We start from the raw sequence: 56,493 nt of genomic DNA, 5'->3' as shown, positions 1-56,493 counted from the left end.
TACACAACTTCCCCGTTCTGCACCGTAATTCCGTAGGGAATGGCTCCATTGCCCTCCCCATTGGGATCGTAGACTCCTCCGGCGTTGATACCGGCAATGGCACCTGAACGATTCACCATATCTGAGAGTTTCTCCCCGGCCGTTCCGATTTCCTGAGTAACGGCTGCTTTAACCCGCTTGGGATCGCTGATGAGCATGGCTTTTCCTTTGAAAAATTTAACATTGCCGGCATCCTTAACTTCAATATCTTCAATGATGATGCCGGGGCTGTCATAAACAAGGGTTCCCCCTTCAATATGCGTTCTGACTTGGGTTGCCGCCCCGGTGGCGAAGGAAAAGTCCATCAGCTCCTGCAACTTTTCAGGGCTTTCGGCATAATTTCTGACATCCTCACCGACCGTATAATCCGCCCATTCACGACCATTGATAAAGCCTACTTCACGCTGGCCATCGGTTAATGTGGCGCGAACACCTTCCGCATTATCAACCAGGGCCAGCAGGATCAGGGCATTTTGGCGAAAAGGATTGGCTTGTCTGGTTTCCTCCGTATCATACTGCTTAAGTACCTCAGAAGAAACTGAGTAAACAATTTCAATGTCATAAGGCTGTTCACCGGTATGCAGCTTAAAGTGATCATATCGCAAACCTTCCGGTACAGGCAACAAACCAATCAGTCGGCCCACTGCGGAGTTATCACCCAGATAGTTTGTACGATCTTTCCAGAGGGCTTCCGCAGAGCTAATCTCCCCTGTTGCCGGTTCACTATCGGCTCCGCTAAAGGTACCCGCTATGGCGACTACGGCGATCAGCAGCACCCCAATCACGGTGGTCCTCAGCATGCGCGGCTGCTGAGCGATCCGTTTGATGCGCTCTGTTATTTCTCTTTTACCCCCTGTTATGGTGGTGGCGCAGTAGAATACATCCCCAGGCTTTGGAGACACGGTCATCATTTCGATGAGGGTTTTACCGTAAGCCAGGCGGTTTTCTTCACCCAGCTGGCGAAGGGTCCCCTCATCACAGGCCAGCTCACTGTCTTGGCGGGATAGTACCACAGCAAGCCATACCAAGGGATTAAACCAATGAATACAAAGACATAAAGCGCGCACCAAGGACCAAATGTGGTCACCCTGCCGGTAATGAGTCAGCTCATGGGCAATCACATGGGTCACTCTCTGTTCACCAGCGAGACTGGCAGGGGTCAGATAAATGGAAGGCTTCCCCAGCCCATACAAACAGGGAGAGGGCAGACCCTCAGCAACGTAGACAGGCAGCGGGCAAGAGGTACTATGTATTTGCTGCCGGCTTAGCCTGAGCCTTCGGTTCAAACGAATATTGGCCGTGAGGAAAATCCCGATGCTAACCAGAATTCCGCCCAACCAAAAATAAGTTGCCATGGTTGTGTAGTTTGTCTTATGGGCTGCAGCTGGGGTGGTGGCAGTATTGGCGGTATTGCTATTTTGAACTGTCTGAATTCCCGCCGGCGCCGGCCCATTAGCGGAATTAGCCAAAGGATCAGGGATAGCAGAAAGATCAGCCGGGGTATGCGGTGCAAATGGGGCAGGCGGGGTAGAAGGATCAGGTATAGTGGTGGGAACAACCGTAACCCAATCACCGGACTGCCTGGGCAAAGCGTTCAGCACACTGATCGGGCTTTCAAACAGGGAAAAAGGCAGAAGCAGCCGAAGTGCCACAATCGTCCACAGAGCATATTGCAGACGGGAGGAAATCCGGCCACGCAGCAACCGCCGCAACACAATAACCATGAGAATCAAAAGGGAAGAATTGATGATCACTTCAATCATTGTTGCCATCATTTTTATCCTCCGCTTCCTGTAAAATGGTGTACAGTTCATTGATTTCCTCTTTGGTCAGCTGCTTTTTCCGCACCAAGGTGCTCATCATCATACTTGCCGAGCCTGCAAAGGCCCGTTCAAGCAAAGAACGCGCTTCCGCCACCGCAACATCATCCCGGGCTACATTGGGGTAGTACTGCTTGGCCCGCCCTGCCACTTCAAAGCGAATGACCCCTTTATCCGTCATGCGTTCCAGCATAGTCTGTACTGTACTGCGGCTCCAGCCCGGATCATCCTTTAATTCATGACAGAGCTGCACATAGGTGCGGGGCGCCAGCTCCCACAGCTTCTCCATGATATGCCATTCACTTTTGCCAAGGGTATTATTTGGCGTTACCATCACGACCCTCCTCTCTCATTGCACGACTATTGTCGTTCTTAAAAACAAGATAACGCTTTACACGACAAATGTCAAGTAATTAGGCAAAAATGACACACTCTGAGAAATCCCCTTTATATTTTTTTGTCTTGGGGTTATAATAAAAGTAGAAAAAGCTGAGATACTTTAATATCTCAGTCGTTGTGCAACTTAGCCCGCAGATGCGGCCAGATGGATTGACCAAATAGCCTTTAACCTTGCTCAGGGGGGCTATTTTTTAGTTATCTTAAATAGCTTACTTGAGTATTTCAAGGACAAATGTTGGCATCACGGGATTTTCACGCGAAATTACCATTTGGGGTCTGTTGACAAAAGCGCAAATGCTTGTCAGCCCATACTAAGGTGACCGTAAGCTTAAAATCCGGTGATCTTAACTTTTACTAAGCTAGCTGCCTGAATTTCAAAAGCGGCGAATTTTCATCTTCACCCCTATAATCCCTGGAAATCAAGGGGTATCCCCCTCCGACCCGCCATCAGAAAACTTTACTCCAAAAAAGCTAAGCATATACACCTTAAACAAAGCTGACCACTTCCTATATTCTTATATTTAATATCCCTAATCAACAAACAAGGAGGCTTAACCATGTCCAGTGTCATCGAACGTTTTCTTAGCTATGTGGCCATCGACACCCAATCCAGTGAAGATTCCCAAACCACTCCCAGCACCGCTAAACAGTTGAATTTAGCTCAGCTGCTTGAACAAGAACTTAAGGAACTTGGCTTGCCGGATGTTCACATCCAAGAGGGCTATGTTTACGGAACCTTGCCTGCCCATTCGGCTAAGGCGATCCCCGCCATCGGCTTGATCGCCCATATGGACACCAGTCCTGATTTTTCAGGAGCCCATGTCAGAGCACAGTTGGTCGAGAATTATGACGGTAAGGACATCCTCCTTAATCCGGAACAAAATCTGGTCCTCTCCCCTGCGGACTTCCCGGAATTGCTGGATTACATAGGAAAAACCCTGATCACTACCGATGGCACCACCCTCTTGGGAGCAGATGATAAGGCCGGCATCGCCGAAATCATGACCGCCATTGCCTATCTGACTGCACATCCGGAGATGGAGCATGGGAAAATCTGTGTGGCCTTTACCCCCGATGAAGAGATCGGCCGGGGCGCCGATCATTTTGATGTGGCAGGCTTTGGGGCAGAGTTTGCCTATACCGTGGACGGCGGGCCCATCGGCGAGCTGGAATACGAGAACTTTAATGCCGCCAAAGCCATCGTGAAAGTAAAAGGAAGAAATGTTCATCCCGGCAATGCCAAGAACAAAATGATTAACTCCATTCTTTTAGCCAATGAATACATCGCCAAGCTCCCACCCCAAGAAACACCAGCCGCCACGGAGGGTTATGAGGGCTTTTATCATCTCAATGATATTCGGGGGGATGTGGAGGAGACCACCCTTTATTATATTATCCGGGATTTTGATGAAACCTCCTTTGCCAAGCGTAAAGAGACCATGCTCAATTTAGCGGAGGAGCTCAACCAGAAACACGGAACGGGACGCTTCCAGGTTGAGATTACAGAGCAATACAAAAACATGAAAGAAAAAATCCAACCGGTGATGCATATTGTGGATAAAGCTCAGAAAGCCATGGAGGCTGTCGGGGTCAAACCGCTTATCAAGCCTATACGCGGAGGTACCGACGGGGCACGCTTATCCTTTATGGGCCTGCCTACCCCTAATCTATTCACCGGCGGGCATAATTACCATGGCCGCTATGAATTCATTCCCACCTTCGCTATGGAAAAATCCGTCGAGGTTATCCTCAAGATTATTGAACTCTATGCCGAAGAACCTTCTCATTAAAGGCACTTCTTGCGAGATTAGCATTTAAGCAACCGCAGTTCAACACAGCCTCAGACATAAAACCGCGTGAAATCATTTCGATCTTACGCGGTTTTTTCTTCAACTTAAAGCTATTGTTTTGCTCATTCTATTAAGCCAAAAGTTTAAAAGCACTCCTATATCTGTGGAAATAAGAGCTCGACAATCTGAATAAATTCTTCCAGCTTGCCGCAATCATTGACCAAATATACCGGAAGCCCGATAAAGCGAAAGGGTAAGTTTTTATGGACAAAATCATAAAGAGAGGGCACCTCGTGCGCACTTCTCTGACCTTTAAGCTGATTTTCCAGAAGACCGTAGAGTTCTTGATAATGCTTAGCATTCAGATTATGGGCTTGAATATATCCTTCCCTTTGCCGTGCATACACGGATTGTATATAGTCCTTCTGCTGATCAGTCCAGTGTGGGTGTGCCCTTAAGACAAAAGCATTGGCCAGGGTTTCTTCAAGACAATCCTGGGTGCCCCAGGTCTGACTATAGATCTTTCTTTTATAAGCTGGGTAAAGACCCTCATTATTCCTTCCTACATCATCCAGCAAAATACAGTAGCGCTCAATGAGATAATGGAAGGACACATGAGTGAGAACAGAATCCAAAGCCAGGGTATGAGCCTCTCTTAAGGTCATAGCGGTCTGTTTGAGAATACTTAAGAGGTACATCCCAAACATTTCCGCATAAAGGTAGAGGCCAAAGTTTTCTGAATTAAAATGATAAGGCCGGTAAGTTCCCACCATATCAAAATTCTCACAGCGCCTTTCATTAAAGTAAAGCTCATACTCCCGCAAATTTAATTTAAGTTGATTGAACGATCCTGAATTATAGGAAATCGCTTTGCCTTTCGCCAGATATAAATCCAGGCCCTGGATGATCGGATAAACTTCTTCTCTAACATACTCCCCCACTGCGCCACCTCATTTCTATGGGCAATTCGTGTTGCGAGCTTGTCTCCCTAAATCCATATGACTCACTCTCCCCTTTTAGCACCAGTGGTTAAGAAGTATGTTAAATATCGCCTCTTTTCGGGCATAAGAAAAAGCACCCCCGGAGAGTGCTTGTATTGCTATAATTAATTTTGCAACGGAAAAGGCTTGCAGAGCGGTCGGCATTCCTCCGAAGGGAGGTGATGCCATGGAAGTATATGAGGCTTTAACACTAATGATCTCCTTTGGATCATTAGTTGCTTTATTACCTACCTCCGATATAGGAAACTTGCTTCAGGTGAAGTTTCAACTTCATCTGAAGTTTAGTTGACTTATCCACTCCGTGGACAAACGGAAATAGACCGCCTCTGCATATTGAGCAAAAACATCACTATTTGCTGCTATTTTTCATCACTCGATGGTGCAGCCTAAGCTGAAGTGCCGGCCTCACCCGCTTTGCGATCCTGAATCTTGGCGCCAAAGAAAATCAGGCACAAAACCAGGGTGGCCGCCCCAATGACATAGGGGGTATTCATGGATAATCCATAGATACCGCCTCCCACCAGAGGACCGGCAATTCGGCCTAGGCTGCCAAAGGATTGAAATACACCGAGTGAAGCTCCCTGCCCGGTATGGCTGTTCTTGCTCACCAGACTGGAACCGGTGGGAACCATAAAGGAGTTTCCGATCATAAATATCACCGTCCCCAGAACCAGCAGGACGGCATTAGGTGCCCAGAGCAGCCAGAGAAAAGCCAGCGCGCAAAGCAGTGCTCCCAGCTTGGCAGGTTTAGCATCCCCAAAGCGCCTGACCAGCTTGCCAATCAGCATTCCCTGAACGATCACACCGGTAATGCCAATAATCATAAAAACGATGCCCATTTCTTGGGGCCCGAATCCCACCCGCTCGGCTGCAAACAAGGTAAAGGTGCTTTCAAACATAGCCATCGTAAAGCTGAGAACGAAATTGAAAATAAACAATGGAAATAAAGGATCCCGAATCACCCCAAGATTAAGGCGTACTCTTGGTTTAAGTTCCCGGTTGGGTTCTTTGAGGGTTTCGGGCAGCAGCTTCCAGGCAAAGGGCAGAACAAGCAAAGCCAACGTCCCTGCAAAGTAAAAAGGCAAGGTGAAACTGTAATGTCCCAGGAAACCGCCTATGACCGGTCCGAAAACCATTCCCAATCCCATGGCGGCTCCGAGCATCCCCATACTCTTGGAGCGCTCCGTCCCTTCCGTTATATCGGCCATATAAGCCATTGCGGTAGGCAAAGTGGCCGAAGAGACTATTCCCGACAGCGCCCGAAAAGCGATGAGAAGGGGTAGATTTCCGGCCATTCCATAGAGGAAAAAGGTAATCCCATAACCACTAAGTCCAATTAATAGAACAGGCCGTCTGCCGATGCGGTCCGACAGCCTTCCCCAAAAAGGGGCAAAGAAGAACTGCATAATAGAATAAGCAGACATAAATAACCCCAGAGAGAAGGCTCCTCCGCCCAGTTCCCCAATCAAAAAAGGAAGGATGGGAATGACTACCCCAAAGCCCACCATAACCAGGAACTGGATGATGACCAAAATAACCATCGGCCGAAGATATTGCTTTTGCATGAGTACACTCCCATCATACTGCTGCTAAAACCGCTAAGACCATTACCTTATATAGGGTTTTTGTTTCTGTTCAAATATCCATTGAATCATTATAATAGATGTTGAAGTATAAATCACCTAACAGAATTAAAAATCACAGAAATTTCTTGGAAAATTTCATGGAAAGGACAGATTATGAGTACTTATAGAACAAAAGGTGTTTGCGCAAGCCATATTCATTTTGAGATAAAGGAAAACAAACTATACGACGTTGAATTCGTCAATGGATGTCCCGGCAATCTGCAGGCTTTAGCGGTCCTTGTGGAAGGAATGCCGGTGGACGACGTGGTAGAGCGTCTCAAAGGTATCCGCTGCGGCCATAAAACCACATCCTGTGCCGATCAGCTTGTCAAAGCCCTGGAATCAAGCAAGTAAGAAAACCCCGCCCAGTCATCAGAATATGACCGGGCGGGGTTTTCTGCTTGCGCAAATAGTGAGTCAATGGCGCAGAGTTTTTACCTTAAGGGACTGGAGCAGCGCTCCACCAGATAGATTAAGGATTGGTAGCTGATGCCACTGTGAGCGGATAAACCAATCTCACAAGTCCGGCTGTTGGAATATCCTCCGGCGCAATTATCCGGTAGGGCTGCATTAAGCCCCGCCAGTGCGGCATCGTTTAATTCCGGGTAAGTAAACCCTTTATCTCCGGCAAAACCGCAGCAATGAACATCATCGGGAATAATTACTTTTTCAGCGCAAGCCTCGGCAAGGGCTTTGAACTTTTCGCTCAGGCGCATTTTAACTGAGCTGCAGGTAACGTGCACAGCAATGGTTTCCCGTGCTTTCTTGATCTTTAAGCGATGGAGCAAAAAGTCATGGGCAAATTCTACGGATTCATGAAGCTCGATGCCTGATGTGAAGGCCCTTTTCATACGGTAAAGGCAAGGGCTGGTATCGCAAACGATGGGATATTTGCCGTTCTCACTGGCCTGGAGCAGAACTTTTTCTAATTCCGCGCTTTTTTCATCGGCGATATCAAAAAATCCTTTGCTCTCCCAAGGCATGCCGCAGCAAAGCTTATCCAACCCCGGCGGAATAATCACTTCATAACCTGCTTTAGCAAGCAGAGAGCACATCACTTCATTGAGAGGTCTTTGATCCTTGTCCTTACGAGCCGGTCCCATGGAGCGGCTGATGCAGCTGGGGAAATACACGACTTTCAGGACTTCACCCCCTTGAGCCGAGGCAAAGGGTGGCCGGGGCTTGACCTTGCCCCTTCCTTTACTGGGCATCCATTCATTCCATAAGGGAATCTTGCTCTGAGATACATCGCGGGCTGTTTTGGCCATGCCGCCTAAGATGCGTGTGCCCAAAAAGCCATGGACTCCATCTACAGCACCTAAGCCAAAGCGCATGATGCCGGTTACCCCGTTCATATTCTTGGCCAGGGCCCTTGCTACCTTGCGGGTTGCCGGTGTAATAGCCTGAGAGCGTAAGTATTTGGTGTTATCCCCTGTATTAATGTTAAGAGGGCATGACGTGGCACATAGTCCATCGGTAGCACAGGTGGCATTGCCGGCATAATCATAATCTCTGAGCAAGCGCATTAAGCGTTTCGGATCCCTGCCGGTTCGCTTCAAGTCGGAGATCTCCCGTTGCAGGATAATGCGCATCCGGGGCGTGGTAGTGAGATGCTTGGAAGGACAGATATCCTGGCAGAATCCGCAGTTGGTGCAGCGATCAATGGTATCATGAGAGGCCGGCATGGCCTTCAAATTCTCCAGGTAAACATTCTTATTGTCATTAATAATAACACCGGGGTTTAAGAGATTATGGGGGTCAAATGCCGATTTAATCCGCCTCATCAGCACATAAGCCTTGCTTCCCCACTCCAGCTCCACAAAGGGGGCCATGTTGCGGCCTGTACCATGCTCAGCCTTCAGGGAGCCATTGTATTTCTTCACGACAAATTCATTGACCTCATTCATTAATCCCTCATAGCGAGCGATCTCTTCGTCACTGTCAAACTTAGGTGTGAAGATAAAGTGCCAGTTGCCGTCCAGAGCATGGCCATAGATAATCGCATCTGTATAGCCGAATTTATTGAGACTATCCCGCAGATCGGCAGTAGCTTCGGCTAAGCGCTCCAAAGGAAAGGCCACATCTTCAATCAGAACCGCCGTACCCTGGGCACGCACACCTCCTACTGCGGGGAAGATATCTTTACGAATCTTCCAATAGGTTTCATATTCTGATTTCACTGAAGTAAAGCTGATCGGGAATATGGTCGGTATATCCGTCAGGACAGCAGTGGCGTTTTTAATCCGTTGCTCCAGTTCCTCAGGATTGGCTCCCCGGACTTCGACTAAGAGTGCTGTTGCCGTATCGGAGAGAGTCTTCAGATAATCCGGCATGCCGGGAGCATCTTCCACAGAGCGCAGGGAAGGCCTATCCATCATCTCAGCCGCTGCCATCAAATCCCGATCCAGTTTCATAACGGCGCGGCAGGCATGATCCATATCCGGATACATAATCAAGGCTGAAGCTTTATGGTCATAGTCCACAACGGTCTTGTAAGTAATTTCGGAGATAAAACCCAAGGTTCCTTCCGAGCCGATTAGAATATGTTTGATGATTTCGATGGGATCCTGAAAATCAACAAAGGCATTGATGCTGTATCCCGTGGTATTTTTAATCTTATACTTCTTTTTGATCATGGCCACCAGATCAGGATCGGCATTAAGCTCGTCACGTATCTCTTCGATCTGCCGAATCAGCTCTCCCTTGCGTTCCTTGAAATAGTGCCGCGACGAGGAATCCCCTGTATCCAACACCGTTCCATCATCGAAGATAATCCGCATTTCATCCACAGTCTTGTAGCTGTTATCCGATGTGCCGCAGCACATACCGCTGGCATTATTGGCTGCGATGCCGCCGATCATGCAGTGATCGATAGATGCGGGATCCGGGCCGATCTTGCGTTTATAGGAGCGCAGATAGCGGTTGGCTTCCACGCCGAGAATCCCCGGTTCCAAGCTGATCTTTTTGCCATGGTCATGAATTTTATAGTGCCGCCAGGAGCCTTGCAGCACCAAAAGCACAGAATCCGTAAGAGCTTGTCCGGAAAGGCTGGTGCCTGCTGTGCGGAAAGTGACCGGTATCTTCGTCCGCTGAGATAAACGCAGAATCTCCCCCATCTCTGCATCATTAAGAACTCGAATCACGATTTTGGGAATGAGGCGGTAAAAACTCGCATCAATGCCATAACCTAAAGTATAGAGAGGATCGATAAAAATCCGCTGATAAGGTACGAATTGAGATACCTCCCGGTAAAAATCCTGATATTCTTGAGGAAGCTCTTTCAGATCCTCTTCCTTCTGTTTCAGATTACGGGGATCACTGGGGTTTACATAGTAATTCAGGGGCCGCGTTCCGCTTTGCCAATGGGTCATGACTTCACGTCCTTTCTTACAGTTAGGTTAGTGTTTACAGAATCTTGGTTCAAGATTCTATTCCGACTTAATTTATTAAATTTCGTTAGATTTAATCATTCTCCTTTTAAGAAAGTTGCCTTTTTAGATTTTTCCTAAATAAATGGCAAAATGACAGGATAATTGGCATTCCTAGCGAAATACATTAAGAATATTTACAATTTTTATAATACAAAGGGCTTATTGAACATTTTCTTCAGCAAAATATACAGAATTGGAGGTTTGTCTTTTGTTTTTGTGGAAAACCCTGAAACATCACTGCATAGCAGCAATGGGGCTGCTTTATTTCACCAGTAGATTAGTTTACACTGACATTCATTGGGTTATCCCCGCCCCTTATTTCCTTTTTCTTCATACCCTTCTCGAGTTCTTCAGCATTATTGTATCCTTTACTGTCGCCTTGCAATGCTTAGCTTCTTATCCCTATACTAAATCGGACCGCAAGTACTTGCTGGGCATCATCTTTATTGCGGTTGGCCTCTTTGATTTAATGCATGTCCTGACTTATCAAGGCCTGCTTCTCAACTCCACAGGGGCAAGGTCAACCTATTTTTGTTTAATTGCCCGACTGACCGAAGCAGGCGGTCTTTTGCTTTACATATTAAATTGGTCTCCTCAAAAAAGAGTTTCTATGGTTTTCGGCTTTGCCTTTTTAATGTTCAATTTAGTCGTTATTATGAAATGGGGACCTTCCTTCCCCCCTGTGCTGACTCCTGACGGCGGGTTAACTTCGCTTAAAATAGTTATTGAGTATCTGGCCTGCGGTTTGAATCTTATCACATTTTTCATAGTAATGCGTAAATCGGGCACAGAAAGCGCCGATCCCCTCTTCAATCTCGCCAATGCCCTGCTTTTGCTGATCATTTCTGAACTATTCTTTACAATATACAACCATATCTACGACATCGACAATCTGGTAGGGCATATCTTTAAATTCCTGGCTTATATTTTTATTCTCAAAAACATACTGATCAAAAACCTCCACGAACCTTTTAAAAAAATCGAATCAGCTTTTAATTATTTTAATAATATCTTTCAATTTGCACCGGTTGGCCTCTCTATCATTAGAAAATCAGATAATCAATTTTTAGAAATAAATCACTGTTTTGCCAATTATTTGGGATTCTTGAGCAAGGACGTAATCGGCAAAACTCCTCTCGAAGTAGGGTTCTCTACAGCAGATTGGGCGAAGATCCTCGACTATGCCCAAAACAACGAATCTCACTCGGGGGAAACAGCACTTGGCAATTTAGAAATCTCTCTGGAGAGGGAAGGCAGTGAAATTGGCATTGCGGCGATTTCTGCCGAAACCATCCAGCTGGGCCATGAGGAATGCATCTTAATGTCGCTTACGGATATTAAGGAGTTGAAAAGCTTGCATACGGAGATGATCCGGCTGGACCGCCTTAACCTGGTGGGTCAGATGGCTGCCGGTATCGCCCACGAAATCAGGAATCCCATGACCACAGTCCGGGGATATCTTCAGCTCATGGGGGAAAAAACTCAGGATATGGGGCAAAAATCAACCCTCCATTTCATGATTGAGGAGCTGGATCGGGCCAACACGATCATTAAAGAATTTCTTACTCTGGCCAAGAGCCATAAACCCAATTACCAAATCTTTAATCTCAATACATTGCTGCAAAACCTGCATCCCCTGATTGAGGCTGATTCTTTCACCCAAAACAAACAAATCCGTTTTACCCCCGGGGATATTCCCGATATCGAGATCAGCCCCAAAGACATTACCCAAATGGTCTTAAACTTGTGCAGAAATGGCCTTGAAGCTATGTCTGAAGGGGGATGCCTGACGATCCAAACTTATCAAAAAAACCATACTGTGGTTTTAGTCATTAGAGATGAGGGCCATGGCATACCCAAAGAATTATTGGAAAAACTCGGCACCCCATTCTTTACCACAAAGGAAAGCGGAACAGGCTTGGGGCTATCTATATGTTATAAAATAGCGAAATCCCATAACGCCAGGATCGATGTCCTTTCCAGCTCTGAGGGCACCCAATTTCTGATTAGTTTTCCTTTACAGTCCATGCTCATCTCTGCCAATGAGTACTAGCCAAGCCCATAAGGATGAAGAAGCGCAGCAATCTTGTCACTGCTGCGCTTCCTTGTGCCTTTTGTTGAGTTATCTTAAGATTATCTCCGGACTATCTTAAGGCTTTCTCAAGTATCTCATTTAAGCGGCTGACCATGCTCCGGGGATCGACGATGATTCCCGCGGCAATCTGGGCATTGGCAAAAAGCTGCTCAGCGGCCAGAGGAGCAAAGGAATCCTCCTGCTTTCTTAAATCATTGAGACGCTGGATCAGAACATGCTTGGGATTGATCTCCAGAATTCCGGCAGGAACATCCTGCAGATCCCTGTTCATCATCTGCATCATCCGCTGCATGCTGTGAGTGCCGTAATGGCTGAGGATGATGGCCGGACTGTCCACCAAGCGCTTGGATTCACGGACTTCCGTCACTTTCTCCCCCAGCACTTCCTTAAGCCAGTCATTGAATTCTTTGAGCTCCTCTTCTGATAAAAGCTTTTCCTCTGCCGAGGCCGAATCCTCATCAGCAAGGTTAAGGTCCCCATGATCAGCGGACAGCAAACGCTTGCCGTCATATTCCCTGATCATATCGAAGACATAGTCGTCGATGCCATCATAGGTATAGATGACTTCATAGTCTTTATTTTTAAAGACCTCTAAATAAGGCCCCTCTTCGATAATCTGCCGGGTCGGACCATTGATAAAATAGATCGCTTCTTGTCCTTCCTTCATCCGGCCGACATAATCTCCTAAGGAGATCAGCTCCCCTTCTCCGGTTTTCGAGGACTCAAAGCGCAGCAGCTTCAGGATCTCCTGACGATGGGTAAAGTCGTTGGCTGCCCCTTCCTTAAGAAAAATACTGAACTCATTCCAGAACTCCTTAAAGATCTCCGGTTCGTTCTTCGCTTGATCATCCAGGAATTTCAGGAAGCGGCTGGTCACCACCTTATTCAGTTTAGCTATCAAAGCGCTGTCCTGCATGGTTTCACGGGAAATATTCAAGGGAAGCTCTTCGCTGTCCACCACACCCCGGGCAAAACGCAGCCACTCCGGCACAATGTCTTTAGCCTTTTCCTGAATGAGGACTTTTTTGCAATAGAGGTTGACCCCGGCCTCCATCCGTCCAAAGCCGAATTTCTCCATATTGGATTTAGGAACGAACAGCAATGCATTGAGGTTAATGGGAGCATCCGAGGAAAAATGCATGCGCATTAAAGGCTCGTCATAGGCATTGGCGATATACTTATAAAACTCTTTGTACTCCTCTTCAGAGATCTCATTCTTATTCTTCGTCCATAAGGCTTGAACCGTGTTGATCTTTTCCTCACCGACATAGACGGGATAAGGCACGAAGCTGGAGTACTGCTTAATAATGCGCTTCACGGTAGCGGCCTGAGCAAAGGAATGAGCATCTTCTTTCAGGTGAAGGATAATGCTGGTTCCCCGGGGCAGATCCATTTCTTCGGAAATGCTGTAGCTGCCTCTTCCGTCGGATTCCCAGCGGTAGCCCTGGGCATCAGGTTCATAGGATCGGCTGGTAAGGGACACCTTATCCGCCACCATGAAAGCCGAATAGAAACCGACCCCAAACTGACCAATCAGATTGACATCCTTCTTATTCCCCGCTTCGGCCAAACGCTGCACGAAAGCTTTAGAGCCGGAATGGGCGATGGTCCCTATATTCTCAATCAAATCCTCCTTGGTCATGCCAATACCGGCATCGGCAATAGTTAAGGTCTTGGCGTTTTCATCGGGAGTAATGCGAATTTCCAAGGGAAGCTCTCGATCCTTGACGTCTTGTCCGGATAATTGCATATACCTTACTTTTTCTGAAGCATCAGCAGCATTGGAAATCAATTCACGCAGAAAAATCTCCCGATCTGTATAAAGGGAATTAATGACAATATCGAGCAGCTGCCTGATCTCTGTCTGGAACTCTTTTGTTTCAATCTGACTCATTGTTTTAAACCCTCCATATTAATCCAATAGGTTACATTAAATATTTTAATCAAATTTGGTCAGAGGTCAAGCCTTTGTCAACAACTGCTTTTAAAAACCAGCTATTGGAAAGAAAATTTGGCTTCACTATGCTAAAATAAAGAAAGTCTCACGTTATGACTATTTCACACCATTGGGAGGAATCATCCATGACCTATTTGCCTATCGTGAACAGCGCCCTCGCTGCCCTTACCGTCCTTATACTTATCTTCCTGTTGAGTCAGTTTTTCAAATTCCAACGGGAGAACTCCATCCACCCGATATACACCAAACTTCAATCCTTGGAAAACCAAATAACCCAATTAGAAAAAAACCTGGAACGGCAGGAACGCCTTTGGCAAGGGGAGTTTGCCCGCAACCGGGAAGAGAATAATACCAACTCCCGGCAAGAGCGTGAGGAAATGAGTCATGCTTTAAAACGTTTCAGCGACTCACAGCTTACTCAAATGGCGGAGATCGCCACTCTTCAGAGGAGCCAGCTGGATATCTTCTCCAAGCAACTTAACAACCTCTCTCAGACCAATGAACAAAAGCTTGAGCATCTGCGCCAAACTGTTGAGGAACGGCTGCAGCTTATTCAGCAGGATAATGCCCAGAAGCTGGAGTTGATGCGGATCACCGTGGATGAGAAGCTGACCAGTACCTTAGAACAGCGGCTTGGTGAGTCCTTTAAAATGGTGAGCGACCGGCTTGAACAAGTCCACAAAGGTCTGGGCGAAATGCAGACCTTAGCCTCCGGTGTCGGGGACTTGAAGAAAGTCCTCACCAATGTAAAAACCCGGGGAACCTGGGGAGAGATTCAGTTGGGCAATCTCCTGGAACAGATCCTGACTGCGGAACAATACGCCACTAACATAGTGACTAAGGCCGGAAGCAAGGACCGTGTGGAATTTGCCATCAATATTCCGGCTAAAGACAGACATGATCGTATGGTGTATCTCCCCATTGATGCCAAATTTCCACTGGAGGATTACCATCGCTTATTGGATGCCCAGGAACAAAGCGATCTTCCCCGGATCACTGAAGCAGAGAAGGCTCTCGAATATCGTATCAAAACAGAAGCCAAATCCATTCATGAAAAATACGTGGATCCCCCCAATACCACGGATTTTGGTATTCTTTTTCTGCCTATTGAAGGCCTTTATGCAGAGGTTCTCCGCCGCCCCGGGCTCTGTGAATTGCTGCAAAGGGAGTATAAGGTGGTTGTAGCCGGTCCCACTACCTTAGCCGCTCTGCTTAACAGCCTGCAAATGGGTTTTAGAACCCTGGCCATCGAAAAACGCTCCAGTGAGGTTTGGAATCTCCTTAGTGCAGTCAAGACGGAGTTCGGCAAATTCACGGAGATTTTGGAAAAGACCCAGAAAAAGCTCCAGGAAGCCAGCAACACCATCGAGACCGCTACCCGGAAATCCCGCTCCATCGGCCGGAAGCTTAAAGATGTTCAGACTCTGCCTGTGGAGGAGAGTGCAGCCTTGCTGGCTGCCGGCGAAGAGGAATAGCGCCAAACCAAAAAGCCGCAGCCTGAGGAACAACACTGTTCATTCCAGCTGCGGCTTTCCGCTTCAGCAAAGATTCTACATCCCCTGCCCCATTTCCGTCTTCCCAAGGTTAGGGGCACCGGAGGCCGTACTTTTCCCCTCCCGGACAAAAAGGCTGTACAATACCGGAACCACCACCAGGGTAAAGAGGGTGGAAATCAATAATCCGCTCATCAAAGCCACCGACATAGGGGTGAACAGATCGCTTCCGGAAAAAGCCAGCGGAACCAACCCGATGACCGTGGTCACCGCTGCCAGAATAATGGGCCGGTAACGACGGTTGACCGCAAAATGGCAGGCCTCAGCAATGGACATTCCCTCTTCCCGAGCCAGATTGATAAACTCAATCAGCAAAATAGCGTTGCGGATGACCAGCCCCATCAAACTTACCACCCCGACCAAGGCCGTAAAGGATAAGGGCTGGGCAAAGAGCATCAACCCGGCTACCACCCCAATGACGGATAAGGGAATGGTGATGAAGATAATCGCCGGCTGCAGGAAGGAACGGAACTGGATCATCAAAATCACATAGATGAGGAACAAGGCGAAAATCGCCGTAGTCCCCAGGCTTCCGAAATTATCCTTGATATCTTTGGCTTCTCCCTCATAACTCACCGTAAGCCCGGAGAAATCAAAACCTGCTTGGGCCAACCGCTGTTTCAAGGTATTTTCAATGGTTACGGCACTAAATCCCGGCTGCACTTTTCCAGAAATCGTCACCGCCTGAACCCCATCATATTTATTAATCGTGGGTACGGTGGCTTGGAGGTGGATGTTTCCTAACTGCTTAAGCAGAACTTTATGACCGGTCAGGGAGGATTTGATACCCAGGTTTTCCAAATCCTCTTTGCTGCTCACATCGCTTTGAACCAGGATCGGGTACTCATTGCCGGCGATGCGGAACAGGGACGCTTCGGCACCGCTCAAAGCGATATTGATCTGTCTTTGGATATCATAATTGGTGATGCCCATAGTCGTGGCCCGTTCCGTATCCACATCCACCACAAATTCGTATTCACCGGCGACATAATCGTCCGCCACTTTCATGGTTCCGGGAATCCCCTCCAGCTCCCGGCGGATTAAAGCGACCCCATCCCTGACCTGCAGAGGATCGGCGCCGCTGACCCGCACCTCCAGGGGATCTCCCGGCATAGCTTTTTCCAACAGCAGCACATTGGCCGAGCCACCGATTAAATGCTGATCCAACTGTTCCTGAAGGTGAAGGGCAAGGTCTTCATTATTGGTGAATTTCCCTTTGGCCAAATCCACCTTGAGCATGATTTGACCAAAATCCTTAGCAGGAGTCGCCTTGGGCAGTGTGATATAGAATTTGGGCAGACCTCCTCCCAGGGCAGTGGCATAACTGATGATCTCCTCATTTTCCCCGAGAATCCCTTCCACTTGTTCCGCCAACCGGGCTGTAGCTGAGATGTCGGAGGCATTTTCCGAATGGAGGTTGATATAAAAAACATTCTTATCCGCTTTAGGGAAAAACTCGATCTGAAGCTGGAGCGCACCGTAACAAGCTATGGCAATCAACAAGATGGCTGCACACACCGTGGACTTTTTGTATTGCATGCCGATTTGCAAAGCATACCCATAAATACGGCGCAGGGGAGTCCGTTTGTCATCCCCTTTCTTCAACTTGTCGAAGAATAAATAGGCCAGGACAGGGGTCACGGTGATCGCTACTAGAAAAGAAGCGGACACGGCAATAATCACCGTCTGAGGCAAGCTTCTCAGAAATTCCCCGGCTGGGCCAGGAACAAAGAGCATGGGGGAAAAGGCGGCTACAATCGTCAGGGTGGCTGAAAACACGGGAATTACAGATTGCTTCATACCGCGTATGCAGGCTTCCATCTTGGCGAAGCCCTGATCAATATGCACCTGAATAGCATCGATAATGACGATAGCATCATCCACCAGAATGCCCAGGGCCAGGATGAGGGCGGCTATGGATATTTCCTGAAGCTGTATGCCGAAAAGATGCATAGCAATAAAAGTAATGATAATGGAGAGGGGAACCGCAGTGGAAGCGACCAACGCGTTTTTGAAGCCCATCCCTAAAAAGACCACGATCAAGACCAAAGCCATGCCTTCTAAAAGATTCTCAAAGAATTCAGCCACACTCTTTTCCACATCGGTGGGCTGATAAACCACCTCATCGACGATTAATTCCGGGGGCAGTTCCGCTTTCAGCCGGTCCAGCTCCGCCCGGACATCCTCGCCGACCAGCAGGATATTGCGGTTCTCTTTGAAAAAGCCGCTCAGCATAATGGCATTTTGTCCGTTGTGCTTAAGCTGATAATCGGCATCCTCAATATCCCAACGGATGTCCGCCAGGTCCTGCAAACGAATGGGAGCCCCGGTTTCAGCCGATACATCAATGATCATATTCTCCAAATCGCTGAGTGATGTAAAAAGACCGGGGGAGCTGACATTGACCTTCACCCGCTGATCGCTTAAGGAACCTGAGGGAATCTGCAGGTTCTGAGCCTGAATCAAGGATACCAGTTCATCAAGCGAGATATTGTATTTGTTCAGCTCGGCTGTCTTCACTTCAATGCGGGCCGCTTTGTTTTGAACGCCGGTTACGGTAAAGCGGGAGATGCCATCAATTTTGGCCAGTCTGCTTTTAAATTGCTCAGCATAATCGGCAAGCTGCTCATAGGTATACCCCTCCCCGGAAAGGCTGATGATCATCCCCGCCGTTTCGGAGAGTTTAGTGTCTGCTTCAATAGCAAAGCACTCGTCAGGAATTTTCCCTTGGGCTCCGTCCAGAATCTGCCCCAACTCGTTCCAGGACTCTTTCACGTCCACATCATTATGAAGCTCCAGGACGACCACAGAGAGGCTGTTTTTGGTGATGGACTGGGAGGTCTTATAGCCCGGGACTTCCCGGATCTCATCTTCAATCACCCGGGTCACCAGTTTTTCCACGTCCTCAGGGGCCGCTCCGGGATAAATTGTGGTAATGACGGCAAAAGGAGCAGATATATCCGGACTCTCCTGCTTAGGTACTATATAATAACTGTAGATTCCCAAGGCCATGGTCAGGATAGTGAAAAAGATGGTAAAACGCCAGTTGCTGATAATATGGTAAATGAATCCTTTCTTATTGTTCATGGGAGGTGCCCTCGCTTTGAATCCTGACTTTCTGTCCTTCCTTTAAACTTTTCATCCCACTGAATACATAATGCTCCCCTGGTTTTAAGCCTTCCACCCGGACATTGAACCCTTGGGTATCCATTAACTTAATATTCCTCTTCACTGCCCGCCCGTCTTCAACCAGAAAAACATAATCTTCACCATCATTGAGGATGCAGGCTAAGGGAACCCATATCCCCGCTGCCTCACCTTGGGCAAACTTCACCTCGGCTGTGGCCCCAAGATAGTATCGCTCACTGGGAAAAGGCTCGGTAATAAGTATTTCAGCAGTATAAGTGCGGGTTTGTTGATCCGGAACAGCTTCCAGCCGTTCAACATGTCCTGTTCCCTTTTGCCCATCTAACGTGATTTCCACCCTATCCCCCATCTTGACCTTCTGAACATCACTTTGAGACAGACCCACTGTTACTTTCTGTTCAGGCGAGCGGATTACCACCACCGGATATCCGGCGGCAACGATTTCACTTTCCCGGAAAAGAATATCCACCACATAGCCTTCATTCTGAGCATAAAGCTGTGCGTCATTGAGTTGAATCTGTTTGGCTTCCAGCTCAATTTCAGCTTGCCGATAGGTTGCTTCCTTCACATCCAAATCCAGCTTAACCTTAATAAGATCCGCTTCCGGCAGAGCCCCTGCTTCATGGAGCTTTTCCAACTTCCCATAGTTATCCCGGGCTTCTGTATAGGCTTTCTCTGCTTTGGTGACATTGAGCTGCGAAGCTTGAACCGCTAAGCCATACTCCGCAGTATCCAAAGCAGCAAGCTTTTGGCCCGGCTTCACCAAGGCTCCCTTTTCCACAGCAATATCCGTGAGTTTTCCCGGAATTTTAAAGCTGTACTTTTTCAGTTCGCCGGCAGAGGTAAGCCCTGTATAGCGCAGGTCCACCGGATAAGCCCCTTCCTCAGCTTCTTGCACTTGAACCAGATGTTCCCTTTCCGGAGGAATTACCGCAGTCGCCTGAGTGCACCCTCCCAACATCATGGTCAAAATCACGGCCAGCGACATGAACGATCCAGTAAGTTTAGACCTCATCTTTATTATCCTCCCCATGATTAAGAATTCCGTAAAAAACCAGGTTTTTCATTTGCTCCAGCAGCTGTTTGATGGTGATATCCTGAGATTCCAGCATTTTAGGATCAGCCGGCATCATGAACAGGTTATGAATCATGGACACGATGATCGCCGGGTTAAGATCCAGGCGGATTTTTCCCGTAGCCTGCCCCTCCTGGATTAAGGGATAAAAAATCTCTTGCCGGAACTCAGCCAATCTTTCAATCTTTTCTTTTTCTTCCGGATAATAACGGTAGAGTTCATCCACCAGCCGAAAAGGAATATCCTCCGGAGTGTACATCGTCAGCATGGCTTCAAACTTCTCCAGCCATGTGGAATGACCGCTGACGGCTTCCGTAAATGTCTTTTTCTCCACCTCGACGATATTGTCCACCAACCTGCTGATCAATTGGTTCTTAGAGGCAAAGGATTTATAAATGGTCTTTTTGCTGATCCCTAATTCGCCGGCCACATCATCCATGGTGAACCCCCGCAACCCATAGCGTTGAATCAATTCATAGGCTTTCTCTAAAATGCGTTCTCGCAACTTGATTCCTCCCTACGGAAACTAATTCAGTGTCTTTAGTTTCCTATGCAATTCCTTTTCTGTCAAGAACATTATGTAAAGAAAAAAGATGCAGCAACTGCATCTTCTCATTCATTGACCTAGGGACTGACTTTTACCTCGCCCTTCTTCGAGAACTTCTCCATTAAGAACCCAATAATAATTCAGGTCTTGAGCGCCAATCGGCTCCCCGCCATGTGGTTCAAGCTGGATTTGACCCCTGGGTTCCCGATGAAGGCCCCATCTGAACAGTATTTTCAACCAATCCTGAAGAATCCGTTCTTCCTCACTCTGGTTGTTTTTTTCTTTAACATTTCCTTTAAAGTAAAAATTTCTTCCACAATATTTCTGAATAATGGTATTCCAAGCCAGTATAAAATTCGGGGCATTTGTACTTACAATGCCTTCCTCCCAATTCTTAAGCAATTGCTCCTGCCCCTGGGCGGACGCTTTTCCTGAACAGGATAAAAAGAGCACTTCGTAAAGCCCGCTGAATTGCTGTGCATAGTGCATATACTCCCGCTTAGCCCGTTCAAAACTGTGGGGATGCATGACAAGGCTGGCGGCCCCTTGGGAAGAAGGAGCCGGTTTAACCGGTACATGCTTCATTTCTTTTTTGGTAAGGATCATCTCCAAAGCTGGGGTCTCTTCTTTAGACCGCGACCCTGTTTTCATGGTTTTGGGACGTTTCTGACCAGGGGTATAGCGCCTCGCGAAGTAAAATAAGAGGATAATTCCGATGGCAACCACAACACTTTCCCAATTTCCCATACTCTCCCCCCTGTCCATTATGTTCTTGGGCCGTCTGGTTCATCTTATTCAGATGGACACATTTTTCTTCCTGATCGTCAAAAATTGGCATAGAATCAAAATGACATATTGCCCCAATTTTCTTTGTTTATTGTCACACTCAAGTATATCTTAGCAAATATCGATAAACTTGTCATCTCAATTAGTGCTGCAGGCGGCATTGGAGTTTGGCTTATGCTTGGATGAGAGTGAAAGCAGAGTCTCCAGGATTTTGATTTACACCGGTCGCTCCATAAGCTGCGCGGACAAAACTAACGCTCAAGCTCACCACTCCGTCGGGACGCCGCCCAAATCGCTCCTGCTCAATGGGCGGTTGGAAACGTCCTGTTTCCAACCCGACTCCGCTGCGTGCTTTTCGCGAAGTTTTGTTCCCGCTCGCTTAAATTCGTTCACGCTTGTAAATCAAAATCCTTGGGCTGCTTTTCGGGTCTGAGCAGGGCGATGTAGAATAAGCTGCCTACAAGGACGATACTTTTACCCTTTGCTGGTGCCGCCCACTGCATGGAATCTACTCTGCACTTTAATGACTTAACCGGGCTTTGCCCGATTATTGTTCTCGAACTCGAACTTTAATTTTCCTAAGGAAGGATTCTCCCAAACAAGATAGGCCGCGAAACTTTTCCCCTGCTTAGAGCGAAAACCCTTGATTAAATTCGTTTTTCCTTTCTTCAATAAGCTCTTGACCTGGGCAGGTGTCAGCACCTTGCCGCAAATGGGACTCTTCCAAAGAATAAAGGGACAGCCATTTTTCCAGTTTTGGCAGCCATAACCCTTTTCCCGCTCCACTACCCCGCCTCCGCAGCTGGGGCAGCTCCCCAAGCTCTCCCCAACCGCCGGAGCTGGATTCTCCTGCCTTGCCTTGGCAGCCTTTGTAACCTTGGCCTGAGCAGGGAGCTCCTGGGGCTTCCCTTCCAGATTGCTTTTGCTCTTTCTGCCAGAAGTATCCGGCTTCTGAGGGGCAAAAGCCAATGGTTTTTTCCCCTGGGTGGCTTCATAGTGACGCAGCTCTTCAATGATACCCCGGATAGCCTCTTCGACTTTCTCCATATACAGACTTAAAGGCATCTCCCCCCGTTCGACCTGGGCCAATTCATATTCCATCTGCCCTGTCATTTCAGAACTGATCAGCAATTGAGCCCGGGGTAAGCGCTCTTTAATCAAGCGAATGAGCTCTGTTCCTTTTGCCGTTGGCATAAGCACCTTCTGCTGCTGCAGAAGATACCCCCGGTTCAGAAGGTTTTCAATAATTGCCCCGCGTGTCGCCACGGTTCCCAGTCCTTTTCCTTTTAACTGCCGGCGCAGGGCCTCATCCTCGATTTCCTTGCCGGCTCCTTCCATAGCTTTAATCAGATCGCCTTGAGTATAGCGCTTGGGGGGCTTGGTCTCCTTTTGCAGGGCTTGACAGGACCGGGTCACAACCTCCTCATTCTGATGAAGCAAAGGGAGCTGGAGCCCGGATCCCTCTGTATGCTTTTCCGTATTCTCGATCTTCTTCCATCCCGGTTCAAGCAAGGTTTTGCCTTTGGTCAGGAAGGACTCCTCTTCCACTACCGTAACTACCTCTTTTTCCGCATAACGGGCCGGGGGAAACCAAATGCAGAGAAAACGCAGGACAATCATCTCCCAGATTTTCCGTTCATCCGGACTCAAATTCGGAATCATTTTTTCAGTGGTAGGAATAATCGCGTGGTGAGCCGTAATCTCATTGATGACCCTTTTTCCCCCAGGTAAAGGATTATCAAGAGCTTCCTTTACCCATGAGGCAAAGGGGCTTTGTTCCAAAGCTTGCAGATGAGCCTTCAGTTTGGGGAGCATGTCGGGAGGTAAATAATTGCAATCTGTTCTGGGATAGGTTATGGCTTTCTTTTCGTAAAGGGACTGGGCAATTTTCAGCACTTTTTCCGCTCCAAAGCCATAGCGCTTGGAAGCACTGACGGTTAGAGAGGTTAGATCAAAGAGCAAAGGATGAGGCTCCTTCGTCTCCTTATCTTTTACGGAACGAATTCTTCCCGATTTTCCCTGAACTTTAGTGACAATCTCTTTGCCCCGGTCCAGGTCTAACATCATCTGATCGTTATCATTTTCCTGACTTTTATCACGCGTGTTCTTGACGGCGGGATCAAACCATTTCCCCTTATATGAGCCTTGCCCGCTTGCAAATTCCGCTTCCACTTCCACATAAGCAACAGGGACAAAATTCTCGATCGCCCATTCCCGCTCCACCACCAAGGCCAAGGTGGGGGTTTGAACCCGGCCGATGGAGATGACATTAGGCTTTTTGCGCACCGGATCGAAACTGCCAAAAAGAGCGGTGAATCCTTCGGTTAAATTCATACCAAAATCCCAATCTCCATAGGAGCGCCCATACCCTGCCTGCGCCAGGCCCTCCACCTCGCCAACAGGGCGCAGTTTGCTCATCCCCTCACGAATGGCCTCTTGGGTCAAGGATGAAATCCAGAGCCGGAAAAGAGGCTTCTTGCTGCCTACAGTGTCCCATACTTCCTGAAAAAGCAACTGCCCTTCCCGATCGGCATCCGTCCCGCAAATAACCTGCTGTACCTCCGGGGACTTAAGCAAACCCTGCAGCACTTTGAATTGCTTAGCGGTGCCCGATTTTAATCCATACCGGAATTCCCCCAACCGGGGAAGCACGGGGAGGCGGCGGATGCTCCAGCGCTTGCCCACTTTAGGAAGATCCATATAAGTCTCCGGCGCTTTCAGTTCAAACAAATGACCGATACACCAGGAAATAATGTAGGCATCGTTTTCAAAATAGCCCTCTCTTTTACCCTTTACACCAAGAGCCTTGGCATATTCCCTGGCCTGGGAGGGTTTCTCAGCTATGATCAAGGTCTTACCCATGGATACACTTCTCCTTCTTCTTTTTAGTTTTATCGTAAAAATTTACATTTTTAATTCAATTTTAACCTGATATCAAGAAGATTTTGGCATTGCATGTAGAACTAGATTAATAAACCTATGTCTGTTGAAACCGTGGGATTCCGTAAACAAGGAGTTGGCAGGATGGATAAAATAATTGAAGTTGTCGATTTGCATAAGAGCTATGGTCATGTTCAGGCGGTTAAAGGGCTCAATTTTTATGTGGAAAAAGGCAAACTCTTTGCCTTTCTGGGGCCTAACGGCGCCGGAAAATCCACGACCATCGACATCATCTGTACTTTTTTAAAGCCGGATCGGGGACGGGTGATTATGGATGGCTACGAATTAGGCAAAGAGGATAATAAAATCCGCTCCGTGATTGGTGCGGTATTTCAGGATGGCCTCCTTGATCCCCTGCTCACGGTAGAAGAAAATTTGAGGATCAGGGGCGGCTTCTACGGACTGAAAAAAACGACTTTGGCTGATTCCATAAAATCCATTGCGGCCCTCACCGGAGTGGCTGAATTTTTGCAGCGACCCTACGGCAATCTTTCCGGGGGTCAGCGCCGCCGGGCGGATATCGCCCGAGCCTTGGTTAACGCACCGAAGATTTTATTCTTGGATGAGCCCACCACAGGGCTCGATCCTCAGACCCGTAAAAATGTCTGGGAAACCATCCAGAAAATGCAGAAAGAAAAGGATATGACCATCTTTCTGACCACCCACTATATGGAGGAAGCTGCCGAAGCTGATTATGTTATGGTGATCGACAACGGCACAATCGCCGCCCAAGGAACGCCCACCGAACTAAAACAGGCCTATGCCAGTGACCGGCTTAAGCTTTCTTATCATGACAAAGAAAAACTAAGCACAGCTCTTCAGGAAATGCACATCCCTTACCATCAGGTTGCCGATCAAATCATTATCGAACTATCATCAACCCTGGAGGCTTTGCCGATTCTGGCCGGATGCCAGGCTTATCTCACCGGCTTGGAAGTCAGCCATGGTACTATGGACGATGCCTTTATTAAGATCACCGGAAAGGAGATGAGAGAATGAGCAACTTTATGCTGCGCAATCTGAAAATCTTCTTTAGAGATAAAAGTACGGTTTTCTTTTCTCTGCTGGCGGTGTTTATCATTATCGGTCTCTATGCTCTTTTTTTAGGAGATGTTTGGGCCGAGGATTATGCAGATATAGAAAATGCCCGTTATCTTATGGATAGTTGGATCATGGCAGGATTGCTGGCTGTTACTTCCGTGACGACGACCATGGGAGCCCTGGGCATTATGGTGGCGGATAAAGCTAAAAATATTATCAAGGATTTTCAATCATCCCCTATTTCGAGAAGCGCCCTGGCCGGCGGTTATATTTTAAGTGCTTTTGTCATTGGGGTGATTATGAGTGTTGTGGCCCTGATCTTAGCCGAAATTTACATTCTCGCCAATGGCGGCGAGCTGCTGACAGGAACAAAGATTCTGCAGGTACTGACGCTTATTCTGCTCTCCTCTCTGGCCAGCACAGCGATCCTGTTTTTCCTGGCCTCTTTCTTCAAGAGTCTCAATGCTTTTTCTACAGCCAGCACCATTATCGGAACCCTGATCGGTTTTTTAACCGGTATCTACTTGCCTGTTGGGGTTTTGCCGGAAGCAGTACAATATGTAGTAAAGATTTTTCCCATTTCCCATGCCGCCGTTCTCTTTCGTCAGCTCCTTATGGAAGCACCTCTTCAGGAGGCTTTTGCCCAAGCCCCGGCAGAGAGTCTGGGAGAGTTCAATACCCTGATGGGCGTGACTTTCAATTTTGGAGACACATTGCTATCTCCCCAGGGAAGTATCTTAGTGTTGTTGGTTACAGCAGGGCTGTTTTATGGTTTGAGTATCTTAAATTTGTCTCGTAAACGTAAATAGCTAATTACGATTAAGAATAAAAAACCCTCACTGTGGGAAATTAAATAAGGGTTCAGGGAAAAATCTCTGCAACTATCGGAAACTAATTGCAAACAATTAAAGGAGGGCCAAACAATGACTGGACGTGTAAACAAAATGGATTCCCCTATTCAAGGCGTTAAATGTGTTGTTAATACCTGTCACTATTGGGGAAACGATCACTGTCATGCTCAAACCATCGAAATTCAAGCACCTAATGCTAAAACCAGTGAAATGACAGACTGTGCTACCTTCGCTCCTAGCGACATGCGCTAAACCATTACAAATTAGTAAGCCATCCTGAGGTGCAAAAACCTAAAGGGAGTGTTGCGAAGCTGCTTGAAGCAGTCGGCGATGCTCCCTTTTCCTTAACTATTTATCTTTTTCTCCCTTGCCAGTAAAGGCAGGTAATATTTTTTGGCTAAAAGAGCCGCTCCGAAATTATAGAGAAAATGAGCATATACCGTAGCCCAAAGGGTTCCCGCGAATCCATAGAGGAGGCAAAGACATACGCTGATCACGAAAGCTGCCACTATCAGGAGGGGTTTCTTAAGATAGCGGAAGTGCATCCCGGTGAAAATAAGGCTGGTGAATAAGATACCGTAAACGGGGCCGAAAAAGCCCGCAAGCCCGGTCTGGATCACTCCTCTGATCAGCAGTTCTTCTGAAAAGGCTCCGATGATAAACATGGGCAACAGGAATTGGGACGGCAGTTCCAATAAAAGCCGGTTAATGCCGCCATCATCAAACGCATCGGGAGAGAAGATTTTCCAGGCCAGAATTTGTAAGCCCATCATGGAAACTGCTAATACGGTACTTAAGCCCCATATACTCCAGGTGCTGTCCCAGGCCAAGAAGTCCTGCCAGGGATACCCTTGACGCAGGTAAAAAAACCAAAGCAAGAACCCTCCCAAAAGCAGCGAGAGCAGCTGGGTGAGCCAAAATGAGGGTATCAAGGCCCGGCGCAGCTTTTCTTCATAGTGTTCCTCATCCTGATTATTCTCTTCAGGTTTATTCTCTTCAGGTTTATTCCCTGCACGATTATCTTCTTCACGCCGCTCCATCGTTTCCACTGAATACCCTCCTACTGCCTTATCACTATTCATGCATTCATGCTCTTCATCATCTCACCTTATTCTATAGTTAATCCTATAGTGAACAGGATATGTTTGCAAGACTTGCCTTTCTCCGGGTGAGTTATTATGATAGAAGAAGAATTTTATGATGAAGGGTGATACCGCATTGGCTAAATTAGAGTTGATTGCCACAAGTGCCTTTGGCATTGAATCCATAGTAAACCGTGAACTCCATAATCTGGGCTATACCGAAACTCAAGTAGAAAACGGCAAAATTACCTTTGCCGCCAATGAGCTGGGAATTTGCCGAACCAATCTCTGGCTGCGTTCAGCGGAGCGGGTCCTGCTGAAAATGGGCGAATTCAAAGCAACAACTTTTGAGGAGCTTTTCCAGCAAACCAAAGCCCTGCCCTGGGAAGAATGGCTCCCTATAGACGCAGAATTCCCTGTGGAAGGAAAGTCCATAAAATCCAAGCTTTTCAGCGTTTCCGATTGCCAGGCTATTGTTAAAAAAGCTGTCGTAGAACGGCTCAAAGATGTTTACGGCATCAGTTGGTTTAAAGAAACCGGCCCCAAGTATAAAATCGAAGTCGCTCTTTTAAAGGATGTCGTTACCCTTACCATCGACACTTCCGGCGCCGGGCTGCACAAACGGAGCTATCGCAGGTTGGCCGGGCAAGCCCCTTTAAAAGAAACCTTAGCCGCCGCTATGATCAATCTCAGCTATTGGAAAGCGGACCGTGCCTTAATTGATCCTTGCTGCGGCACGGGAACTATTCCTATCGAAGCCGCTATGATCGCCCTTAATCGTGCACCAGGTTTAAAGAGAGACTTTATCGCTGAGAAATGGCCCAATATTAAGGAGAAATTTTGGCAGGAAGCCCGTGAAGAAGCTGAAGACCTCTATAATCGGGATCAGGAACTCCATATTTATGGTTCGGATATCGATCTCAAAGCCCTTCAGCTGGCCCGGGCTCATTGTGAAGATGCCGGACTGACGGATAAAATCTTCTTCCAACGCTTGCCTGCTGCCGAAGTCCGCTCTCGGTTCCAATACGGCCATCTGATCACGAACCCTCCTTATGGAGAGCGTTTGGGTGAGGAAGAGGAAGTCAAACAGCTCTATAAAGATCTTGGCGAGATCTTCAAGAGCTTGGCAACCTGGTCCTTGCATATGATCACCACGGATAAACATCCCGAGCTCCTGATCGGCCGTCGCTGGGATAAGAGCAGAAAGCTTTACAACGGCCGCCTGGAATGCCATTATTATCAATTCTTCGGACCCAAGCCGCCAAGAAGTCCGCGGCCTGAGTAAGCTGCCCTTTAAATCATATTGGACTTGTCTGCGCCCTTCGAATATGTCTATAATTATCTCCTTCTAAATTGGCAAAACTAGACATAGAGTCTTGTAGCCGAACTATGGAGGTGGTAAGATATGGACAAGAATAGTCCTCAAGAGGAGGGTCAGCAAATGCCTTCATTAGCAAAAAAAGAAGTAAATACATATAAGGGTTTGTCTTTATCTGAAAAAAAACTAAAGGAGATAACGATAAGCCCTAAAATTAAAGATGGCAAAGTGCAATTAGACAAAAATAATCCCGCTCATCGTTACATTCATGAGGATTGATTGAATCATGAACCTTAGTGTTGGAGATATCTTTTGGTTAGATGTTGAATTCGAAGATGATCCTGATAGCAGCAAAAGAAGACCAGCCATAATTGTTGGTGGTACTGCAGATGAATTATTTGTTTTAGTTTCAACAACTTCTCAAGCACCAAATAATCCACCATCCTATTACGATCAATTTAAGGTCCCCATTTTAAATTGGCGCAATAATGGATTTACTAAGCCATCGTGGGTAAAAGGTCTATTTTTATTGAGATATTCCAATGAGTATCTTATGGATAAAATTAAACCTGAGGACTATATTATAAAGATGGACGAAAACAGCTTTAATTACTTGGTAGCTGAACTTGAATTAATTCATAAAGAAAGATAGGGCGCCTGGCTGAAAGGCGCCCTATCTTTTTGCTTTACTCTCCGTATTACCCTACACATAAATCTTCGTTAAGATGATAAATCGCACTGGTGTATTTATCCCGGTCAATGACAAATTGCATATTGACCTGACGCAGGGACTGGGACACACAGTTCACATTAATATGATTCTTCGCTAAACTGCTGGTGGCACGAGCTAAAATATTAGGAACGGCAATATTCGAGCCGATCACGCAGACGATGGCCGCGGGCAGAATGGTTACGGTCTGATAAGCCCCCTTCAGCTCCGCCATCAGTTCTTCGTTCAGATCGTGCTCCCAGATTACCAGGGAGATGCTGTTGGCATTGGTGGCTTTCATGATATAACTTACGGAATAGTTCATGAACATCTCCATAATCTGCTTATCGTAGCCTGCTTCCCCCACCATTAAGGAATCATGGATTTCCACGACCACCACTTTGTCCGAACCGGCTACAATCTCTATTTTGGCCTCGGGGCCAATATAGTCTTTGGAGATGAGAGTTCCCGGATGATCCGGCTCGAAAGTGTTCTTCAGACGAAGATTAATTCCGGCCATTTCCAAGGGCTTGGAGGCATTGGGGTGAATGGCCTCCATGCCTATATCCGCAAGCTGATCCGCAACATCATAATTCGTCCGTCCCACGGGGATAGCCTTTTCTACCCCCACAATCTTCGGATCGGCGGAAGATAAATGAAACTCTTTATGAATAATCGCTTCATCCGCATGAAGATGAGTGGCAATCCGGGAGAAAGTGATCTCGGAATAGCCCCGTTCAAATTGGCGCATAATCCCTTCTTTACCTTTAGTATACCCGGTGACGATGACGATCTCCTTAAAGGGATCCACACCCCGGAAGGTTTTGGCGATCCGCTCGTCGATCGTCAGCTGGCGGGAATCCCGGAGACCGGTTAAGTCCACAAGGCGGGCGGGTATGCCGCGGTTCTGCAGGATGTTCACGGAATTGAAAGCCGAATGAGCTTCCCCCAAAGAGGCCAGCAGTTCCCTGGCCGCCGAGAAAATATTCTCCCGATCCACATAACCGGAGGCAATGATTTCATGCATACTATGCAAATAGGATTTGGTTTGTTGGATCCTTGAGCCCAGGAACTCCTTAGCCGCTTCATAATCCAAACCGATATTCACAAATCTTTCGTTAACCTTGAGAAGATCCTGTAAGAGGACATTTAACGCTTCTTCGCAATCTTCTCCATTGACAAAATGACGATAAATTCCCGGAGCCTTTGTCTTTTTATCCTCCAAAAGTTTGTTGGTCACCCCTGCGTAAGCGGAGACAACAAACACTCTGCCAAAGCTGAAACGCTGTGAATCCAGTTCCCCAATAATATTTTTCAAGACATCTTCGAATTGGGACATAGAAGTGCCCCCGATTTTTTCTACCGTTAACATACAACACCTCATCAGTATCAAGTTCTCTGTTAAATAACACTATTCATCATTATAATACAGCACTTCAAGAGCAACAAGATAAAATTTCGTTTATTAAACTGGCCAACTTTCAAAAAATATAAATACCCATATATTGGAAATATAAACCCTTAAACCTTCTTCAGCGTTCATCGCCGATTAATCCAGGAAAAGGAGTGAATCTTTATGCATCTTTTTGATAAATGCTGCGTCCCCTTCAGTTTTTATGGACCGTATCCTCAATTCCTTAATACTCAATCCTGCTGTCCCCCGGTTCAAACCTGCTGTCCTCCGGCACACACTCCGTTCCCCAACATGTATCCTTCTTATCCTTCTTATCCAGTTCAACAAAGACCGCAATGCCCGCCTGTCCAACAGGCCCCGGTTCAACAGCAGCCTCCGGTTCAGCCACCTCTAATCAATAATCCCCCCTCATCTCGTTCCAAAGGGTAAAAGACTCATCCTTTTATACTATGCTGCTCATAGCAAAGGTGGTTCCGTCTTATGGGAACCACCTTTTTACACAGATTCTATTCTCATCCCCCGGAGAAGACAAGGATACGGGCTTAGCATTACTAAGACATGGCCCAAAGATACAGAGAAGCCACAGACCCGTAAGGTGAGTACTTCTTGCGGTAATGCTCAAAGGTCTCCTTGGCTAACTCCTCCAGTCCATAACAGTTCATCATTCCCCTGCGGATAGCTAAATCCCGATAACTGACCACGTCGGGCCGGCAAAGGGCATGGATCAGCAGCATCTCCGCTGTCCACACTCCCACACCGGGTAAAGCCGACAAGGATTGGATGATTTCTTCATCACTCAAGGTATGAAGCTCCTGGAAATCCACCTCACCTCTTTGAGCGGCTGCGGCAATCCCTTTGATATATCCAGCCTTGCGTGTGGACATGCCACAGCCTTGAATCGCTTCCAGATCGGCTAAGGCAATGCGCTCAGCACTGATCTCTCCCAGAAGGCTTTGCAGCCGGTTCCATACCGTCTCAGCTGCCTTTTTGGAAATCTGCTGGCTGACCACACTGGAGATCAGCGCTTCAAAAAGATTCGGGGTAATCGCTCTCTCGATCATCCCCATGCGCTCAATAGCTTGCCCCAGGACTTCATCCCGGGTCTTCAAATGCTCAATTTCTTTGGACCCGTATGGAAAAAAAATCATTTAAAGCGTCCTTTCCATAATGATATGGGGAATCCCATCTTCCATGAATTCCCCAGACACTTGGCTGTACCCCAGCTTTTCATAAAAGTTCCGAGCCTGGGTCTGAGCATGAACCTTTGCTTTATGGAAACCTTCCCCTTGTGCAATCTTCTCCAGGCTTTTGACTACGGCACTGCCTAAGCCGAATTTTCGCATGGCGGCACGCACACAGATCCGCTCCAATTTAGCTGTATCCTCCAACCCACGCAATCTGCCTGCCGCTGCCGGCTGGTCTTCATAGTACACCAGAATATGACGGGCGGCTGCACCGGGCTCGTCATAGCCATCAAATTCATCCTGCAGCGGAACCCCCTGCTCTTCCACAAAAACTTCCCTGCGAATTTGAAAGGCCTCCTCTAATTCCGCATCTTTTACTTCAACAACTTTCATGCACTATTCCATCCTCTTGTTTCTTTTTATTGTTCTTGATTTAATCATTAACTCCATAAACTTCCTTATACTCATGAGTTCCTATCCATCAGTCAAAATCCTTGATCATCTGAATATATTCAAGCTCATTAAATCCCAATCGTTTATACAGGGATATGGCCTGAACATTCTCTTCCTCCACCTCCAGCCGGATCCGCTTGATGCCCGGATGCCGGTGACTCTCCAAGTATTGAAAAAATTCCCGGGCAAGCCCCTTTGAGCGGTAAGGGGGCAGGATATAAATCTCATCTATCCAAACGACGATCCCTCCTGCTTCCTGAGAAAAGGTCTTGGCCGTAATCCCATATCCGGCAGCCTGGTTTTCCTGTTCCAGAATATATCCGTTCAGATAACGATCCGAACTCATCATCTCCGCAAAGGTTCTGCTGTGAAATTCCTCAGGTACAGGGTGAAGAACAGCGTCCGACTGGTAGAATTCAGCCGTCAGTTCCAGAAATAGTTCCCGATCCCCTTCCTGCATTGCTCTAATCATAACATGTCAATCTCCTATGTGTTTACTTATGCTAATGATTATAGCAAAAAAGACCAAACTTGGCATTCCTGCCAGTACTTTGTAACACTTAAAACTCGCCGTACTAAAACCTTCCTGAACGCAAAATGGATACCAGCAGCAGAATGAACATCATGGCCGCTACTGTAAAACCAGCCTCAATAGCCGGTATTCGCCAAAAGACCAGCGGTTCCTTGCCTAAGGCGGAGGCAATAATCAAACCGCACATAATAATGCTGAAGGACAGCAATAAGATACTGAAAGAGAGCTGGTTGCTGATCCGGTCCAGCTTCCGTATAAAGGCGGCCAGTTCGGGTAAGTAAATCTCCACCCGTATCTTACCCCGCTGAATGCTGCTGAAAATCTCCTTGGCTTGTTTAGGGAGGTTTAATAAAAGATCGGAGTATTCCCGGAAATGTTTCCAGGTCTTTTCAGCAAGAAAAACGGGATGAAGCCGTTCCTTAAGGAGCTGCTCACCGAAAGGTTCAGCAATATCGATGATGCTGATCTCGGGATCCAACTGCTCCACGATTCCTTCCAAACTCAGGAGGGATTTACCCAACAGGACAAGATCGGCGGGAATAATAATCCGATGTTTGTAGGCCACCTTAAACAGGTCATTAACGGCACTCCCCAGATCGACTTCACTCATGGGCACATCCAGATACTTCTCTCTTAACCCATCCACATCCCGATACAATACCTTGGGATCCAGATCCTCAGGCACGATCCCCATAGCAAACACAGCCTCCACCATGTCCTCCGTCTTCCGCCGCATCATCCCGATGACCAGTGAAGCAAAATGATCCTTCATATCAGCAGAAAGCCTGCCGATCATGCCAAAATCGATTAAGGAAATCACCTGTTGGGGCAAAACGAAGATATTGCCCGGATGAGGATCCCCATGAAAAAACCCCTCGATTAAGATTTGCTTGAACATCGCTTTAATCAGATTTTCTGCCAGTTCCTTCCGATTATAACCCAGGGCCTCAAGAGTCTGGAATTGGCTGAGCTTGACTCCCTGAATGTATTCCAAAGTCAAAACTTTTTTGGTGGAGTACTCTTTATAGACCTTGGGAATGTGAATGGAGGAATCCCCTTGAAATTGCTTTCTGATTCGTTCCGCATTATTGCCTTCAATTTCATAGTTTAATTCATTGCGCAAGGAATTGGCGAATTCCTCCACCATATCCCGCACATGATACAGGGCTGCCCAATCCATACGCTTTTCCGCCAAAGCAGCCAAATCCAAAAGTATTTCCAGATCCGTTTCGATCTTCTGGGCAATACGGGGACGCTGGATTTTTACCGCAACACTTTCCCCTGATTGGAGAACGGCACGGTGAACTTGGCCAATAGAGGCTGCGGCCAGTGGCTCTTCCTCAAAATGCTGGAAAATATCCTGAGGCAGGGCCCCCAACTCGGCTTCAATAATTTGACTGACTTCGGCAAAAGAAAAGGGCGGAACTTGGTCCTGCAATTTTTCCAGTTCCGTAATGAGGTAATCGGGAATAATATCCGGCCGGGTGCTGGCTATTTGTCCAATCTTGACATAAGTAGGTCCCAACTCCTCTAAGGCGTTACGCAGGCGCTGACCGAGAGTTATGGGATCCACTGCTTCCTCCCGCCTCCGGATCCGCCTGGAAAAAGAGATAAAATTAATAAGCCCCATCTCTTCCAGGATGAGGCTGAATCCATTACGGGCCAATACCGTGGCTACTTCTTGATAGCGATGAACATGACGAATTTTTCTGCTAATCATGGGTCCCGTTTTCCAATTGAGCGATGCGGTTTTCCAGCCTTTCGATGTCTGCTTTGGTAGGAAGGTTAAGCTCCGCCAGGATTTTTTGCACTTGTTCCTTAAGCTTGACCTGAATCTCATTCTGCTGATCCTCGCCTTTTTGGATCAACTCATTCATTAATTCCTTGGATTCATTGGCGGACAGCTCTCCTTTCTTTACCAATTCATCCACAACCTTCTCAATTTGTTCTTTGCTCACCACAGCGAAACCTAACCCCAAGGCTAAACCCTTCTTGAGCATATCTTTCATGCTTACATCCCCCTGCCGTGAATTTTTAAAGAAAACCCGACTTCACCGAGCCTTTGATTTATAACCCCAGTGAGGCGAAGCCGCTGGTTGCACTTATGCTTAGAAAGCAGATAACGCAAGTTTATACTTTCCGACAGTGCTATCGAATCTTCGTCCTTAGTATTTACGCGGTTGCTGAAAACCATTCTTTAATCACCAGGAAAGCAGGCACTAAACAAACCTTGGCATTACCGGACGAATGCCTTATAATTGTCTTAATTCAATACAATAGAATTAGGTACTCAATCCTTTCGGGAGAGAGTTAAAAGGGAAGCCGGTTCAATTCCGGCACGGTCCCGCCACTGTGAATTGAGTGAGTGATCACTTTTAGTCAGGAACCTGCCTAATCATCAGCGACCTTCCTCGAGGACAGGATAGAGGCGCTGCAAGAATTCACTAATGCAGCAAAAACCTTTTATCCTGGCGATAAAAGGTTTTTCTTGATCTTTCCACCCCAACTCGAAAGGAGCACAAAAATGAATAGAAAAAAACAGGCACTCACCCTGCTGATAACCCTATGGGTGACCTTACTTTTGCTCAGCGGCTGCAATTCATCCCCACAGCAAGGTGCCGCTCCTCCTGAAGCGCCCTCCGGGCAAGATACCATCCAGGCTGCAAGCTACCCTTTAACCTACACAGATGATACGGGTGTGGCCACCACTCTGGAAAAAGAACCTCAACGCATTATCTGTCTGGCCCCGCCCTCCACAGAGATCTTAAGCGCCCTGGGCCTGGATCGCAAGCTGATCGGCTTAACTGTGTACGATAATTATCCGGTGGGTATTCAGGGGAACGCAGAATATATTTTTGAAGACAGTTTAAACCCCAATATGGAGCAGCTCATTGAGCTCAAACCGGATTTGGTCCTGACAGGAATGCATAAGGACAGCTTTGTTAACTCTCTGCGCAGCTTGGGGATACCTGTAGCTCATTTAAACCCCCAAAGTCTGGAAAGCACCTATCAAACCATCGAAAAACTGGGATACATTACCAATACTCAGGAACGGGCCCAGGCTGTGCTCCAGGGAATGAAAGCAAAGGAACAAGCCATTGCCGATAAAGTAGAGGCCATCAAGGAATCTGCTCGGGTCAGGGTATGGATTGAAGTGGATCCAGGTCTTTTTACCGCCGGTGCAGGAACCTTTCTTAACGAACTCATCACCAAAGCAGGTGGCATCAATATCGCAAGTGATGTTCAAGATTGGGCACAATACAGCGAGGAGCAGGTGATTGAGAAGAACCCTCAGGTCATCCTGAGCACCTACTCCTACTACATGGATAATGTGAAGGCCACCATCGCCGGCCGTCCGGCTTGGCAAGCCATCGATGCTGTCAGCAATGACCGGATTTACGATCTGGACAGCGATATGGTGACCCGCTCCGGTCCCCGGATCGTCGACGGCTTGGAGACCATCGCTAAAGCCCTTTATCCGGAGCGTTTCTGACTCTTCAGCCCTTGGCAAGGGTGGTCTTATCATCCGTATGGGGAGAGAGCTTATTGACTGAAGTTAAGGAGGATAACATAAAGATGAATTCCCGAACTTTCCCCAAAAGCATACCCTGGATTTTGGGCTTATCCCTGCTCCTGCTTCTTTCCGTTGTCATCTGTGTGATGACCGGCTCCGTCTCCCTGCCTTTTCATCTGACCTGGAAGATCATTTTAAACCATCTGCCTTTTTTGAGCTTTGACCACAGCTGGTCCTCAGCCCAGGAATCCATCGTTTGGAATCTGCGCCTGCCCCGGGTCTTTTTAGCCCTCATCGTTGGGGCCATGCTGGCAACCTCGGGAGTGGCCTTTCAAGGGATTCTGCGCAATCCTTTGGCTGATCCCTATATCTTGGGGGTCTCTTCCGGAGCTGCCATTGGCGCCGCCTCCGCTATCCTTTTTTTTCGCAGCTTTTCTTTCTTCGGTCAATCGGCCCTGCCTCTCTTCGCCTTTGCCGGAGGGCTTATTTCTCTGGCCTTTGTCTTCTCTTTATCCAGACAGCATGGTCAGTTTGAGCGGGAAACCTTAATCCTGGCCGGTGTGGTAGTGCAGGCTTTGTTGAGCGCTTTTCTCTCTCTTCTGATTGCCGTTTCCGGCGAGCAGATGCAGCAGATTATTTTCTGGATGATGGGCAGTCTCGCCAACAGCAGCTGGCAGAATGTCCTGATCCTTCTCCCTTATTTTCTGCTCGGCTTGGCTTATCTTCTCTTGCAAAGCCGGGAGCTGAATGTCATCGCTTTAGGGGAAAGAGCAGCAACTCACCTGGGAATCAACGTGGAGCGCAAGAAAATTGCCATTCTCATCGTCGGTTCGTTATTGGCCACGGCCGCAGTCTCCATGGTGGGGATCATCGCCTTTGTCGGCCTGATCATTCCCCATCTCATGCGCCTCCTCGTGGGACCTGACCACCGAATCCTCTTGCCGGTGTCTACTTTAGCGGGAGCAATCTTCCTTTTGTGGTCGGATACCATGGCCAGAACCCTGCTCCAATCTCAGGAGATTCCCATCGGAGCGATTACAGCCTTTGTGGGCGCACCCTTTTTCGCATATCTGTTAAAAAGTGGTTTAAGGAGGGGTTAGGATGAACCTGTTCGAGATTCAGAACCTTAATCAACATTATGGCTCCTTTGCTGTGTTGCGGAACCTTTCCTTTGCCATCAGCCAGGGAGATATGTTTGGCATTATCGGCCCCAATGGCAGCGGTAAATCGACTCTGATCCGTACCATCAGCGGCCTTCAGCCTCCTAGTTCCGGTAAGGTTCTGTTGATGGACAGACCACTTTCCTCCCATACCTCAAAAGAGCTGGCCCGCCAAATTGCCGTTCTGGAGCAGGAGGGTACCCCTGCCCTGCCCTTTACCGTAGAGCAGATCGTATCCATGGGGCGCTATCCCTGGTTAAAACCCTTTGCCGACCTGAGCTCCCATGACAGGGCTGTGGTGGAGAACATACTCGTTAAACTCAATCTTGGGCCTAAACGCTCCCAAAAAGTCAGCACCCTAAGCGGCGGTCAGCGCCAACTGGTTTCTCTGGCCCGGGCTATGGCTCAAGAACCCCGGATACTCATCCTGGATGAACCCACCACCTATTTGGATATTGGCCACCAATGCTTAGTCATGGATCATGTCCGCCAGTGGCATGACGAGTTGGGCATCACTGTGATTATGGTCCTGCACGACTTAAATATAGCGGCTCAGTATTGCGACCGGATTCTCCTGCTCGATCAAGGGGAAATCGTTACCTGGGGTAAAAAAGAAGACGTGCTCCGGGAAGAAACGTTAACCCAGGTCTATAAAACGGATTTAGTTCAAGTTCATCATCCCAAATTAGGCGTACCGCAATTTCTCTTGAGCGGAAAATAATTCCACGCCTTAATAAAACCTGGTGATAGAACCAAATTTCCTCTAAGGACATCGTGAAAAAATTATCTTATACTGAGGACAACCTGTCAGATTGTGATGGGTTGTCTTTTACTTTTGAATCGTTTGCTTTGAAAGGAGAACTTTATGAAAAAATTTATCAATAAACTTTCCGTTTCTATTCTATCCTTGGGATTTTTCGCCACTGCCTTCTTTGCTTACCCCCAGACCATGGCAGAGCCCAGTACAGCTCAAGAGCTGGCTTGGGCTGAGGAAGTGGCCCTTGCTCCTCAAAGCGATACTGTCGAAAGCGATCTTGAAGCTGTCCGGGCCTCCAGAGAACTGGCCAAGGCCGACACCGACAGACGAGCCGCAACTGGAGCCGCAACTGGAGCCGCAACCGGTGAAATTTCCCGTGGCTCTCAGTCCAGCTCTGCACCCTCACAAGCCCCGAAAAGCACTGCTTCCAGCTCTTCTGCCACTTCTGTCAAGAAGTCTTCCGATACAAGTAAAAGTACCGCCAGCGCACCCAAAGCTTCCGTCAAAGCCAGCGCCTCCAGCACTACCGCCAAGGCCAGCACATCAAGCACTACCTCCAAAGCCACTGCCGTGATCAACACGGCCAAAAAATATATCGGAGTGCCTTATGTTTGGGGCGGCACCACGACCAGCGGCTTTGACTGCTCCGGATACACCCAATACGTCTTCGCTCAGCATGGCATTTCCTTACCACGGGTATCCCGTGATCAATATAATGTGGGCACAGCCGTTTCTTACAGCAACCTCAAGGCCGGAGACCTGGTCTTCTTCTCCTTGGATGGTGATAAAGTCATCGATCATGTGGGGATTTTCCTGGGAAATGGACAGTTCATTAATGCCTCAAGCTCAAAAGGAGTAACCATCTATACCATGGGTTCCTATTGGCAATCCCATTTCATTGGGGCAAAGCGCGTATTTTAGAAGGCTGGGACCATATTTGCGCTAAATTCGTAATCGATTACGAATTTGGCAAGCCCTGTAAAGCAGATTCTTAAATCTAAACTTTCAAAAAGGGAGTATCGCCGGCTACTAGAAAAAGCAGCTTTCCAGCGATACTCCCTTAACTATGGATTACTTATCTCTATAAAGATGTCAAATAGCCCAGAATAAAGTTATAAAGAAAAAGCAGAAGACATGTAGCCAAAATCCCCCGCCAATTAGGGCCTCCGTCCGCAGCCGCCCTCCTGTGGATTTCTTCAGGTTCAATGCCCTCTTCATTCAGTTGGGCTAATTTCCGGCGAATGTGACGATAATACAATGCATTGCCAAAGACGCCCATGAGCAAGGATATCCCTATGGTTATCCGCATATCGGGCTCCCATCCCAGGACGTAAATGTAAGCCAAGTCCGCAGCAAGCATCATCCCTACCAAAAGAGCCAGGTAGGCGTACATTTGGCGATAGCCAACCCAAAAAGCACCAAAAATGAAAGCAGCCCAATTCCAGGAAAGCGCCTTTTCCGGAGCAGCGGCCTTATGCCATTTGTGCAGATAATAATCCACATTTTTCCCTATATATGCACTCATCAATTCCTGCTTTTCCAGCTCCTGGCCATCGTAGACCTTGAAGAACCCCTTCCCCTGCTCCTCCATACCTACACCCTCTCCCGATGCGTTATATCTCATTATAGCATGGATGTTTGCGGCTTGGTTTGAAAAAGCTTTTACTCCCTGAGCGGCTGCGGATAAAACTCTACCCCATAGCGCTCGCTTAACCAATTAGCCTTCCATTTGTCCAGAAGCAGGACAGCATAATTTTCATCCTGATCCAAGACCACCATACTCATGCTGGATTCCTTAAGAATACGAATCTTTTCTTCGTCCTTAGGTATCCATTGAACCATTTCGTAAGGCAAATTGTTGATTTGGACCTCTACTCCATACTCATCCCGCAGACGGTATTCCAGGACTTCAAACTGCAGTTGGCCCACGACTCCGATCACGGGAGCCTCTACCCCAATATTCAAATCCCGGAAAACATGGATGGCCCCTTCTTCTTGAAGCTCCTGTATTCCCTTGATAAATTGCTTTCTTTTCAAGGCATTGGCGATGCTGACCCGGGCAAAGTTTTCCGGACTGAAAAACGGCATAGCCTCAAATTCAATACCATCCTTTTCCGCCAGAACATCACCGATGCGGAGTACTCCGCTGTCATGAACCCCAATGATATCTCCGGCATATGCCTCGTCCAAAATGGTCCGCTCCTGGGCAAAGAGCTGCTGAGGCTGAGCCAGCCTCATTTTGCGATGGGTCCGATTATGAATGACATTCATTCCCCGTTCGTATCTGCCCGAGCAGATGCGAATGAAAGCAATACGGTCCCGATGCATGGCGTTCATATTGGCTTGAATCTTAAAGACAAAGCCCACGAATTGTTGACTTGCCGGCTCTAGAACACCCAGGTTGGATTGTCGCGGTGCGGGAGCCGGTGCTAATTTCAAGAAGCTATCCAGGAAATTGGGTACACCAAAATTATTCAAAGCGCTCCCAAAGAACACGGGAGTTACTTCCCCCCGATCCACTCGCTCCTGGTCAAAGACATTCCCGGCCATATCCAAAAGCTCGATTTCCTCCCGGAGGCGCTGCAGCAAATCCTCCCCGATCCATTCCTTGATCCCAGGATCATCAATATGACCTGTTTGCCGTGTATCATCATGGCCTTTGCGCAGCCCGTCGGTAAAACACTCCACCTGACCCGTTTGCCGGTCATAAATTCCTTTAAAATCAGCTCCGCCGCCGATGGGCCAATTCATGGCATAGGCTTCGATGCCTAAAACTTTCTCCACTTCATCCATCAGATCGATAGGGTGTTTGCCCTCCCGGTCCATCTTGTTAATGAACGTAAAAATGGGAATCCCCCTGCGTCTGCAGACTTCAAAGAGCTTAATGGTTTGTGTCTCCACACCTTTCGCCGCATCGATCAGCATCACGGCACTGTCGGCAGCGGTTAAAGTGCGATAGGTATCTTCACTGAAATCCTGGTGACCCGGAGTATCCAGAATATTAATGACAAACCCCTGATAATTAAACTGCATGGCGCTGGAGGTAATCGAGATTCCCCTCTGCCGCTCCAGTTCCATCCAGTCTGAAGTGGCATAGCGTTGGGTTTTTCTGGCCTTAACATTCCCTGCCAGATGGATAGCTCCCCCAAACAACAGCAATTTTTCAGTCAGTGTGGTCTTCCCTGCATCAGGGTGGGAGATAATAGCAAATGTTTTCCGGAAACGGATTTGTTTTTCAAGGGATATGCTCACAAGGTTTGCTCCTTACTCTATAAATTAGGATCAACTAAGATCTCTTCATTCATTATCGAGCGCTCCATAGCGCTGAACAGCATTTTATTATAACATAATAAATTCTGCGAAAAAAGGAATCAATCTGACTCCGATGGACAGGATTTCTGCTTTTTACCCATCTTAACCCGGCAGGAATCGCCCTAAACATGTGGAAATACTATGGGTAAAGGAGGGGGACTTGCTATGATGCTCTATGAAGTTCTGTATAATACCCTGAAGAAGGACTGTTGGAAATTTGACTATGATCAAAAGAACGAGTTGTTTCGCTTAGAAATTCGCGGTATTAACTGTGATTTCGTCTCTTTCATTATTGTCGATGAAGAGCAGGAATCTCTGCTTTGCAATACACATATCAAGCAGAAAATACCTTTTGCCAAGCGCGTAGAAGTCTGCAACTTCATGAATCGGATTAATTATGAACTTGCCATCGGCAATTTTGAAATGGATATGGATGATGGCGAAATTCGCTTTCGGACTTACCTGGATTCAGCCAATTCAGAGCCTTCCCAGGAACAGCTTATTAATCTAATCTGGAACGGTGCGCAAACCTTTGATACTTATTATCCTGGATTTATCAAAATCGTATCCGAAGACTATTTGGCTGAGGAAGCAGTACGGGTATGTTCCCAGGATGATGAGTCATAATCTATTAACATGATGCTTATTCTCCTGTTATTGGCATTAATAGTTGTTCTTTGCTGATTAAACCAACAATTACCTGTTTATTTTCTCCTGCTGATTCAGATAATAAGACCGTCTCACTAACAAATACAAAAACTTAAGGAGGGACCCTAAAATGGCAGGAGAAAGAAGTACTAATCAACCAGCAGTTCAAGGTGCCACACAATCACTGGATCAATTCAAGTATGAGATCGCAAATGAACTCGGCGTTCAATTGGGCGGTGACCGCACCAGCCGTGAAAACGGATCTGTCGGCGGCATGATGACCAAACGCATGATTCAGTTTGCAGAAGAAAACCTCAAAAGAGGAACCCGCATCTAACCGTACATTAACCTGATAAGAGGTATCCGCAAGGATACCTCTTACCATTTGGGGACATAGGTGCTAATGATGCAATAAAGAGCGGTTATCCCGCTCTTTATTCTTAGTATTTAATCGTTCCGTCTGTCTCGGTCAGAAACTTCTTCTTGGCATCTAAGTGTTTTCGCACATCTTTTAATTGATGGGGTGAAAGTTCCTCGGCATTCTCGGCAAGAAATTGTTCGTTTTTCTGAATATTCTTGAGGGTTAATTCTATTTTCTTTAATTCTTCCTTCTGGGGTTTATTGCCATTTTTTCTAGGCATCTCTTATCACCTCAAGCTTATTTTCCCCTAAATCATACAAAAAACTTTAGTAATATCTCCCAATTTGATATAATAATGAAGAATATAGCCTTGCCAAGCAAACAAAATTTGAAAGCAATGCTTTCAGGATTTACTTTAACATTCTGCGTACACAAAAAAGATGATGATTAAGAAAGGAGTTCACTTGTGAAGGTTAAGGCGATCAGTTCTCCCGACCCACGACTTCTTGAGCAGGAATTGAATCAATGGCTGGAGGATAATCGCTGGGTCAAAATTGTCAATGTCACTCAAAGTACAGGTCAAACCCATCTCGTCTGCCTTTGGTATGAAGAACCCAATGTTCCCGTGCTGGGTGGATAAATCCAAATAATTCATGCCATAATAGAAGAAACTTAGGAAATCAAGCTTCAAATGAAGGGACTGTAGCTTTCATGAAAATCTCGCTCTTTATTACCTGCCTCGGGGACACCATGTTTCCGGATCTTGGTGAAACCATGGCCAAAATTTTCACCCGTTTAGGGCATACTGTAGACTTTCCTGAAGGGCAATTTTGCTGCGGCCAGATCTCCTTTAATTCCGGTTACATGGACGATACCCGCACAGTAGCCCGGGCGACCATTGATGCTTTCGAAAACAGTGAAGTCGTGGTAGCTCCCAGCGGCTCTTGTATCGGCATGATCCATCACAATTATCCCGCCTTATTTAAGGATGATCCTGTGTATGCCAAAAAAGCCAAAGACTTGATCGACAAAAGCTATGAGTTCACCCAATTCGTGGTCAATGTCCTTAAAACCCCGGATCTCGGTGCCCGTTATCAGGCTAAGGTCACCTATCATCCTTCCTGTCATGCCACCCGTCTTTTGGGGCTTCGTGATGAGCCTATGGCTATCCTGGAGAACATACAAGGCTTAGAGATACTCCCCTTGCCGGAAGCTCATCTCTGTTGCGGCTTTGGCGGCACTTTCTCCATTAAGATGCCCAAAATATCCGAGGCCATGGTCGCCGAAAAAGCTGAACATGTTTTGGCCTCCGGTGCCGATATTCTGACTGGATTGGATATGGGCTGCCTTATGAATATATCCGGCTATATGGAGAAGCACGGCCGCTCCATTCCGGCTATGCATGTCATTCAATTGCTCGGAAAGGGGATGTAACTATGTCACTGGATAATCACTATGACGTTGATGCCGCTTTAGATAAAGCTCTTAAAGATGATTTTCTGCGCAAGGCAACCCGCCGGGCTACGGATAGGCTGAGAAACAATAAACTGGCTATTACAGAAGAGCTGGGGAACTGGGAAGAATGGCGCCAGGTGGGAGAAAGAATCCGTAACCACGTCGTTGAAAACCTGGATTACTACCTTGACATGCTCATTGAAAATGTAGAAAAGAACGGTGGCCACGTTCATCTGGCCAAAACGCCGGAAGATGGCGTAAGAATCGTTCAGGAGATTTTCCAAAAGCATGGCTTCAAATCAGTGATCAAATCCAAATCCATGATTACGGAAGAAATTCACCTTAACCCCGCCCTGGAGAAAGACGGTATTGAAGTTGTTGAGACTGATTTAGCGGAGTATATTATCCAGATCGCCAATGAACCCCCTTCACACATCATCGTTCCGGCCATGCATAAAAACCGCGACCAAATTGCCAAATTATTCGAGCCCATAGCCGGACATCCACTGGATTCAGATACCCCAACCCTGACCAAATTTGCCCGGGAACAGCTGCGGGAAAAATTCCTGACCAGTAAAATCGGGATAACCGGCTGTAACTTTGCCGTTGCGGATACAGGAACCATTACTATGGTTACCAATGAAGGAAACGGCCGGATGACCAGCACCTTGCCCGAGGTACAAATCACCATGATGGGGATGGAGCGGATTGTCCCTTCATATAAAGAGCTCAGCGTTCTTCTTAACCTGCTGGCCCGCAGCGCCACAGGACAGCGCCTCTCGGTCTACACCACGATGATTACACCTCCCAAGCAGGAAGGAGATCTCGACGGACCTAAGGAATGGCATTTGGTCATTCTTGATCACAATCGCTCGGAAATCTTAGGAGATGAGGATTTCCGCTCATCACTGCGCTGCATCCGCTGCGGAGCCTGCTTCAATGTCTGTCCCGTTTATCGCCAGGTTGGCGGACATGCTTACGGCTCTGTTTATTCAGGCCCCATCGGCGTCGTCATTACTCCCCTCTTGGAACAGAATTATGAGAAATGGGGACATCTCCCCTACTACTCCTCTCTCTGTGCGGCCTGCTCCGAAGCTTGCCCGGTACGGATTCCACTCCAGGATTTAATCGTCAAGCATCGGGACCGCAAGGTGCTCAAAGGCTATACTTCGGGTGTGGAAAAGAAGATATTCAAATACTATGGCTATTACTTCTCCCACCCAAAGACACTCAGCAAATTTGTCCACTTAGGCTCGAAATTCCAATTTATCCTCATGCGCAACGGCAGAATTGCCTCAGGACCGCCGCCGCTCAGCAATTGGACCAACAGCAAGACCTTACCCCCTGTAGCCAAGCAAATGTTCCGGGATCAATGGCCGGAGTTGGAGAAGGAACTAAAAACTATGCAGCGAGGTGATCAATAATGAGTGATCGTCAAGCATTTATCGCCAATATCGCTAAAAAACTGGGACGTCCCACTCCAACCTCTGTAGAACCTATCAAGCTTAAATTCCCCCTCTACCGGCTGGACTCCCAAGAGGAACGGATTGATAAATTCATGAAAATGTATGAAGCCATGGGCGGTAAAGCCGTGCAAGCTTCTACCGCTAAAGAAGCGGCCCTGGCTTTGCGGGAGTGGTTCGGTGAAAGCCCTCAGTGGCTTAACCCCAACTCCATTGTGGTCTGGAATGAGCTCCCTACTATGGCCCGCGCCTGTTTGGAAGAGCTGGGCTGGCCGGCCCGTTCCTATGCTGACCTTCCTGCCCCGGAACGCAACGCCATCATGGATAAGATGGAGTTAGGCATTACCGGAGCCGACTTCGGCATAGCCCAATCCGGATCTCTCGTTTTGAAAAGCAGTGCCAAGCGGGGTCGGGCCGTCAGCCTGGTGCCCATTCGCCATCTGGCCTTTATCCCGGCCTCCTTCCTCAGGGACAGTCTCGACCAGGTCCTGGATGAACTTATGGGAACAGATATCCCGGCTGCTATTGAAATCATCTCCGGACCAAGCCGCACCTCAGACATTGAGATGGATCTTTCCATCGGTGTTCACGGTCCCGTGGAAGTTTATTGCATCCTTATGATGGATTAATAGGAGAGCCATTCTGAGAGAATACTCCGAAAACAGGGCGGGAACTCAACTTAACCTTTGAGTTCCCGCCTTTCTTTTAATAACACATCTTTTTTAGCCATACATCTGATCTTGATTGCCAAGATGTCTATAGATCCATGTTTATACTCTGGGCTGCAAAGTAATTGATGATATTCTCTTTCTCGCGTACTTCCACATGAACTACGGGCTGACCCTCTCCTCCCTTGATGCCGCTCCACCGGTAATAGAGGGTTTGCTGATACTGCTGATTGATGATGGGATCAACATACTCCAGGTGCAGGACAATATAGTAGGGATTTACATCAGGCTCGCTGATATCCACTTCATAAGGATCCAACGCAATCACTAAACTGGAGCTCATGTCTTGAGGGATTTCATTCACTAAGTAATTGGGTTCATTATGAATGGGCTTGTCTTGCAATTTTTCCGCAAAAACTATGGTTCGGCTGGCCAAATTCACTGCAGGATGAATTCCTACATTACTGAATTTGAACTCTAAGCGCAGACCGGATTTCAATTCAACCTGAGGTGACTCCCGCAGGGATAAGTAAGGGCGTGAAGATTCACGATCAATTTTCCAGGCATTGAGCGTAACTGTAACAGTAATCGTGGCGGTAAGTGCCAAAATGCAGGTTCCAACCGTAGCTATAATACTGCTCCACTTTGTAAACTTATCTCCAAAGCTCATGGACTGGCTCGCCACCTCCTTCTAAACAAACATCTTTTAGTGTTCTTCACATTCCTGTTTCCTATGCATTGCAGCAATGTTTTTATAGAACCGCTTTCTTTTTAATAAAATAAAGTATATAATATCACCATGAACTAGATAGGCGATGGAGTTCGCCTTTAACCGCCGAATGGCTGATGACTCCTGCTGGTAATCTATTGCTGGCAGGAGTCTTTTTATATTTGAGGAGTGAGCTGAGCATGATTTACTTATGGATAGGTATCGCGGGAATGTTAGGGGCAATTCTCAGATATTTAATCAGCGTTTTATTACTTGCAGATAGTCTGTTTCCTTTTGCAACCTTAACCATAAATCTGTTGGGGAGCTTTCTCTTAGCCTGGCTGACAAGCCATGTATTCAAGAAAGCCCGCCTATCCCCACATCTTTCTACAGCAATAGGAACAGGGTTCATTGGTTCTTTTACAACCTTTTCCGCCCTGAGTGTCGAGACGCTCAGGTTATTTCAGGATGGAAATAACTTTTTAGGTATGGTTTACGTAGTAATGAGCCTCTTTGGGGGATTAGCAATGAGCCACTTAGGTTTAAATGTAAGTAAAGAGGTGCAGGAATCGTGATGGCATCACATATCCTTTTGGTTGGTATGGGCGGGTTCTTCGGAGCAATTTTTCGTTATTTCTTCAGCAAGAAATTAAATGGCGAAAAACTACCGATAGGCACGCTAACTGTAAATTTATCCGGAGCATTTCTTTTAGGAGCCATAATCGGGGCCAATCTAAGTACGGCAACAACACTCTTGCTGGGAACAGGTTTCTTAGGCGCATTTACTACTTTCTCGACACTAAAACTGGAAATGGCCCAGCTGCAATTAAAAAAGGAGCATCGAGTATTTATACTTTATACGACCATCACCTACGGTGGCGGAATTGCCCTTGCCTATTTAGGTTATTGGCTAGGCAGCTTTTTTCGTTGATGTTCATCAAAAAAGCCGTCCTCCCCCACTACTCGTGGAGAGAGGACGACTTTGGCTATTGGCCTCTATTTTGGCTTTCAGACTCCGTAATTTTTAGATTCCATATGTCCATCATCGGCGAAGAATATCCGACGAATACGAATATCCACCGCTCATAGTACTACAGCAGATCCCAGCTTCGCTTAATATGATCGACCAGATTATTGGGATCAACATCGGTATGACATTGTTCACAGTCCATCATGCCCCGGGTATTTTCCAAAGAATGTCCCTTACCATGACAGATCATGCAGTCATCCACCACTTCATTCTTATAAACGGCTTTGAAATTCTTGCTATGGAATTGATTTAAAAGCTCCACGGCTTTAGCGGCTACATCTGCCGTAATGCGGGCGCAGCGCTCACTTCTGGCCTTGCTCTCAGCCTTGAGACCACTGGTATCACACCACACGCTCACGGAAACGTGACAGAGAGGTGATTTGGCGACACTTTTTTCGATAGGCCCCTCATATTCCAAAGCCTTGCCTGCTTCCGGCATAAATTCAGGGAAAGCATAGTCGCAATACCAGCCGAACAATTCGCTGACCACTTTATCCGCATCACTCTTAGGCATGGTGTAGTTAATGGCCGTAGCCGCACCGATCAGGGCGCCGCACAGGGTACCCCAGCCTCCGCCGCCGGTACCGCCCCAGCCCAGAACCTGAGTAGGGACATGGGTGTAGGGATAACCGATCTTTTCTCTTAATTGACCGATAACCGCCTCAAAGGCACCATAGGAACATTTCGATTTGCCATAGCCGGCATAGCCGTCCAACTTGGCTTTTTCCGGGTCCAGCTGTACATAAGGGTAGGGAAAACTTGGTGGTGCGCAATGCTCCCCTTCCGGCAATTGGGCAGCCTCCGCCACTTGGGTATGAAAGATGCTTGTGCCAACAGCTAAAGCTCCCGCCGCCAGAATACCGGATTTTAAAAACTTTCTTCTTGACATATCTTTTTCTTCACTCATTGAAACAGCCTCCCTTTCGTCACTATCCTACTTTAGATTTTCTCAAGCCCTAGACCCCTTTTCCAGTTCTGAAAATCATGTCACCCCCTCAGCACTCAGCGATGAGTTCGGTTCAATACGGGAAATCAGAGCCTCACTATCTTCTCCCCGTCTGCATCAATAAGGTGCACCGCACAGGCCAGACAAGGGTCAAAAGAACGAATCACCCGGACCACATTGACCGGATTATCCGGATCAACAGGCACTCCTATCAAGGCTTGTTCAACAGGACCCGGTATGTTCTTCTCATCACGAGGGGAAATATTCCAGGTGGTGGGAACCACCATCTGATAGTTGCTGATGACATGTTGATCGATCTTGAGCCAATGTCCCAAAGCTCCCCTTGGCGCCTCATTGAGAGCTGCACCCTGCCCCTGAGCAGGCGGATCCCAGTGCCTGGAATCATGAATATCAGGACGTTGGGTCTTGCTGCCCAATAAAGTCTCTAAGTCATCCAGCCAGCGGTACATGGACTTGGTCATGAGCAGCGTTTCCTGGGCGCGGGCTAGATGACGGGCAACCGCTCCGGGTTTAATTCCGTAGCGGCCCATCAAGTCCAGCAATCCCGAATGCTGCATAACCATCATCCGGGCCAGCGGCCCTACTTCAGCAGCCTCACCCTTATATCGGGGAGATTTAATAAAGGTATAGGCTCCTTTTTTATCAAAATCGATGACGGTTTCTCCCGCCCAAGGATGAGCAGGCTCCCCATCTTTGTACCAGGCACTGGCTACGCTTTCCGTAATTCGGCTCATATCCAATGCTTCCACAACACCCGGGGCCTCGCTGCTGATAAAGCCCCCTTTGAATAATCTCTCCGTGCCGGAATCATCCATAGGAAAACCACCATAGGCAATATACCCTCCCGGGCCCGCGCCAACTCCGGCTTTCCCCAGTTCTAACAGGGGACCTGTGCAAAAACTCACGACATCAGGCACATAAGTCAGCTCGGCGAAGGATACGACTTCATTGAGCAGGGCTCTGAAGGCTTCCATTTGTTCTTTCCGGGGATAGATGGTCACTCCGCCCACCACAATACTGGATTGATGGGGCTGTTTCCCCCCCAGAATAGCCGACATCTTCTTGGCTTTACCCTGAATCTTTAAAGCCTCCAGATAATGGGCGAGAGCGGTTGTGACAATTTCCGGATCCCTTACAGAATAACTGTCCGGCTGGTAGCGGGGGGTCAGAGGGGCGGTATCTCCCGCCGTCACCAAAGACATTATTTTATTTTTAACAGCGAGAAGCTCCGGAACATTTCCTTGATAATGATTGACTGCTAAGACATCAAGATAATCAAGGGCCGACAAATGATAGAAATGCAGTGGATGGTCATGCAGCCATAATGAGCCGGCGATAAGATTGCGAATAAGCTGAGCAGCACGGGGTACCTCAGCTCCTTGAGCGTCTTCGACAGCCATGGCCGATGTCCAGCCGTGTGATGCCATACACACTCCGCAGACCCGTTCCGTAATATACACAGCATCACGGGGGTCCCTGCCCTGAAGAATCTGCTCAATCCCCCGAAACATGGTTCCCTGTGCCCAGGCATTGGTCACGACATTATTCTCAATCTCCACTTCAATGCGTAAGTGGCCTTCAACACGTGTTACAGGGTCAATAACAACTCGCTTGGCCATCTATTTCACCTCCTTGGGGTTCACAAATAAAGGCGCGAAGCCGTCATAGTACTCAGGCTGACTGCACCCTGCACAGGGTGAGCCGGCATAGCCGCAGAAATTGGCTCCGCCATTCCACCAGGCATTAGCGCAATTAGTGTAAGTGTCCTGCCCTTTGCACCCCTTGTGATAAAGACACCAATCCAGGGTGTCCGGGTTATTCCAATCCTCCAGATACTCTCCTTTTTCGTAATGCCAGCGGCGATAACAGCTGTCATGTAAGGTGTAGCGATAATAAGCTTCCGGCCGATTAAGTCCGTCCAGCTTAGGCAAAGCATTTTGACTGAGATAGTATATGAGCAAACCCACCAGCCGATCCGGTTTGACCGGGCAACTGGGGAGGTTTACCACCTTAACTCCTCCGAGCACCTCCTGGGCACCTACTGCCCCGGTGAACCCGGCACGGGGAATCCCGCCGTAACAAGCACAGGAGCCCACAGCGATAACCGCTTCAGCCTTTTCCGCAGCTAGTTTGAATTGTTCGATAAAGGGCTTTCCTTCCACAAAGCAATACCGTGCATCCGCTGTGGGAATCGATCCCTCCAGGACGAGTATGTAATGACCTTGGGCTATACAGTCTTCCAGGCTTTGAACAGCCTGCTCTCCTGAGGCTGCCATCAGGGTGGGATGGTAGCGTACCGACAGAAGATCAAGAATAATCTCCTCCGGTCCCGGGTCAACCGAAGATAACAGGGATTCGCTGCATCCGGTGCATCCTTGCCCTTGCATCCAGATCACCGGTTTTTTGGACAAATTTGCTTCAGCCGCCTCCGCTATTTGAGGCGCTAAACTCAAATCAATCCCCAGTGCCGCGCATGTGAATGTGCACAGTTTCAAAAAGTCCCTTCTGGATACCCCTCTTCTGGCGAGACGCTGATATCCGCTTTCCATAGGTTGATCATCTCGTTTCACATTCCTCACCTCATTGTAATTTTTTAATTTATGTCAAAATAAAACGTCCAAAGTAAAATTACTAAGTGAATGTTAAAACTTGTACTACCTTATGTCTCCCAAGGTTGTTTCTATATTTTTAGAGAGGAAAATTCAATCTTCTATATCATGTTAGATAATTCAGATAACTGATATCATGTTTATGTGAACACTTTATCAATTTCTATAATACATTCTTTTTATTACCAATTCTACTGTAAAGTGTTAACTTTTTTATTAGTATTCTTAATCGTGCTATAAATATTTCGTATGATATCAACGAGTTTACCAATATAATAAGATAACCCAACGGGGCCGGTCCTTCCCTTACTTGCCTTTTTATCCGCCCCGTCGGCTATACTTTTTTTCAAAAAATATTTTGAAGTGTGATCATTCCTTTATCGGCAATATGATCAACCAGCAGACGCAAGGCGGATACCTCTCCCAAACTTAAAACGGTTTCATTTTCCCTGATATATTGCTTCAGCCTTATTAAGCTGAGTTCGATTTCATCTATCTCCTGATGATCGAGCAATATGCACCAGAATTTCTTGATCCCATTCCAGTCTTGACTGAAATTCTCGATTTCCTGATTGGCATTGTCCCAGCTCTTGGCGCGTATCTGTTCCTCCACATTGACCAATTTTTCGGTCAGGGTATAAGTGGACTCACTGATATAGCTGTTCTGCCAATAGCCCCCCAGCACCAGGATAAGGATAATTATGCCTGCGATAAGATACGTTCTCAGCATAGAATACCCCCCTCATTTAATGTTGGCCTAAGCCTGTTGCTTTTTTTTAGTATATCGTTCTTTACCCTGCAGATATAAATGATCCGAGGAGTCCAGGCAGGCAAAGAGCACCTCTTCTATGCCTTTCAGCTTATGTTTTTTGATCTGCCTATCCAGCCATGCCCGGTCTTTACCAGATAGATCAAAGGCCCTTTCCTGCAGAATTCCATCCATAATAAACACAATCGGCAAGCCCTCGTAAGCCGGTTGCAGCTTCAGATCCTCCGGTGTAACAGGGCGTTTGGAAGATTTAGGCAATACACTGATCTGTCCGTTGGTTTCCAGTATGGCAAATTCTACATCGGCAATATTGGGGATACTTCTCATTCTTAATTCTTCCACTAAATCGGTTAAGGGCAGGCGGTTGCGAACTAATTCATGCTCAACAATCCTTCCTCTTTCGATCAGGATCGAAGGAGTGCCATTGAGAATATCCCGGGCCTTCTCGCTTTTTAACTCCAGATAAGATAGTGAGATACTCATTAAAACCAAAACCATCATAGGAATAATTCCTGAAATAAGAGGAATGCCCACATCTTCGCTGGGAATAGCCGCTAAATCGGAGATCATAAGAATGACAACCAGCTCAAAGGGTTGCAGTTGGCCTATTTCACGTTTGCCCATAAGACGCAACGCCGCAATGACGAAAAAATAAAGTATCAAGGTTCTGATGGCGGTTATCAGCATAATTTCATCATGCAACTCCTTCCTGTGGTTTTGAGTCGAAAAGGCATATGCCTGTGACATATGCCTGAATAGTCTTTCTCCATAGCCATCATTTTATTCCGCTTAAGCTCCTCTGAGGATTCATAGCAGGATTTGTTTTATCACCCTGTATTAATACACAAATCCTTATCTTATGTTATAATCATAGTGTTCTATCATAGAGAATCAAGTCAAGAATGGAGGAGCAGTGGTGAAAAAGCAAGCGGTTGTTATTTATGAAAAGGATAATGTGGCTACCTGTGTCGATCATATACCTGCCGGTACCACGATCTCGTTTTTCCGAGGAAACCAGGCCGAATCACTTACAGTGTGCCAGGATATCCCTTTGGGACATAAGGTTGCACTCATGCCCATAGCCCAAAGCAGCAATGTCGTAAAATATGGAGAGAGCATTGGTGCCGCCATCATCGATATTCAACCCGGCCAGCATGTCCATGTCCATAACATGGAGTCCCAACGGGGTCGCGGGGATTTAGATACCGATAAGGAGGGCTCAAGATGAACCTATGGGGATTTCGGCGCCCTGACGGACTCTTTGGCATACGCAACCATCTTTTAATCCTTCCCACTTCAGTCTGTGCGACTACCGTTGCCGCTAATATAGCCGCTCAAGTTCCCGGTGCTGTCGCTATTGCCAACCAACACGGTTGCTGCCAGGTGGGCGCCGATTATGAGCAAACCTTGCGAACCTTAATCGGCATCGGGAGAAACCCTAATGTGGGGGCAGTTCTTGTGGTAGGTTTGGGGTGTGAAGGCATACCGATTCTGCACACTGCAGAAGAAATCGCCAAATCCGGGAAACCGGTGCAGTCTCTGATCATTCAGGAGCATGGCGGCACTCTAAAAACCACCTCCCTGGGAGTCCAAATCGCTGCTCAAATGGCCCGCACCCTTTCTATGCTCAAAAGGGAAGAAGCTCCCCTCAGTGAGTTATCTCTGGGGGTTGAGTGCGGCGGTTCTGATTTCACTTCCGGTTTAGCCTCCAATCCTGCCGCCGGCACAGCTTCGGATCTGGTGGTCAAGGCCGGAGGCACGGCTATGTTATCCGAAACCACGGAATTCATCGGTGCGGAACATGTGCTGGCCAAACGGGCCAAATCACCGGAAGTCGCCGCCAAACTCCTGGGAATCGTCAAAGAAACGGAGCTGCGTGCCCAGCAGCTTCATGTGGATTTGCGGGATGGCCAGCCCACTCCCGGTAATATCGCCGGCGGCATCAGCTCCATCGAAGAAAAATCTCTGGGCTGTATTTATAAAGCCGGTCACTCCACCATTCAGGATATTTTGGCCTATGGCGAAGCTCCTCAGGGCAAAGGCCTTTATGTTATGGATACTCCGGGTCAGGATGTGGAGTCCATGATTGGAATGCTTGCCGGCGGCATACAGATCATCGTCTTCACCACAGGACGGGGTACCCCCACCGGCTCACCTATCGCCCCGGTTATTAAAGTCACGGCCAATGCCGATACGTATCTGAACATGGCCGACAATATCGACCTCGATCTCTCTCCCATCCTATCCGGCACAGAGACCATTGAAGATAGCGGCCGCCGGATTTTCAAGGAAATAATTGAAGTAGCCAACGGTAAATTAACCAAATCAGAAAGCTTAGGTCACCAGGAATTCGGCATCTTCCGCATTGGGCCGACCTTTTAGAGATGCCTTTGTCACATAATCATAATGAAACGGGGACAGGTACCATGTTCAAATGGCGCCTGTCCCGTTTTTCACTATTAATTCTGCTCTCAGTTCTATCAACACATGGCTTTAATCTTGGCTTTAGCAGCATACATAGCTTGATCAGCTCTGGCAATGAGCTGATCCACACTATCGCCATCCATAGGATAAAAACCAACGCCTATACTCAGGCTGATTTCTACTTCTTTACCGGCCAAAGTAATGAATCGCTCCGGATGGTTGCGGATTCGGGAAGCAATGATCTCGTAATTATGACCAGCCAGGAGATGCGGCAGGAGGATGAGAAATTCATCGCCACCGTAGCGGGCAACAGTATCATTCTTTCTAATCACTTGAGTTAAGATATTGGCCACTTGAATCAAGGCTTGATCACCGGCTTCATGGCCATAGGTATCATTGATGGCCTTGAACTTATCCACATCGATAAACATAATCCCTAAGATGCCGCCGCTTCTTTTGGCGCTTTCCAAATATTTCTCAGCTAATTTATAAAAAAATGTCCGGTTGTGAATTCCCGTTAAACAATCATAATAAGCCATATTCTCAATAAATTCTTTTTTTTCTTTAAGCTCTTTATTGACTTTGCTTAACTCAATCACATAATTTCTTAAGCGGGCAATCTGGATAAATTGACTGGTTACATCGATGAATTCCAGGAGCAGCAGCTGGGAACTCCCCTCCTCAAAACGGCTTATCTTTATATTAAAGCTATGGTCCCCATGAAGCATAGTCTTATGCAGGGCAGCTGACAGAAACATTTTGCTGCCATTTTCTAAGCAATTCAGTAAGACCTTTTCGATATAGGCATTATGAAATCTGGGTAAGACCTTATAAAGAGGTTGTTCATGAACCTCTTCCCGGCTAAAGGGTATAAAGCCCAAGAGGTATTGATTGGCATAAACGATTTTAAATTCTTCGTCGAGAATTAAAATCCCGATATCCAGACTATTAAATACACTCATCCACTTATTCATTTAATTCAACTTCTATCTTTTCAATTTTACTCATAAGTTCCTGCTGAGAAGTCAAGGTCAAATTAATCATAATGGCACCATCGATCTCCGTTTCATCAATAATAAAGGTAATATACAGTAAAATCATATTCCTTGAATAGTTCTCATTGCTTTTAATATCCCGGGCAAAATCCTTCTTATTAAAGATTTTTACTTCGGGCAATGAGTAATCCAAATTGATGTGCAGATAGTTGCTTACACCTCCCACAATACAATTCAAGACGATATTACCAATTTCTCTGATAATATCAAAATCAATGTCTGAAAAGCTCAAATCATTAATTTCATCAGCTATACCCTCATTGATGCAAAGGTTGATGAATCGTCTCATTTTCTCGGCGGGAAAGATAAGATTGGCTTTGCCTGTTAGTTTATTCTCAAAGCAGATTGAAGATACCATTAAAGTGCCATCAACATCCATTGATAAAAAAGCATTCATATCAGCATGATTGCCCTGCATATCAATGATTTGAACACTGGGAACATTCAACACTAAGGTTCGATTAATCATTTCCGACAGCAGGCTGGCGGCTTGCCCCACGCTGATATTAAACAGCTCGTTTAAAATATCAAATTTTAATGCTCTATCCTCACCCATCATAATCATCCCTTATTAATTCACAGATTGTCCTGGCTTTTTCCTCATTGAAAGGTTTATTGATAAATTGCAATATACCATATTGGCTTATTTCTTCCCGGACGTTTTTTTGAATATCCGCGGATATAACAACGATCCTGGCATTATGATCATACTGCTTGATCAGGTTAAGCAGCTCTTTACCATGGAGCTTGGGCATTAATAAGTCTAAAAACACATAATCGGGCTGCAGCTCTTTATATCGTTC

Annotated in this window: 56 protein-coding genes and 2 riboswitches (2 of these 58 running past the window's edge); of the genes, 25 read left to right on the top strand and 31 right to left on the bottom strand. The window is 47.2% G+C overall.

The window, feature by feature from the left end; all coding sequences use genetic code 11:
- Window positions 1–1,814, bottom strand: partial view of a M56 family metallopeptidase gene (locus tag BUA14_RS21920; protein WP_242954727.1) — the 5' portion only. Its footprint begins 460 nt before the window's first position; the window shows 1,814 of its 2,274 coding nt (coding positions 1–1,814); its start codon is at window positions 1,812–1,814; its stop codon lies beyond the left edge, outside the window.
- Complete coding sequence (locus tag BUA14_RS21915; protein WP_072774557.1) at window positions 1,795–2,193, bottom strand: BlaI/MecI/CopY family transcriptional regulator; 399 nt, start codon at window positions 2,191–2,193, stop codon at window positions 1,795–1,797. Before BUA14_RS21915 ends, BUA14_RS21920 begins: the two co-directional genes overlap by 20 nt.
- Before the next feature lie 622 nt (window positions 2,194–2,815).
- On the opposite strand from BUA14_RS21915, the gene pepT reads away from it, so the two are divergent.
- On the top strand, window positions 2,816–4,048 hold the full coding sequence (pepT, locus tag BUA14_RS21910) for a peptidase T (protein ID WP_072774556.1): 1,233 nt from the start codon (window positions 2,816–2,818) through the stop codon (window positions 4,046–4,048).
- A 155-nt stretch (window positions 4,049–4,203) separates the two neighbouring features.
- Here the strand turns inward: pepT and BUA14_RS21905 are convergent, their stop codons facing one another.
- Complete coding sequence (locus BUA14_RS21905; RefSeq protein WP_072774555.1) at window positions 4,204–4,989, bottom strand: hypothetical protein; 786 nt, start codon at window positions 4,987–4,989, stop codon at window positions 4,204–4,206.
- Window positions 4,990–5,215: 226 nt separating this feature from the next.
- On the opposite strand from BUA14_RS21905, the gene BUA14_RS29015 reads away from it, so the two are divergent.
- A complete protein-coding gene (locus tag BUA14_RS29015) occupies window positions 5,216–5,338 on the top strand; it encodes a putative holin-like toxin (RefSeq protein ID WP_427846700.1) in 123 nt (40 codons plus the stop codon).
- 97 nt (window positions 5,339–5,435) lie between these two features.
- Here the strand turns inward: BUA14_RS29015 and BUA14_RS21900 are convergent, their stop codons facing one another.
- Window positions 5,436–6,614, bottom strand: a complete 1,179-nt coding sequence (locus BUA14_RS21900) for an MFS transporter (RefSeq protein ID WP_072774554.1) — start codon at window positions 6,612–6,614, stop codon at window positions 5,436–5,438.
- 174 nt (window positions 6,615–6,788) lie between these two features.
- Between BUA14_RS21900 and BUA14_RS21895 the strand changes: the two genes are divergently transcribed.
- Window positions 6,789–7,028 carry a TIGR03905 family TSCPD domain-containing protein gene (locus BUA14_RS21895; protein WP_072774553.1) on the top strand — a complete coding sequence of 80 codons (240 nt, stop codon included), beginning with the start codon at window positions 6,789–6,791 and terminating at the stop codon, window positions 7,026–7,028.
- Window positions 7,029–7,108: 80 nt separating this feature from the next.
- On the opposite strand, the gene BUA14_RS21890 is transcribed toward BUA14_RS21895, so the two are convergent.
- Window positions 7,109–10,045 carry an FAD-binding and (Fe-S)-binding domain-containing protein gene (locus BUA14_RS21890; RefSeq protein ID WP_072774552.1) on the bottom strand — a complete coding sequence of 979 codons (2,937 nt, stop codon included), beginning with the start codon at window positions 10,043–10,045 and terminating at the stop codon, window positions 7,109–7,111.
- 268 nt (window positions 10,046–10,313) lie between these two features.
- Between BUA14_RS21890 and BUA14_RS21885 the strand changes: the two genes are divergently transcribed.
- Complete coding sequence (locus BUA14_RS21885) at window positions 10,314–12,158, top strand: MASE3 domain-containing protein (protein WP_072774551.1); 1,845 nt, start codon at window positions 10,314–10,316, stop codon at window positions 12,156–12,158.
- A 91-nt stretch (window positions 12,159–12,249) separates the two neighbouring features.
- Here the strand turns inward: BUA14_RS21885 and htpG are convergent, their stop codons facing one another.
- Complete coding sequence (gene htpG, locus BUA14_RS21880; protein ID WP_072774550.1) at window positions 12,250–14,094, bottom strand: molecular chaperone HtpG; 1,845 nt, start codon at window positions 14,092–14,094, stop codon at window positions 12,250–12,252.
- A gap of 188 nt (window positions 14,095–14,282) precedes the next feature.
- On the opposite strand from htpG, the gene BUA14_RS21875 reads away from it, so the two are divergent.
- Window positions 14,283–15,632: a DNA recombination protein RmuC gene (locus BUA14_RS21875; RefSeq protein WP_072774549.1), complete on the top strand. Its 1,350-nt coding sequence runs from the start codon at window positions 14,283–14,285 to the stop codon at window positions 15,630–15,632.
- 75 nt (window positions 15,633–15,707) lie between these two features.
- On the opposite strand, the gene BUA14_RS21870 is transcribed toward BUA14_RS21875, so the two are convergent.
- The 5 genes from BUA14_RS21870 to BUA14_RS21845 all read right to left on the bottom strand — a co-directional run bounded on the left by BUA14_RS21870 (window position 15,708) and on the right by BUA14_RS21845 (window position 24,127).
- Window positions 15,708–18,797 (bottom strand): efflux RND transporter permease subunit, encoded by a 3,090-nt coding sequence (locus tag BUA14_RS21870; protein ID WP_072774548.1) that lies wholly within the window; start codon window positions 18,795–18,797, stop codon window positions 15,708–15,710.
- Window positions 18,787–19,872 (bottom strand): efflux RND transporter periplasmic adaptor subunit, encoded by a 1,086-nt coding sequence (locus tag BUA14_RS21865; protein ID WP_072774547.1) that lies wholly within the window; start codon window positions 19,870–19,872, stop codon window positions 18,787–18,789. Before BUA14_RS21865 ends, BUA14_RS21870 begins: the two co-directional genes overlap by 11 nt.
- Window positions 19,862–20,437 (bottom strand): TetR/AcrR family transcriptional regulator, encoded by a 576-nt coding sequence (locus BUA14_RS21860; RefSeq protein ID WP_072774546.1) that lies wholly within the window; start codon window positions 20,435–20,437, stop codon window positions 19,862–19,864. Before BUA14_RS21860 ends, BUA14_RS21865 begins: the two co-directional genes overlap by 11 nt.
- A gap of 111 nt (window positions 20,438–20,548) precedes the next feature.
- Window positions 20,549–21,226 (bottom strand): hypothetical protein, encoded by a 678-nt coding sequence (locus BUA14_RS21855; RefSeq protein WP_072774545.1) that lies wholly within the window; start codon window positions 21,224–21,226, stop codon window positions 20,549–20,551.
- 567 nt (window positions 21,227–21,793) lie between these two features.
- Complete coding sequence (locus BUA14_RS21845) at window positions 21,794–24,127, bottom strand: type IA DNA topoisomerase (RefSeq protein WP_072774544.1); 2,334 nt, start codon at window positions 24,125–24,127, stop codon at window positions 21,794–21,796.
- 162 nt (window positions 24,128–24,289) lie between these two features.
- On the opposite strand from BUA14_RS21845, the gene BUA14_RS21840 reads away from it, so the two are divergent.
- From BUA14_RS21840 to BUA14_RS21830, 3 genes are all read left to right on the top strand, one after another.
- Complete coding sequence (locus tag BUA14_RS21840; RefSeq protein ID WP_072774543.1) at window positions 24,290–25,204, top strand: ABC transporter ATP-binding protein; 915 nt, start codon at window positions 24,290–24,292, stop codon at window positions 25,202–25,204.
- Entirely contained in the window at window positions 25,201–26,055 is an 855-nt protein-coding gene (locus tag BUA14_RS21835) for an ABC transporter permease (RefSeq protein ID WP_072774542.1), read from the top strand. The genes BUA14_RS21840 and BUA14_RS21835 overlap by 4 nt, the downstream gene beginning before the upstream one ends.
- A 114-nt stretch (window positions 26,056–26,169) precedes the next feature.
- On the top strand, window positions 26,170–26,349 hold the full coding sequence (locus BUA14_RS21830) for a DUF1540 domain-containing protein (RefSeq protein ID WP_072774541.1): 180 nt from the start codon (window positions 26,170–26,172) through the stop codon (window positions 26,347–26,349).
- Between the two features lie 92 nt (window positions 26,350–26,441).
- Here BUA14_RS21830 and BUA14_RS21825 read toward each other — a convergent pair whose 3' ends face one another.
- On the bottom strand, window positions 26,442–27,137 hold the full coding sequence (locus BUA14_RS21825; RefSeq protein ID WP_084078803.1) for a CPBP family intramembrane glutamic endopeptidase: 696 nt from the start codon (window positions 27,135–27,137) through the stop codon (window positions 26,442–26,444).
- A gap of 157 nt (window positions 27,138–27,294) precedes the next feature.
- Here BUA14_RS21825 and BUA14_RS21820 point away from each other — a divergent pair, with 157 nt between their 5' ends.
- The 3 genes from BUA14_RS21820 to BUA14_RS21810 all read left to right on the top strand — a co-directional run bounded on the left by BUA14_RS21820 (window position 27,295) and on the right by BUA14_RS21810 (window position 29,149).
- On the top strand, window positions 27,295–28,464 hold the full coding sequence (locus BUA14_RS21820) for a THUMP domain-containing class I SAM-dependent RNA methyltransferase (protein WP_242954726.1): 1,170 nt from the start codon (window positions 27,295–27,297) through the stop codon (window positions 28,462–28,464).
- A 120-nt stretch (window positions 28,465–28,584) separates the two neighbouring features.
- Window positions 28,585–28,776 carry a hypothetical protein gene (locus BUA14_RS21815; RefSeq protein ID WP_072774539.1) on the top strand — a complete coding sequence of 64 codons (192 nt, stop codon included), beginning with the start codon at window positions 28,585–28,587 and terminating at the stop codon, window positions 28,774–28,776.
- Between the two features lie 7 nt (window positions 28,777–28,783).
- Window positions 28,784–29,149, top strand: coding sequence for a type II toxin-antitoxin system PemK/MazF family toxin (locus BUA14_RS21810; RefSeq protein WP_072774538.1), 366 nt, complete (start codon window positions 28,784–28,786; stop codon window positions 29,147–29,149).
- Window positions 29,150–29,195: 46 nt separating this feature from the next.
- On the opposite strand, the gene BUA14_RS21805 is transcribed toward BUA14_RS21810, so the two are convergent.
- The 7 genes from BUA14_RS21805 to BUA14_RS21775 all read right to left on the bottom strand — a co-directional run bounded on the left by BUA14_RS21805 (window position 29,196) and on the right by BUA14_RS21775 (window position 34,798).
- On the bottom strand, window positions 29,196–30,578 hold the full coding sequence (locus BUA14_RS21805) for an aspartate kinase (RefSeq protein ID WP_072774537.1): 1,383 nt from the start codon (window positions 30,576–30,578) through the stop codon (window positions 29,196–29,198).
- Window positions 30,579–30,843: 265 nt separating this feature from the next.
- Complete coding sequence (locus tag BUA14_RS28115; RefSeq protein WP_178371768.1) at window positions 30,844–31,008, bottom strand: hypothetical protein; 165 nt, start codon at window positions 31,006–31,008, stop codon at window positions 30,844–30,846.
- A gap of 163 nt (window positions 31,009–31,171) precedes the next feature.
- Window positions 31,172–31,768, bottom strand: coding sequence for a DNA-3-methyladenine glycosylase family protein (locus BUA14_RS21795; protein ID WP_072774535.1), 597 nt, complete (start codon window positions 31,766–31,768; stop codon window positions 31,172–31,174).
- A complete protein-coding gene (locus tag BUA14_RS21790; protein WP_072774534.1) occupies window positions 31,769–32,197 on the bottom strand; it encodes a GNAT family N-acetyltransferase in 429 nt (142 codons plus the stop codon).
- An 88-nt stretch (window positions 32,198–32,285) separates the two neighbouring features.
- Window positions 32,286–32,729 (bottom strand): GNAT family N-acetyltransferase, encoded by a 444-nt coding sequence (locus BUA14_RS21785; protein WP_072774533.1) that lies wholly within the window; start codon window positions 32,727–32,729, stop codon window positions 32,286–32,288.
- A 103-nt stretch (window positions 32,730–32,832) separates the two neighbouring features.
- Window positions 32,833–34,509, bottom strand: coding sequence for an ABC1 kinase family protein (locus BUA14_RS21780; protein WP_072774532.1), 1,677 nt, complete (start codon window positions 34,507–34,509; stop codon window positions 32,833–32,835).
- Complete coding sequence (locus tag BUA14_RS21775; protein ID WP_072774531.1) at window positions 34,502–34,798, bottom strand: phasin family protein; 297 nt, start codon at window positions 34,796–34,798, stop codon at window positions 34,502–34,504. The genes BUA14_RS21780 and BUA14_RS21775 overlap by 8 nt, the downstream gene beginning before the upstream one ends.
- A 258-nt stretch (window positions 34,799–35,056) precedes the next feature.
- Window positions 35,057–35,198, top strand: a riboswitch (cobalamin riboswitch).
- Window positions 35,199–35,313: 115 nt separating this feature from the next.
- Between BUA14_RS21775 and BUA14_RS21765 the strand changes: the two genes are divergently transcribed.
- The 4 genes from BUA14_RS21765 to BUA14_RS21750 all read left to right on the top strand — a co-directional run bounded on the left by BUA14_RS21765 (window position 35,314) and on the right by BUA14_RS21750 (window position 39,141).
- Window positions 35,314–36,282: an ABC transporter substrate-binding protein gene (locus BUA14_RS21765; RefSeq protein WP_072774529.1), complete on the top strand. Its 969-nt coding sequence runs from the start codon at window positions 35,314–35,316 to the stop codon at window positions 36,280–36,282.
- A gap of 83 nt (window positions 36,283–36,365) precedes the next feature.
- Window positions 36,366–37,403, top strand: a complete 1,038-nt coding sequence (locus BUA14_RS21760; protein ID WP_072774528.1) for a FecCD family ABC transporter permease — start codon at window positions 36,366–36,368, stop codon at window positions 37,401–37,403.
- Between the two features lies 1 nt (window position 37,404).
- On the top strand, window positions 37,405–38,184 hold the full coding sequence (locus BUA14_RS21755) for an ABC transporter ATP-binding protein (protein ID WP_072774527.1): 780 nt from the start codon (window positions 37,405–37,407) through the stop codon (window positions 38,182–38,184).
- Between the two features lie 144 nt (window positions 38,185–38,328).
- Window positions 38,329–39,141 carry a C40 family peptidase gene (locus BUA14_RS21750; RefSeq protein ID WP_072774526.1) on the top strand — a complete coding sequence of 271 codons (813 nt, stop codon included), beginning with the start codon at window positions 38,329–38,331 and terminating at the stop codon, window positions 39,139–39,141.
- A 160-nt stretch (window positions 39,142–39,301) separates the two neighbouring features.
- On the opposite strand, the gene BUA14_RS21745 is transcribed toward BUA14_RS21750, so the two are convergent.
- Entirely contained in the window at window positions 39,302–39,811 is a 510-nt protein-coding gene (locus BUA14_RS21745; protein ID WP_072774525.1) for a DUF2628 domain-containing protein, read from the bottom strand.
- Between the two features lie 71 nt (window positions 39,812–39,882).
- Complete coding sequence (locus tag BUA14_RS21740; RefSeq protein ID WP_072774524.1) at window positions 39,883–41,472, bottom strand: peptide chain release factor 3; 1,590 nt, start codon at window positions 41,470–41,472, stop codon at window positions 39,883–39,885.
- A gap of 225 nt (window positions 41,473–41,697) precedes the next feature.
- Between BUA14_RS21740 and BUA14_RS21735 the strand changes: the two genes are divergently transcribed.
- Window positions 41,698–42,159, top strand: a complete 462-nt coding sequence (locus BUA14_RS21735; RefSeq protein ID WP_072774523.1) for a YbjN domain-containing protein — start codon at window positions 41,698–41,700, stop codon at window positions 42,157–42,159.
- A gap of 151 nt (window positions 42,160–42,310) precedes the next feature.
- Complete coding sequence (locus tag BUA14_RS21730) at window positions 42,311–42,517, top strand: alpha/beta-type small acid-soluble spore protein (RefSeq protein WP_005812750.1); 207 nt, start codon at window positions 42,311–42,313, stop codon at window positions 42,515–42,517.
- A 103-nt stretch (window positions 42,518–42,620) separates the two neighbouring features.
- On the opposite strand, the gene BUA14_RS21725 is transcribed toward BUA14_RS21730, so the two are convergent.
- Window positions 42,621–42,821, bottom strand: a complete 201-nt coding sequence (locus BUA14_RS21725; RefSeq protein ID WP_072774522.1) for a hypothetical protein — start codon at window positions 42,819–42,821, stop codon at window positions 42,621–42,623.
- 186 nt (window positions 42,822–43,007) lie between these two features.
- Between BUA14_RS21725 and BUA14_RS28110 the strand changes: the two genes are divergently transcribed.
- The 4 genes from BUA14_RS28110 (at window position 43,008) to BUA14_RS21710 (ending at window position 46,088) form a co-directional block, all read left to right on the top strand.
- Window positions 43,008–43,181 carry a hypothetical protein gene (locus BUA14_RS28110; RefSeq protein ID WP_005812755.1) on the top strand — a complete coding sequence of 58 codons (174 nt, stop codon included), beginning with the start codon at window positions 43,008–43,010 and terminating at the stop codon, window positions 43,179–43,181.
- 71 nt (window positions 43,182–43,252) lie between these two features.
- Window positions 43,253–43,975 carry a (Fe-S)-binding protein gene (locus tag BUA14_RS21720; protein WP_072774521.1) on the top strand — a complete coding sequence of 241 codons (723 nt, stop codon included), beginning with the start codon at window positions 43,253–43,255 and terminating at the stop codon, window positions 43,973–43,975.
- Window positions 43,976–43,977: 2 nt separating this feature from the next.
- Window positions 43,978–45,420: a LutB/LldF family L-lactate oxidation iron-sulfur protein gene (locus BUA14_RS21715; RefSeq protein WP_072774520.1), complete on the top strand. Its 1,443-nt coding sequence runs from the start codon at window positions 43,978–43,980 to the stop codon at window positions 45,418–45,420.
- The gene (locus BUA14_RS21710; RefSeq protein ID WP_072774519.1) at window positions 45,420–46,088 is read left to right on the top strand and encodes a LutC/YkgG family protein; all 669 of its coding nucleotides are present in this window, start codon (window positions 45,420–45,422) and stop codon (window positions 46,086–46,088) included. The genes BUA14_RS21715 and BUA14_RS21710 overlap by 1 nt, the downstream gene beginning before the upstream one ends.
- A 127-nt stretch (window positions 46,089–46,215) precedes the next feature.
- On the opposite strand, the gene BUA14_RS21705 is transcribed toward BUA14_RS21710, so the two are convergent.
- Complete coding sequence (locus BUA14_RS21705; RefSeq protein ID WP_072774518.1) at window positions 46,216–46,797, bottom strand: hypothetical protein; 582 nt, start codon at window positions 46,795–46,797, stop codon at window positions 46,216–46,218.
- Between the two features lie 132 nt (window positions 46,798–46,929).
- Window positions 46,930–46,990, top strand: a riboswitch (Fluoride riboswitch).
- A 46-nt stretch (window positions 46,991–47,036) separates the two neighbouring features.
- Between BUA14_RS21705 and crcB (BUA14_RS21700) the strand changes: the two genes are divergently transcribed.
- A complete protein-coding gene (gene crcB / locus BUA14_RS21700) occupies window positions 47,037–47,411 on the top strand; it encodes a fluoride efflux transporter CrcB (RefSeq protein ID WP_072774517.1) in 375 nt (124 codons plus the stop codon).
- Window positions 47,411–47,767, top strand: a complete 357-nt coding sequence (crcB, locus tag BUA14_RS21695; RefSeq protein WP_072774516.1) for a fluoride efflux transporter CrcB — start codon at window positions 47,411–47,413, stop codon at window positions 47,765–47,767. The genes crcB (BUA14_RS21700) and crcB (BUA14_RS21695) overlap by 1 nt, the downstream gene beginning before the upstream one ends.
- Before the next feature lie 160 nt (window positions 47,768–47,927).
- Here the strand turns inward: crcB (BUA14_RS21695) and BUA14_RS21690 are convergent, their stop codons facing one another.
- From BUA14_RS21690 to BUA14_RS21670, 5 genes are all read right to left on the bottom strand, one after another.
- Window positions 47,928–48,773, bottom strand: a complete 846-nt coding sequence (locus tag BUA14_RS21690; protein ID WP_072774515.1) for a C-GCAxxG-C-C family (seleno)protein — start codon at window positions 48,771–48,773, stop codon at window positions 47,928–47,930.
- A gap of 125 nt (window positions 48,774–48,898) precedes the next feature.
- Complete coding sequence (locus tag BUA14_RS21685) at window positions 48,899–50,452, bottom strand: nickel-dependent hydrogenase large subunit (protein WP_072774514.1); 1,554 nt, start codon at window positions 50,450–50,452, stop codon at window positions 48,899–48,901.
- Window positions 50,453–51,382 carry a hydrogenase small subunit gene (locus BUA14_RS21680; protein ID WP_072774621.1) on the bottom strand — a complete coding sequence of 310 codons (930 nt, stop codon included), beginning with the start codon at window positions 51,380–51,382 and terminating at the stop codon, window positions 50,453–50,455.
- 406 nt (window positions 51,383–51,788) lie between these two features.
- Window positions 51,789–52,172, bottom strand: coding sequence for a DUF4363 family protein (locus BUA14_RS21675; RefSeq protein ID WP_072774513.1), 384 nt, complete (start codon window positions 52,170–52,172; stop codon window positions 51,789–51,791).
- A 27-nt stretch (window positions 52,173–52,199) separates the two neighbouring features.
- On the bottom strand, window positions 52,200–52,898 hold the full coding sequence (locus tag BUA14_RS21670; RefSeq protein ID WP_072774620.1) for a DUF421 domain-containing protein: 699 nt from the start codon (window positions 52,896–52,898) through the stop codon (window positions 52,200–52,202).
- A gap of 226 nt (window positions 52,899–53,124) precedes the next feature.
- Between BUA14_RS21670 and BUA14_RS21665 the strand changes: the two genes are divergently transcribed.
- Window positions 53,125–53,439: a UxaA family hydrolase gene (locus tag BUA14_RS21665; protein WP_084078787.1), complete on the top strand. Its 315-nt coding sequence runs from the start codon at window positions 53,125–53,127 to the stop codon at window positions 53,437–53,439.
- Window positions 53,436–54,593, top strand: a complete 1,158-nt coding sequence (locus BUA14_RS21660) for a UxaA family hydrolase (protein ID WP_072774511.1) — start codon at window positions 53,436–53,438, stop codon at window positions 54,591–54,593. Before BUA14_RS21665 ends, BUA14_RS21660 begins: the two co-directional genes overlap by 4 nt.
- 98 nt (window positions 54,594–54,691) lie before the next feature.
- Here BUA14_RS21660 and BUA14_RS21655 read toward each other — a convergent pair whose 3' ends face one another.
- The 3 genes in view from BUA14_RS21655 to BUA14_RS21645 are tightly spaced (each overlapping or abutting the next) and all read right to left on the bottom strand, a layout consistent with a single transcriptional unit that may run on beyond the window.
- Complete coding sequence (locus BUA14_RS21655; protein WP_072774510.1) at window positions 54,692–55,609, bottom strand: sensor domain-containing diguanylate cyclase; 918 nt, start codon at window positions 55,607–55,609, stop codon at window positions 54,692–54,694.
- Window positions 55,602–56,249, bottom strand: a complete 648-nt coding sequence (locus BUA14_RS21650; protein WP_242954724.1) for a chemotaxis protein CheC — start codon at window positions 56,247–56,249, stop codon at window positions 55,602–55,604. The genes BUA14_RS21655 and BUA14_RS21650 overlap by 8 nt, the downstream gene beginning before the upstream one ends.
- Window positions 56,239–56,493 carry the 3' portion of a response regulator gene (locus BUA14_RS21645; protein WP_084078785.1) on the bottom strand. 117 nt of this gene lie beyond the right edge of the window, so only the last 255 of its 372 coding nucleotides appear in the window; the start codon falls outside the window, past its right edge — the gene reads right to left on this strand; it ends in the stop codon at window positions 56,239–56,241. The genes BUA14_RS21650 and BUA14_RS21645 overlap by 11 nt, the downstream gene beginning before the upstream one ends.

It is taken from the genome of Desulfitobacterium chlororespirans DSM 11544 (assembly GCF_900143285.1).
In the GTDB taxonomy this organism is placed as follows: Bacteria; Bacillota; Desulfitobacteriia; order Desulfitobacteriales; family Desulfitobacteriaceae; genus Desulfitobacterium; species Desulfitobacterium chlororespirans.
Note: the sequence above shows the minus strand (reverse complement) of the source record. Positions and strands in the feature narration are given on the sequence as shown.

Excerpts from the sequence above, each read along its gene's own strand:
- BUA14_RS21650 (WP_242954724.1), bottom strand. The coding sequence starts at position 56,249 with ATGATGGGTGAGGATAGAGCATTAAAATTTGATATTTTAAACGAGCTG.
- BUA14_RS21735 (WP_072774523.1), top strand. The coding sequence starts at position 41,698 with ATGATGCTCTATGAAGTTCTGTATAATACCCTGAAGAAGGACTGTTGG.
- pepT (WP_072774556.1), top strand. The coding sequence starts at position 2,816 with ATGTCCAGTGTCATCGAACGTTTTCTTAGCTATGTGGCCATCGACACC.
- BUA14_RS21875 (WP_072774549.1), top strand. The coding sequence starts at position 14,283 with ATGACCTATTTGCCTATCGTGAACAGCGCCCTCGCTGCCCTTACCGTC.
- BUA14_RS21815 (WP_072774539.1), top strand. The coding sequence starts at position 28,585 with ATGGACAAGAATAGTCCTCAAGAGGAGGGTCAGCAAATGCCTTCATTA.
- BUA14_RS21680 (WP_072774621.1), bottom strand. The coding sequence starts at position 51,382 with ATGGAAAGCGGATATCAGCGTCTCGCCAGAAGAGGGGTATCCAGAAGG.
- BUA14_RS21690 (WP_072774515.1), bottom strand. The coding sequence starts at position 48,773 with ATGAGTGAAGAAAAAGATATGTCAAGAAGAAAGTTTTTAAAATCCGGT.
- BUA14_RS21855 (WP_072774545.1), bottom strand. The coding sequence starts at position 21,226 with ATGGGAAATTGGGAAAGTGTTGTGGTTGCCATCGGAATTATCCTCTTA.
- BUA14_RS29015 (WP_427846700.1), top strand. The coding sequence starts at position 5,216 with ATGGAAGTATATGAGGCTTTAACACTAATGATCTCCTTTGGATCATTA.
- BUA14_RS21775 (WP_072774531.1), bottom strand. The coding sequence starts at position 34,798 with ATGAAAGATATGCTCAAGAAGGGTTTAGCCTTGGGGTTAGGTTTCGCT.
- BUA14_RS21915 (WP_072774557.1), bottom strand. The coding sequence starts at position 2,193 with ATGGTAACGCCAAATAATACCCTTGGCAAAAGTGAATGGCATATCATG.
- BUA14_RS21715 (WP_072774520.1), top strand. The coding sequence starts at position 43,978 with ATGTCACTGGATAATCACTATGACGTTGATGCCGCTTTAGATAAAGCT.
- BUA14_RS21810 (WP_072774538.1), top strand. The coding sequence starts at position 28,784 with ATGAACCTTAGTGTTGGAGATATCTTTTGGTTAGATGTTGAATTCGAA.
- BUA14_RS21755 (WP_072774527.1), top strand. The coding sequence starts at position 37,405 with ATGAACCTGTTCGAGATTCAGAACCTTAATCAACATTATGGCTCCTTT.
- BUA14_RS21675 (WP_072774513.1), bottom strand. The coding sequence starts at position 52,172 with ATGCTGAGAACGTATCTTATCGCAGGCATAATTATCCTTATCCTGGTG.
- BUA14_RS21720 (WP_072774521.1), top strand. The coding sequence starts at position 43,253 with ATGAAAATCTCGCTCTTTATTACCTGCCTCGGGGACACCATGTTTCCG.
- BUA14_RS21780 (WP_072774532.1), bottom strand. The coding sequence starts at position 34,509 with ATGATTAGCAGAAAAATTCGTCATGTTCATCGCTATCAAGAAGTAGCC.
- BUA14_RS21820 (WP_242954726.1), top strand. The coding sequence starts at position 27,295 with ATGATGAAGGGTGATACCGCATTGGCTAAATTAGAGTTGATTGCCACA.
- BUA14_RS21835 (WP_072774542.1), top strand. The coding sequence starts at position 25,201 with ATGAGCAACTTTATGCTGCGCAATCTGAAAATCTTCTTTAGAGATAAA.
- BUA14_RS21845 (WP_072774544.1), bottom strand. The coding sequence starts at position 24,127 with ATGGGTAAGACCTTGATCATAGCTGAGAAACCCTCCCAGGCCAGGGAA.
- BUA14_RS21660 (WP_072774511.1), top strand. The coding sequence starts at position 53,436 with ATGAACCTATGGGGATTTCGGCGCCCTGACGGACTCTTTGGCATACGC.
- crcB (WP_072774517.1), top strand. The coding sequence starts at position 47,037 with ATGATTTACTTATGGATAGGTATCGCGGGAATGTTAGGGGCAATTCTC.
- BUA14_RS21670 (WP_072774620.1), bottom strand. The coding sequence starts at position 52,898 with ATGCTGATAACCGCCATCAGAACCTTGATACTTTATTTTTTCGTCATT.
- BUA14_RS21870 (WP_072774548.1), bottom strand. The coding sequence starts at position 18,797 with ATGAACAATAAGAAAGGATTCATTTACCATATTATCAGCAACTGGCGT.
- BUA14_RS21785 (WP_072774533.1), bottom strand. The coding sequence starts at position 32,729 with ATGATTAGAGCAATGCAGGAAGGGGATCGGGAACTATTTCTGGAACTG.
- crcB (WP_072774516.1), top strand. The coding sequence starts at position 47,411 with ATGGCATCACATATCCTTTTGGTTGGTATGGGCGGGTTCTTCGGAGCA.
- BUA14_RS21895 (WP_072774553.1), top strand. The coding sequence starts at position 6,789 with ATGAGTACTTATAGAACAAAAGGTGTTTGCGCAAGCCATATTCATTTT.
- BUA14_RS21805 (WP_072774537.1), bottom strand. The coding sequence starts at position 30,578 with ATGTTAACGGTAGAAAAAATCGGGGGCACTTCTATGTCCCAATTCGAA.
- BUA14_RS21840 (WP_072774543.1), top strand. The coding sequence starts at position 24,290 with ATGGATAAAATAATTGAAGTTGTCGATTTGCATAAGAGCTATGGTCAT.
- BUA14_RS21795 (WP_072774535.1), bottom strand. The coding sequence starts at position 31,768 with ATGATTTTTTTTCCATACGGGTCCAAAGAAATTGAGCATTTGAAGACC.
- BUA14_RS21750 (WP_072774526.1), top strand. The coding sequence starts at position 38,329 with ATGAAAAAATTTATCAATAAACTTTCCGTTTCTATTCTATCCTTGGGA.
- BUA14_RS21765 (WP_072774529.1), top strand. The coding sequence starts at position 35,314 with ATGAATAGAAAAAAACAGGCACTCACCCTGCTGATAACCCTATGGGTG.
- BUA14_RS21900 (WP_072774554.1), bottom strand. The coding sequence starts at position 6,614 with ATGCAAAAGCAATATCTTCGGCCGATGGTTATTTTGGTCATCATCCAG.
- BUA14_RS21745 (WP_072774525.1), bottom strand. The coding sequence starts at position 39,811 with ATGGAGGAGCAGGGGAAGGGGTTCTTCAAGGTCTACGATGGCCAGGAG.
- BUA14_RS21710 (WP_072774519.1), top strand. The coding sequence starts at position 45,420 with ATGAGTGATCGTCAAGCATTTATCGCCAATATCGCTAAAAAACTGGGA.
- BUA14_RS21655 (WP_072774510.1), bottom strand. The coding sequence starts at position 55,609 with ATGAATAAGTGGATGAGTGTATTTAATAGTCTGGATATCGGGATTTTA.
- BUA14_RS21890 (WP_072774552.1), bottom strand. The coding sequence starts at position 10,045 with ATGACCCATTGGCAAAGCGGAACGCGGCCCCTGAATTACTATGTAAAC.
- BUA14_RS21760 (WP_072774528.1), top strand. The coding sequence starts at position 36,366 with ATGAATTCCCGAACTTTCCCCAAAAGCATACCCTGGATTTTGGGCTTA.
- BUA14_RS21865 (WP_072774547.1), bottom strand. The coding sequence starts at position 19,872 with ATGAGGTCTAAACTTACTGGATCGTTCATGTCGCTGGCCGTGATTTTG.
- BUA14_RS21705 (WP_072774518.1), bottom strand. The coding sequence starts at position 46,797 with ATGAGCTTTGGAGATAAGTTTACAAAGTGGAGCAGTATTATAGCTACG.
- htpG (WP_072774550.1), bottom strand. The coding sequence starts at position 14,094 with ATGAGTCAGATTGAAACAAAAGAGTTCCAGACAGAGATCAGGCAGCTG.
- BUA14_RS21725 (WP_072774522.1), bottom strand. The coding sequence starts at position 42,821 with ATGCCTAGAAAAAATGGCAATAAACCCCAGAAGGAAGAATTAAAGAAA.
- BUA14_RS21730 (WP_005812750.1), top strand. The coding sequence starts at position 42,311 with ATGGCAGGAGAAAGAAGTACTAATCAACCAGCAGTTCAAGGTGCCACA.
- BUA14_RS21830 (WP_072774541.1), top strand. The coding sequence starts at position 26,170 with ATGACTGGACGTGTAAACAAAATGGATTCCCCTATTCAAGGCGTTAAA.
- BUA14_RS21790 (WP_072774534.1), bottom strand. The coding sequence starts at position 32,197 with ATGAAAGTTGTTGAAGTAAAAGATGCGGAATTAGAGGAGGCCTTTCAA.
- BUA14_RS21685 (WP_072774514.1), bottom strand. The coding sequence starts at position 50,452 with ATGGCCAAGCGAGTTGTTATTGACCCTGTAACACGTGTTGAAGGCCAC.
- BUA14_RS21825 (WP_084078803.1), bottom strand. The coding sequence starts at position 27,137 with ATGGAGCGGCGTGAAGAAGATAATCGTGCAGGGAATAAACCTGAAGAG.